Raw genomic sequence first — 56,885 nt, 5'->3', positions numbered from 1 at the left:
TGCGGTGTTCGAAGACGAGGAGCAACCGGACAGCGAAACGCACGACGACACCGACGTCAGCAGGAAAAAGACGTTCGCCGAATGGCTGGAAAACCTGTGGATCCTCAACGTTTTGGTGTTCGTCGCCGGGATCGCGTACTTCGTGCTCAGTGGTTTCGCCCTGAACATCTCGTCGATGATCATGTTGTTCACCATCACGAGCGCGTTGTTGCACCGCACCCCGATCCGGTTCATCCGGGCGTTCACCGGCGCGGCGAAGGTGTCCGGGCCACTGCTGCTGCAGTATCCGCTGTACGGCGGACTGGTCGGCTTGTTGGGCTATCAGGCAATCGAGGACACCAAACCGCTGCAGACCCTGCTGGCCGAGGCGGTGGTCAACGGGGCGACGCAGTACACCCTGCCGTTCCTGACGTTCATCGGCTCGTTGATCATCAGCCTCTTCGTGCCGTCCGGCGGCGGGCACTGGGCCGTGCAGGGCCCGATCGCCGTGGACTCGGCGTTGGCGGTCGGGCAGCAATCCCCGGCCTACCTCGGGTTGATGTCGATGTCCGTCGCCGTCGGTGAAGGGGTGGCGAACATGATCCAGCCGTTCTGGCTGCTGCCGCTGTTGGCCATCGCGAAACTCAATGTGCGCCAGGTGATGGGCTTTACGGTCGTGGCCTTCCTGATCGGGTTGGTGGTCCTGGGTGCGACGATGTTGATCGCACCGTTGGTGATCTGAGGCGTCGGAGGGAGCACACGTGGGCCCGTGGTGGGCGGCGAACTGGACCGAGGTGCTCGGGTTCGGGACGGGCCTGTTGTGCGTGTGGTTGGCCGGCCGGCGCAACGTGTACAACTTCCCGGTCGGCATCGCGAACAACCTGGTCTTCCTGTGGCTGTTCACCACCACCGCGCTGTACGGGAACGCCGCGCTGCAGGTGGTCTACCTCGGTCTCGGGGTGATGGGCTGGTACGGCTGGGTGCGGGCGAAGGGCGCCGTCGACATCGGATTCGTCCGCGCCGCCACTGCCCGCGGGCTCGCGGTCGCGGTGTTCGCCGGTGGGCTCGGCACCGTGGTCGTGGCGCTGCTGCTCGGCCAGACCGACTCCACCACCGAGGTGGCCGACGCCGCCGTCACCTCCTTCAGCCTGGTCGCCCAGGTGCTGCTGAACCGGCGATGCTGGCAGACCTGGTGCGTCTGGATCGCGGTGGACATCGCCATGGTGGGGCTGGCGGCAAGCAAGGGCCTGTGGATCACCGGCGCCCTCTACCTGATCTTCATCGGACTGTGCGTCAACGGCCTGCGCATGTGGCGGCGTGACCTCGCCGCGGTGCCGGGCAGCGAACCGGTCGGACAACATGCCTGAGTTCGCCCACGGCCTGGTGCTGGGCAAGTTTTATCCCTTCCACGCCGGCCACGCGCTGCTGATCAGGACCGCGTTGTCCCGCTGCGATGCGGTCACCGTCGAGGTGCTCGGGTCCAGCGCAGAATCCATCTCGATGGACCGTCGGGTGGGCTGGATACGCGCCGAATTCCCTGGCGCACATGTGGTGTGCGGCCTCGACGACGCCCCGGTCGACTTCGATTCCGCACCGGCCTGGGACGCCCACATGACGGTGATCGAGGCTCTGTTGGATGCCGCCGTGGACGCCGTGTTCACCTCCGACGTCTACGGCGGCGAGCTGGCCCGACGCCTGAATGCCACCTGGCTGCAGGTCAACCCGGACCGTGCGCAGCTGCCGATCTCGGCATCCGCCATCCGCGCGGACCCGGATGCGCACTGGTCGGCGCTGCCGCCGCTGGTGCGCACCGACCTGATCCGGCGGGTGGTGGTGCTCGGCGCCGAGTCGACCGGGTCCACGACCCTGGCCGCCGATCTCGCCGCCGCGCTGGGCACCGACTGGGTGCCCGAGTATGGCCGCGAGTACACCGAGACCCGCGACGGCGGCCCGCACTCTCCTTGGCGCACACACGAATTCGATCTCATCACCGACCGGCAGATCGCGATGGAGCGCGCCGCGGCGACCACCGCGCCACGTTCGGTGCTCGTCTGCGACACCGACGCCCTGGCCACCACCCTGTGGCATGAGCGATACGTGGGGCATCGGGCGCAGCGGCTGGAACTCCGGGCCGCCGCACACCCGCCGTTGCTGTACCTGCTCACCGGCGACGAGATCCCGTTCGTGCAGGACGGCTGGCGCGACGGTGAACACCTGCGGCACGCCATGCAGGACCGGTTCCGCGAAACCCTTGCCGCCCAGCCCGTGCCCTGGATCGAAGTGCGGGGCACGCCGGCGCAGCGCACCGCCACCGCCCTCGACGCCGTCGGGCGGGAATTGGCCGCGACACCGCTGTGCAGCGCCCCCCTGCCGCAGCGCGGAACCGGCATCATCATCAGATGAGCGATCGCTGGCAGCACATCCCCGAGGCACCTACCCGCCCCGAGCCCGGCGACCGCATCGGTGACCTCACGGTCGATGACCTCTTCGCACCGCCGCCGCAGGCCCCGGTGAGCCTCGACGAAAAGGTGCGACAGGCCTACTTCTGGCTCGTCAACTCCGCAGTGGTGCTGCCCTATCACGACATCGAGTTCTCCACGGCCGACCCGGTCACCTTCTCGGTCGGTGATGCCGGTGCCGTCCTCACGCTGCCCACCGATCAGTCCTACGCCTCGGGTGTGCTCGTGCCGCTGCTGGCGTTCGCCGTCGGCGGTCGGTGCCTGCTGGTAGGTGGGCCGGGACGCGGCAAGACCACGGTGGCCACCGTGCTGGCGGTGATGGCCGGGTCGACGCCGGCGCAGGTGCGTCGCGACATCCAACAGGGGCAACCGCAGCTGAGCATCTCCGACCTGGTCGGCATGCCGCTGCCGAAGGATCTGCTCGGCGCCGAGCGGCTCGCCGACGTGCGGATCGCCTGGCGCGAGTGGTTGACCGCGCCGGTGAAGATCGTCGACGAGGTGAACCGCATCCCCACCAAGACCCAGTCGGCTCTGCTGACCATGGTCGCCGACGGCTATGTGGAGTCACACGACCAACTGCTCGCCACCGCACCGGCCGACGGCGTGGAGTCGTGGTTCTTCACTGCCAACGACGATGCGGGCGGGGGCACGTTCGCGCTCATCCAGGCGCTGCGAGATCGGATGGACGTCACCGTCACCGCGATGGGCTACAACCCGCGGTTCCTCGACGAGTTGATCGCCCGGGTGGAACGCGGCGAGCGGCCCGAGGAACACGTACCACCCGAGCTGGTCTTCGGCACCGCCGAGCGGGCCGCCGTCGCCGCCGGAATCCGGGCGGTGCCGGTTCCGCCGGAGGTGGTATCCGAATTATCGGCATTTGCAAGCCATTTCGAGTTCGCCCAGCACGGCGGGCGCACCTTCGAACACCGCACCAAGGACGTGATCACCACCGGCGGCGGCCGCGTGGGCGAGGTGATCGACCTGAACACCGGCGCCGACGTGCAGGCCGATCTGGGCGCCGAGACCGCGTCGGCGCCGTCACCCCGTGCGCTGCAGGCCCTCATCCTGTACGCCAAGGCGATGGCCTGGTTCCGCGGACGCCCGGCCGTCAGCTCCGACGACGTAGCTGCCGTGCTCCCATTTGCGTTGCGGGGCAAGGTGTCTCCGAATCTGCACCATCCAGCCTTCGACGGCGCCGACGGGGCCGAACTGCGCACCGACACCGGAGCCTGGCTTTCCACGCTGTGGGACCGGGCCCGCCGGGACCGGTTGGCCCGCGACGAGGACCCGGTTGGTGAGCTGCTGGCTCAACTACGGGCCGGGCTGACCGGGGTGAGCCGCGCCGAGGTGTCCGCACGGCTGACCGCGGTGGAGTCACGCATCGCCCAGATCGCCGGCACCGGAAAGCTTTACGGCTCCACCTACACCGACCTGCTGACGCTCAAGCATGTGCACCAGCGCTACCGCAACTACCTCACCTGGCTGGATGCCACCGGCGGTGGGCGGTGATCCCGCCCGGACCGCAGGGGCGTCTGGTCAACCTCGACCTGCCACCGCTGCCGTCATCTCCGCCCGCACAGCCGGCGCAGGTCGAGGCGAACGTCGCCGGTTGGGGCGGCTCGGTGCCACTGCTGCGCCGGTTCGCCCAACATGTCCCCGCGGCCCCGCCAGAGTGGCAATCGGTGCTGACCGCGCTCGCGGCCTGGCGGGCCGGCGTGGTCCGGCTGCGGGTGAGCGCGCTGGCCGGGGCTCGGGACCTGCTCGCGGCCCGGCCCGATGCCACCGGCCACGTCGGCGCCGTCCTCGCCGTGGCGCCCGAGTCCGTCGGCCCCACGCTGGCCGGATTGACCACCGATCCGTTCTGGTGGCCCGGCGCCGCCGGCCACGACGGGCACCCGCGCGGCCATCCGCAGCCGCGGATCGATGCCGTCGGCGGCTTCGTCGGTTTGGGTGGGCCGTTTTTGGTGCCGCCGGAGCACGTTGTGGGCACCGAGCGGCCCGACCGGTTCGTTGTGCGAGCGGGCCGCCGGCAGTGGCTGCTGTTGCTGGACGTGTGCGGCGCGGTGTTCGTGCCATCCCAATCGGGATGGGCCGTCGAACGCGAGCAGGGTGTGGTCCGCGCCGACGGCTCCTACCTGTTGGGCGTCGATGTCCCCGGCCTACGGATCTGGCCGTGACCGACGAACCGCTACCCGGATGGTCACAGGCCTGGGCCGACGCCCAGGAGCTGTGGGGCGTGCGGATGCATCCGCCGCATCCGCATGAGCTGGAAGGCACGTTCGCGGCGTTCACCTTCCCGTCGCAAGTGCTCATCGATGTCGCCGACCTGCGTCGTCAGGGACTGACCGGGCACCTCGTCAGCGTGTTCGCCCACGAGCTCGGCCACCACGTACTCGCCCCCGCGACCCGCGTGGAGGGGGCGCGGATCCAACTGCAGATGGCGAACGCGGTGTCGGTCGCCGCGCCCGACGGTGTCCCGATCGATCGGGTGGCCCGGGTCGGGGCGATGCTGGCGAATCTGTGGGAGGACATGCTCATCAACGTGCGGGTGGAACGAGCCCAGCGCCGCGCCGGGCTGACCCCGACGATCGCCGACACCTGGCGTGTGCTGCGCACCGACACGCCCGACCCCGTGATGGCGCGGGTCTTGCGGGCCTACGAGATGCTGTGGCTGTTGCCGGCCGGCACGCTCGCCGGCGGACCGGTGACGCCCGAACCGGTCGAGACCGACGCCGTCGTACTCGCGGACCTGGTGCGCACCTACGGGACCGACCCGCTCGGCGGGGCACTGCGGGCCGGGCTGGTGCTCGGAGGCGCGTTCACCAAAGACGTTTTTGGGACCGGGTGCGCGGGAGAGGTCGGAGGGACGCCGCTGACCGAGGTCGAGATGACCCGGGTGCTCGCCGATCCCCGATTGCAGGAACCGATCGGCGAGGCGATTCCGTTGTCCCGCGGCCACGGTGGGCAGGCGCATGACATCGCTGTCACCGAGGCCGTGCTCGGCGCCGGGGACCCGGCGGCCGTGCTGCGGGCCTGGTACACCAGCCGGGCCGCACCCTGGTGGCGCCCGCTACGGGTGCGCACCGACGAGGTTCTGCCCGAGCCCGATCTTCCTGGCCCGCTTGAAGTTTGGGAGGCCGGTGATGAGCTCGCCGACCTGGATCTGCCCGCGTCGCTGGCGGCCGGTCCGGTGTTGATTCCCGGCGTCACCACCCGCCGGCGCGCAATGCTGCCCGACGGCGCCGTCCGCGCCGAATCCGAAATCGACCTGGACCTGTATGTGGACTCCTCGGGGTCCATGCCGGCGCCGCAACTCGGGTCACCGGCGCTGTTGGCCGGGGTGATCCTGGTGGGGTCGGCGCTCGCCGGCGGCGGCCGCGTCCGGGTCACGTCCTTCGCTTCGGCCGGGCAGGTAGCCGGCTGCGACTGGACGCGGGACCGTCGCGTCGCGATCGATGCGGTGCTGCACTATTTCGGCGGTGGCACCACGTTTCCCCTCGATCTGTTGCAGCGCCGCTATACCCGGCCGCAGCGGCGCGGCATCCATCTGGTGGTGCTCTCCGACGACGGCATGACGAGCCTGTTCGGCGCCGGCCAGCCGGACTATGCCCATGTGGCCGCGGATGTGCGCCCGGCGCTGGACTCGGCCACTCTGGTTCTTCTCGGGGTCGGCCGCGGTGCCGCCGAGGCTGCCGCCGCGGGCTACGAGATTCGGCTCGTGCCGGACCTGGCCGCCGCGCCGGCGGCGTGCGGCGCTCTGGCGGCCGATCTTCTGGAGGGGGCGCGGGCATGAACCACGAGCAGATCCGGGACGAGGCGCTGAACCGGTGGATCCGCTCCGGGGGTGACGAACAGTCGCTCTGGGCCGACCCGCAGTTGCGACAGGGCCCGGCCCTGGCCGAGATCACCGCGCGAATCTCGGCGACGCCGGCGGAATTCCTCGACCCGGCCGTCGACATCCGGGCGTTGTTGGACCAGCTGGTCTGCCACCCGGGTGGCGGACCGCTGGTGCCGGGCCGCAACCGACCCACCGATGCGCCACGCCTGGACGACCTCGGCGACGACGTGCGTGCCGGTGCCGCCATCGCCGCGTGGCTGCTGGGCAGCCAGCTCACCCTGGGTCGCTACAGCGTGGATATCGGTGTGGCACACCGCTTCCTGTTGGTTTCAGACCTGGCGGCCGAGATGTTGGGGCTACGGGTGGCACCGGTCGCCCCGCCGCGCACCTGGTTCACCGACGACGAACGCCGCGAGGAGGCCGCGCGCTGGTTCCTGCTGCGCTTCGGGTTCGTGCCCGCCGGAGAGGACCGCGACGCTGCCCGCGCCGCCCTTGACATGCGCGACAGCCTGCGCCGAGACCGGGCCTTCGCCGCGGCCCGGGAAGCTTACGAGCACCGGGCCGCCGTCGTCTCGGCCATGCGCGCCAAGGCCGCCCGCGAAGCCGCCCAACGGTACGGGCACGAATGAGCACCCCGCAGGAACACCTCGAGATCGGCGAGTACCGCCCCGGCGCGGCCGCCGTCCTGTCCGACGCGCAGCGTTGGCCCACGCTGGATGCCGCCGGCGCGGCCCGGTTACGGGCGCTGCGCGAACATCCGGACGCACCGGTGTGGACGCACGCGACCGGGGACCGGCTCGATGCCGACGCGATCACCCGGGTGCTCGAACCACTACCCCACACCGGTTGGCTCGCCGGACATCTGCAGACCGCGCGCGGATTGCTCGCCTACCGAGGGCTCGGTCGGTTGGAGCGCCTCGAGGACTTCCCCACCACCAGCCGCGAGGACCTGATTCGCGACATCGGTGCCTACGTACCACTCGGCGCGGACCTGAGTCGGCTCGTGCACGGCACCAGCTCCGGCTCGACCGGCCACGCCCTGCTGATCCCCGACGATCTGGAGGACACGGCCCGCACCTTCCATCTGTTCCGCTCGCTGGCGGTATCCGACGGCGTCGTCTGGGATCCCGACCCGCGGCGGCTGGCCCTGGTGAATGTGGTGCATCAACAACAGGCGTTCAGCTATGCCGGCTCGATCAGCTCCTTCGGCCACGCCGGCATGGCCCGGCTGAACCTGCACCCGTCGGCGTGGGCGCGCGGCGAGGGGCAGCGGAATTCCTTTCTGCGAGCGCAGGATCCGCAGGTGATCACCGGTGATCCGAGTTCGTTGACCTCACTGCTGGGAATCGGCGGGCTGCATCCGCTGGCGCTGTTCTCCTCGGCCATGGGCTTGACGCCGGGAGCGCGGGCAGCGCTCGAGGCCGAGTTCAGGGTGCCGGTGTACGACGTCTACGGGCTGCACGAGACGCGCCCGATCGCCGTGCGCTGCGACGATGGCCCGCACCGCATCCTGGACCGGCGGGTGCATGTGGAGATCCTCGACGCGGCCGGCGTTCCCGTGCCTTCTGGGGCGCGCGGCGAGATCGTGGTGACTGCCGGCGAGAACCCTTTATTGCCGTTGGTGCGTTACCGCACCGGCGATTTCGGCCGGCTCGTGACCCTGCCCGACGGCGGCCTGGCGATCGCCGACCTCGAGGGCCGAGAAGAGGTCGTCTTCGCGACGGTCACCGGCGACCGGCTGCCCGCCGTCGACGTAACCCAACAGCTGCAGCGGCACGGCGCCATCGGCTGGACCGTGCACCAGGGCGCCGACGGCACGGTGACCGCCGCGGTGGTCGGCGGGGACAGCACGGCGATCGAGGCTGCCCTGGCGTCACTGTTCGGCGCTGCGGTGTCGATCCGTCGCGTCGCGTCGTTGGCCGATCTCGGTGAGGGTAAGCCGCGGCGTTATCGCCGTGATGTCAGCTGACCCGAGACGGTTTTTGCCACGGCTGCCATCCAGAAAGCGGGAGATGTTGACGGCATCCCAAGCTCGTATAACTCCGGCGACCTAACCTTGTCAGACCTTCTGGGCACCATGAATTCACGGCTTACTATATATAACATAGGAGTTATTCTCATGGCGTGGCGGGTTCTCTTCCTCGCTGGGCGGGCCCACTGTCGACAAGGTAGGTGGTTCGAAGTTTCACAATCCGAAGGAATTGCGACCGGCCGCGACGAGCATTCGCATCTTGTTCGTGTTCGACCCCAGCCGGCAGGCCATCCTGCTACTTGGCGGCGACAAAGCGGGCAATTGGAAAGTTTGGTACGACAAGAACATTCCTATCGCCGAACAACGGTATGAGAAATGGGTGGCAGGAGGTGAGTGACATGGCACGGAACTGGCGCGACGTTCGCGCCGACGCCATCGTTCGAGGTCACTTCGACCCCGAACATGCGAATGCAGCGCGTCGGAAGATGCTCGCGACCGTTCAGGCGCAGCGACTGGCCGACATCCGCAAGGAGCACGGACATGCCCGGCAAGCTGACGTCGCCGAGCTCATGGGCGTATCGCAGGCGCGGGTCTCAAAGCTTGAGAGTGGAGATCTGTCACGTACCGAGCTGGGGACTCTGCAGTCCTATGTTGCCGCACTCGGCGGACAATTGAGGGTGGTAGCCGATTTCGGTGAAAGCAGTGTCGAACTCACCGCGTGACTAATCCGCATACCCATTCTCGGTTCGGCCAGCTGCTCAACTCGCTAGGGTCGAGAAATGAGTGAATCAATGATGATTCGGCGTCTCGCATGGGCGGCAGTCGCCTTCTCGATGATCGGCGTTGGCGCGGCGTGCAACTCGGACAGTTCGGACAGCTCCACGACCTCGCAGCCGTCTGTCACGACGAGCTCCACCACGAATGCCACCGCACCGTTGACGGGTTTCCTCGAAACCCAAGATGGCGCAAAGGGATCCGTCACGTACAAGGCGGAGCTTCCGCAGCTGAAAGGCGGCGACGCCGTGGTGCGTGACGCGTTCAACGGCGCGATGCGTACCGCCCTCGACGACTATCTGAAACCCAACGAGGACAACCTGTCCGTCACCGTCGCGCCCGGCGTGCTGAACGAGGATGATCGCAGCGAGGTCGCCCACATCGGCACCGGAGCCGTGGCCGGCGTGTTGCTGCTCAACATCTTCGTCGACCATGCAGCGCATCCGTTCAACGTAGTGGCGACCACGGTGATCGACGCCCACACCGCCAAACCGATCATGATCACCGACCTGTTCACCGACCCGACCGCCGGGCTGACCGCCCTGGTCGACGGCATCAAGTCCGAGATCGCCGATGACGAGAAGCTGGCCGGCCAACCCGCACCCGAGCCGGTCGCCGATCAGCTCGCCAGCTGGGTGCCCGATGACGACGGCCTGGTCGTGTACCTGCCGGTCGCCCACGTGCTCGGCGACTACTACCCCGTCACCGTCGACTGGGACGCGTTGTCCGGGGTGCTGGCGCCGGGCATGCGGGAACGGTTGACGAAGTAGGCGACACCTGTTGGCCTACGCGACACAACGTTCGTCACAGGGCTTCTGGCACAAACCGTAAAGCCATCCAAAATCACCGTTGGCGCCTTTGCTCGATACGAATCTGAGCCAGTCTGTTGCCGCGCTGAGAACGTTGTTCTCAAACTTATTCCCCGAATTCAGCGCCCACGTCGGGCAAGATACCGCCGCAGATACCGCGCTCGCGCGCCGCAGTGTGCGAGTGCTTTGTTCCCATTCCAAAAATGCACGGGCCAACAGTTCCACTTCTGCCCAAAAGCCGTTGTTAGTCGGGGCGCCGATGGCGACCACCGCCGGTCGAGGACATGCCGCTGGACGTTCGCCCAAACTGATTTGTTGCACTTCGCGCGACACCCACGACGTACCTGACGACTCGAAGAATCAGCTCTGCCACACGTGCCTCGTCAGCAACATTAGCAACGCTTGCATCATCGTCCATTAACATCGTTGCCGACCGTTGCCAGATTGACGGTCCGACGTTATATTCCCTCTTTGAAGGGGATAGTCATGAAGCTGAAACTAGCTGCTAGCGTTGCAATGGCCATCGTTGTAGGGACCGTCTGCACTCCTCTAGCAAACGCCGACGTACAACCCGGCTGCCAAAATGATCGTTGGGGATTTCTCGGCACTCAAACGCGCAGCATCTGCGATGGGCCGAAGCAGCCAGACGGAAGCTGGGTGCGATTCCGCATGGTCTGGATACCTGCGCACCAGGTGCCTATCAGTACAAGCTGCGGCACGTACAGTTGCTCCACCAGCGGTGGCTACTGGCAGGACGAGCAGGTGTTCGAGAAGGTTAAATACCCGGTTACGCCGGACACGGTAGTGCCGGGCGAACCCCAATGGCTGCCGCCCACCTACACCGACGCGGGTGGGTTTACCCCAGTGAACTTCAATTAGCCGCCGTATCCCCTGTTGAATTTTGCAATGCTATCCGCTCGCCACATTCGATTTGAGCAGCGGTTGACAGCGGCGGCGGTCAGCTGACACTTACCGCACGCAGGACTTCGGCTCGCTACCCGGATAGCGCCAGATCGACGTTCATCGACGCGAAGTATTGGATACGAAACCGGCTGCAGCGTAGCATTTTTCGGAACCTTCACGCGGCGCATCCGTTCAACACTGTCTCGCCACGGTGACCGACGCCCACACCGCGGCGCCGATCATGATCACCGACCAGATCGCCGGTCTGGTGTTCTACCTCCCGATCACCCACATGCTCGGCGACTACTACCCCGTCGCCGTGGACCGGGACGCCTTTCCCCTCGGCGGTGACCCGCTCACCGCACTGTCGGTGCCACTCATCGGGCAGTTCGGGCTGCCGGTTTTCACCTCCTCAGCGCTGCGGGTGATCTTCATCGCGTGGAGTACTGGCCGCAAGGACAGGAGAATTCGTTTGAGGTTAGCGTGGCGTGCTCGGCGACTGGACACCTGTGTCGATCAATTTGCGTGATTGCTTCACGCGGGCCGGTCGCCGATCTCCAGGCCGGCCAGCGGCGAAGTCCCGTCGAAGATGGTCTTGCCCCACTCACGCACAGTGCAGCGCAGCGTTCCGGCCAGGAACTCGTAGTCGCTGTCGATGTTGCGGCGTTCGGCGGGAAGCGGCACGGGCAACACGTGTGGGGACCCACCGTTGCCTTGGCCGTCGAGCTCGACCACGAATTGTGGTGTGCGGGCGGTGATCTGCCAATGCCAGCTGTCCCGGTCGAATTGGTAGTTCACCAGCGCGGGAGGGGTGAGGCGCAGCACGCGTGAGCCGAGCCGAACCACCACGCCGGTGGCCTCCTGCCCCACCGGACCCATTTCGAGTAAGCCGCCCGAAAAGGCCACGCAGACATCGTCGGTGCCGAAGTCGTGAGCTTCACCCCACCACCAGCGCTGCGGGAAGCCGGCTCCCCAATTGCGTTCGCAGTACAGTCGCGCGTCGTCGAACTGCCAGTCGATACCTGCGCCTTTCACCGTCCCGGAGGCGCGCCCGCCCAGGCAATACGGCTGCCAGTACTGGTTGAGGAACGGAACCGAGGAGAACAGGCCACCTCCGCCAAAGACCTTCGGCCATGGCTGGGTGTTGTCCACGGCGAGGTCGACAGTCATGTCGTCGATGGTCAACCGCAACCCCGACCGGTTGGCGTCCAGAACGTTGCCGCCGCTCTCGGCGCGGACCACGAAATCGCGCCGATCGGCTTCGACCCCGTCGATCGCGGCAGCACGAACCATTCCGCCCGGCTCCAGAGCGATCGCCGACGTCGACCAGTCCCCGTCGGGATGCTGGTTGCTACTACACAAGGCCACCACCACCCGGCCCGAGGCCGCATCGGTCAGTCGCCAGAACCAGCCCTCCATCTCGGTGCCATGGGACGGCAACGGATCCCCCAGCGGCACGTCAGCGCCCGTCCGGCGATACAGCGCCACGAGTTCCCGGGCCGGCCAGGTGAGGACATCAACAGCATCCATGCTGCCCTGGTACCCAGATTCGGCAGCAGATGCACGTCGAAAATGGTTGGTTTCGATCGCGTCCGGCACGGGGTACAGGGCAGGCAGCGCGGCACCACGGCGGGCCGCAGAGCGAGAAAGGACGGCCCGGTGATTCCGTTTATCTGCCCGAGTTGCGGTGAGTTCGACATCGAGTCCCCCGAGTGCACGTCATGCGCACACAGTGAGCCCGAGGTGCAGGACGCCGCCGCCTGAGCGGCGGCATTCCAGATGTCCGAAGCCCAATAGAGAATGGCCCCCGGAGATTCCTCCGAGGGCCATTCTCGCTGGTAGCGGGGACAGGATTCGAACCTGCGACCTCTGGGTTATGAGCCCAGCGAGCTACCGAGCTGCTCCACCCCGCGTTGCGAATACAAGGTTACCGGGGTCTTACGCAGAGCTCCAAATCGTCTGCTCAGCGCCGGTTTTTGGTCGAATCCGGCCCGAGAACCACCGCAGAATCAGTCCGCATAACGCACGACTTGACCGCAGCGGAACACCCCGGCCGGGTCATGCCGCTGCGCCAGCGCCGCTAGCCAGTGCCGGGTCTCCTCGTCGTAGACCCGCCCGGCCCGTCCGGCGTCCTCCGACGGCGCGAAATTGGCAAGCTGGCCGCCACTGGACCAGCGGGACAGCGCCACCATGAGCGCACCGGCCTGCGGCACCACCACATCGGCCACCGGTGGCACCAGCGCCCCGATCGTGGTCACGGCGAAGGCGGCGTCGCGATGGCAGAACGCGCTGCGATGACGACCCTCGCGCGCCAGGGCGCCGCCCAACATGCGTAGTTCGACGATCGTCTGCACCGAGCCGGAGTCGGGTCCGGCTGCGCTCAACAGCACCTCGACGGTTTCCGCGGTCAATTCCCGTAGCAGCGTGTGGTGTTCGTAGACGGGCATCGGGTCGACGGGGTCGGCATGCACGGCTCCGATTGCGGCATAAGGCAATACCGTGACGGTGTCGAGTGCCGGAGTGGCCACACCGCGCATCGGCGCCAATAGCCGCTCGGCCTCCGCGAAGTCACCGAGCGCGGCATAACGCACCGCGACCGTGAACCGGCCGGCCAACGGTTCGGGAACACCCGGCATTGCTGGGAGTTGTTGCAGCGCGATCGAGGTCGAGACGGACTCGGGCAGATCCGCACACCAGTGCGCCCATTCCCGCAGGACCACTGCCGCGTCGACACCGTCGAAAATCACCGTGCCACCGTAGAACTCAGGAATCGGCAACAGCTCGATCTCGACAACGGTGACGATGCCCAACGTCGACTTGCCGCCGCGCAGACCCCAAAAGAGCTCGGCGTTCTCCTCCGGGCTGGCGCGCAGCAGCTCCCCGGTGCCGGTGACCAACTCGAACGACCGCACATAGTCCGCGGACAGGCCCACCGAGCGCACCAGCGGTCCGATCCCGCCGCCGGTGAGATACCCGACCACGCCGACCCCTGGCGCCGAGCCACCCAGCCCAGCCAGACCGTGCGGCGCGGCGGCGTCGAGGACGTGCTGCCAGGTGGCCCCGGCGGCCACCCGCGCAGTCCGGGCCACCGGATCGACGGTGACAGTGTTCATCTCGGCCGTCACCACCAGGATGGTGTCGGGTTCGACGGCCAGGGCACCGTGTCCGGTCGCCTGCACAGCCACCCGAAGCCCGCGAGCCGCGGCGAACCGCACGGTGTTGGCGATGTCATAGGCCGTCGCCGCCAACACCACCGCCGCGGGCTCCACCCTGGCCGCCACATTCCACGGGGTGGCTCGCTCATAGCCGGCTTCCCCCGGTAATGCGACGGGGGCGGCGACGTGGGCGCGTAGGCCCTCCAGTGCGTCGTCGAGCCCGCCGTGCGGAAGATCGGTCAGGGTCATCGAGGTCCTCTCAAAAATGCTGCTGCGCAGCCGATGCAATGTCGGCGCACAGCATGCCCGGGACCTCTTGGCGTTGACTTGGTGTCCAGGTCAACTCACGGCGAGCAGACGCAGATGTACCCGACACGCCGGGCGGTGCGGGACATCTGCGTCTGCTCGCGGGAAGACGTTACTTCGCGGAGTCGTACTTGTTCATCGCATCGTTGAGCTTCTCCAACGCATCACCGTACTTGCCGAAGTCACCGCTGCGCTGAGCATCGCGCGCCGCCGACATCGCCGACTCGATCTCCTTGAGCGCGGCGGACTTGGCCGGCGACAACTGCACCGGCTCGCCCGGTGGCACCGCCGCCGGCGGGGCAACCACCTGCGGCGCCTGTCCGTCGGCATTGGCCGGCGGCGGGGCGGCCGCGGGCGCTTCCGGTGTACCGGCCGCTGCCTGCGGCTTGTTGTCGGTGGGCGCCACATTGGTTGCGGTGGCACCGGCACCCGGGCCGAAGATCTCCGTCAGCGCGTCACTGACGGTCGGGGCGTAACCGACCTTGTCGCCGTAGAGCATCGCCACCCGAATCAGGCGGGGATAGGACGACGCGGCGTCGCTGCTGCCCGGTGAGGCGTAAACCGGTGCCACATAGAGCAATCCACCGTCGGCCACCGGCAGGGTCAACAGGTTGCCCCAGCGGATGCGGTTCTGGTTGTCGCGTCCGATCACACCGAGATCCTGGGAGACCGCGGTGTCGGTACTGATCGCGTTGAACGCCAACTTGGGACCGTTGACCTGGCCTGGGATGGTCAACACGGTGATCTTGCCGTAGTTGTCCGGATCGGAGCTGGCACTGATGTAGGCCGCCAGGAAGTCACGTCGGATCCAGTTCATCGCACTGGTCAACTGGAACGACGACGAGCCGTTGTTGTGGGCGATGTCGCGCGCCACGATGTAGTACGGCGGTTGGAAACTGCTCGCCGTCGGGTTGGGATCCAGTGGTACATCCCAGAAGTCGGCGTTGGTGAAGAACTTCACCGGGTCGTCCACGTGGTACTTGGCCAAAAGCGCGCGCTGCACCTTGAACAGGTCCTCCGGGTAGCGCAGGTGGTTCTGCAGCTCCGGGGAGATGTCCGACTTCGGTTTGACCGTGCCCGGGAAGACGTTCATCCAGGCCTTGAGCACCGGGTCCTGCTCGTCCTGCGCGTACAGCGTGACGGTGCCGTCGTAGGCGTCGACGGTGGCCTTCACCGAGTTACGGATGTAGGACACCTGCTTGTCGGGCGCCAGGCGGTTGAGCGCCACCTCGTTGGAGTCGGCGGTCGCACTCGACAGCGTCGTCAACTCCGAGTACGGGTAGTTGTCCAGCGTGGTGTAGCCGTCGACGATCCAGACCATGCGCTTGTTGACGATGGCCGGGTAGACGCTGGTGTCCGTGGTCAGCCACGGTGCCACGGCCTCGACGCGCTGCGCCGGGTCACGGTTGAACAGGATCTTGCTGTTTTCACCGATCACATTGGACAGCAAGAAGTTCCGCTCGGCGTACTTGGCCGCGAACACCGACCGGGTCAGCCAGTTGCCGATCGGGACGCCGCCGGCACCGGTGTAGGTGTAGTTCTTGGTCTCGGTGTTGTTCTCGTAGTCGTACTCGCGGTCGACGTCACCGTTCTTGCCGACGATGGCGTAGTCGGCGGACGTATCGGCGATCACCGGACCGAAGTACACCCGCGGCTGATCCAGCGGCGCCGGTCCGGGCGAGATGATGCTGCCGTTGGCCCCGACCACACTGGCCAGGAACTCCGGGTAACCGCCGTTCTGGTTGGGATCGTTGGCGATTCCGCGCACGGTGTTGGCCGGCGAGGCGATGAAGCCGTTACCGTGGGTGTAGACGGTGTGCCGGTTGATCCAGTCCCGCTGGTTGTCGATCAAGCGGTCCGGGTTCAGCTCGCGCGCGGCCACCACGTAATCGCGCAGGTTGCCGTCCGGGCCGATGTAGCGGTCCATCGACAACTGATCCGGGAAGTAGTAGAAGTTCTTGCCCTGCTGGAACTGGGTGAAGGCCGGGCTGACGATCGTCGGGTCCAGCAACCGGATGTTCGACGTGGTCGCCCGGTCGGCCGCGACCTGTGCGGCGGTGGTCTGCGCGTTGCTCTCGTAATTGCGATAGGTAACCGTGTCATCGGTGAGGCCGTACGCCTGCCGGGTGGCGGCGATGCTGCGGCTGATGTACTCGGCTTCTTTCTGCGCCGCGTTGGGCTTGACGCTGAACTGCTCGACGATCAGCGGCCACCCCGCGCCCACCACCAGCGAGCTCAGCAGCAACAGCACCACGCCGATGGCCGGTATCCGCAAGTCCCGCAACACGATCGCCGAGAACACCGCCACCGCACAGATCACCGCGATGGCCAACAGGATCAGCTTCGCCGGCAGCACGGCATTGATGTCGGTGTAGCCCGCGCCGGTGAACGGTTTGGCCGCCCGGGTATTGCTCAGCAGTTCGTAGCGGTCCAGCCAGTAGGCCAACGCCTTGAGCAGGATCAGGATGCCGACCAGGCTGATCAGCTGGATGCGCGCGGCACGGCTCAGCGCACCGCTGCGCCCGGTCAGCCGGATTCCGCCGAACACGTAGTGCCCCAGCAGGTTCGCGACAAACGCCAGGAACGTCGCAACGAACAGGTAGGTCAGCACCAGCCGGTAGAACGGCAGATCGAACGCGTAGAAGCCCAGGTCGCGGCCGAACTGCGGATCGGTGATCCCGAAGTCTCCGCCGTGCAGGAACAACTGCACCCGCACCCAGTAACTCTGCGCGATGACGCCGGCCAACAGACCGATGAACACCGGCACGCCGATACCGAACAGCCGCAGCCGGGCCAACACCGTGGTGCGGTAGCGCGCCACCGGGTCGTTGGGCCCGGCGGCCGGGACGAACACCGGACGGCTGCGGTACGCCAGCGCCAACGCCGCGAACACCACGGCCCCGATGAGCAGCCCCACCACCAGGAACACGATCACGCGGGTGGCCAGCACGGTGGTGAACACCGAGCGATACCCGAGCTCGCCGAACCACAACCAGTCGACATAGCCGTCGACGACGCGTGGCCCGATCAGCAATGCCAGCACCACCACCAGTGCCAGTGCGATCAGCACCCGGCTACGTCGCGTCAGCTTCGGCATCCTCGCCGCGGGCCGCATCCCCACTCGTGAACTCCTGTTTCAGCCTCGGTCGACTCGTGACATGCCCGGTGGGGCCGCCCGATTTCCTACAACTCTAGCCATTCACAGGTTGGGCACGGTTCAGCAGCGAGGCGGTTCGCCACCGGCAGAAATCGTGTGCAACGCGTCGACCGCCTGGCTCAGCGTTTCCACCCTGACCAACTCCATGTCCTCCTGCGGCGCCGAGCGCGCCTCGGTGCAGTTGTCGGCGGGCACCAGGAACACCGTGGCGCCGGCCTCCTTGGCGGCCAGCATCTTGTGGGTGATGCCGCCGATGGACCCGACCTTGCCCTCGCCGGTGATGGTTCCGGTGCCGGCGACGAACTTGCCGTCGTTGAGATCACCGGTGGTGAGCTTGTCGACGACGGCCAGGCTGAACATCAGGCCCGCCGACGGCCCGCCGATGTTGGCCAGGTGGAAGTTGATGTCGAACGGCGCCCACGGCGCGTCGAGCACGCCGACACCCAGGAAGCCGTAGTCCCGGTCGGGGTTGTCGCCCATGGTGATGGTGGCGACGCCCGGTGGCGCGTTCTTGCGACGGAAGTCGATCACCAGCTGATCGCCCGGCTTGGTCTTCTTCAGAACGGCCTGGAACTCGTCGAGGTTGGCCACCGGGGTGCCGTTCACACCGTCGATCGCGTCACCTTCGCGCAGCTTGCCCGCTGACGGGCCGGGATCGGTGACGCTCTGCACGGTCACCGCCATCGGGTATTTCAAGAATGACAGCGCGGCGTACTCGGCACTGTCCTCGGACTTCTTGAAATCCGAGTTGTTGGCCTTGTCGATCTCGTCGCGGGACTTGTCCGGCGGGTAAACCAGATCGCGCGGGACCATCTGCTCACGGCCCGACATCCACAACGCCAGCGCCTGCCCCAGGGTCAAGCCGTCCCGCTGGGAGACGGTGGTCATGTTGAGATGCCCGGAGGTGGGATGCACGTGCGCGTCGGGTCCGTTGATGTCGACGACCTCCTTGCCCTCGACCTCGCCGAGGGTGTTGAACGTCGGACCGGGCCCCAACGAGACGAAGGGCACCGTCACCACCGAGAGCACCACCCCGAACGCCAGGATCGGCACCAGGGCGACGAGCAGCGTCAAAATCCGCCTGTTCACGCCGCCCACAGTAAAGCCTGCGTCGTGGTGTTCACCCACAGCGTGACCCGCAGCCACACCCGGGCACTGTGTCATGAGTACCGTTATGGGTATGGCTGACCTGCCCTTCGGCTTCTCCGCCGGGGACGACCCCGACCGAGACAAGCAAAAGAAGGACCCCGATTCGGGGTCCGGTTCCGGCAATCCCGGGCCAGGTCCCGGTGCAGATCCGTTCGGCTTCGGCATGGGCGGTGGCAACTTCAACATGGGTGACCTCGGCCAGATCTTCACCAAGCTCGGTGAGATGTTCAGCGGCGCCGGTGGGGCGATGGCCGGCGGCAAACAATCCGGTCCGGTGAACTACGACCTGGCCCGGCAGTTGGCGTCGAACTCGATCGGGTTCGTCGCACCGGTGCCGGAAAAGACGACCGGCGCCGTCGCCGATGCCGTCCGGTTGGCCGAGACGTGGCTGGACGGGGTGACTCCCCTGCCCGCCGGCACCACCAAATCGGTGGCCTGGACGCCCAGCGACTGGCTGGACCACACCCTGGACACCTGGAAGCGGCTGTGCGATCCGGTGGCCGAGCAGATCTCGTCGGTGTGGGCCTCGGCGCTGCCCGAGGAGGCCAGGAGCATGGCCGGGCCGCTGCTGGCGATGATGTCGCAGATGGGCGGCATGGCCTTCGGGTCTCAGCTCGGTCAGGCCCTGGGCAAGCTGTCCCGCGAGGTGTTGACCTCCACCGATATCGGCTTGCCGTTGGGGCCCAAGGGAGTCGCGGCGCTGATGCCCGACGCGATCGAGTCACTCACCGAGGGGCTGGAACGTCCCCGCAGTGAGATCCTGACGTTCCTGGCCGCCCGTGAGGCCGCCCATCACCGGTTGTTCAGCCACGTGCCATGGTTGCCGAGCCAGCTGCTCGGCGCGGTCGAGGCCTTCGCCAAGGGCATGAAGGTCGACATGTCGGGCATCGAGGACTTCGCCCGCGGGTTCAACCCCGCCTCCCTCGGCGATCCGTCGGAGATGGAGCAGTTGCTCAACCAGGGCATCTTCGAGCCGAAGGCCACCCCCGAGCAGGAAGCCGCCCTCGAGCGGCTGGAAACCCTGCTGGCGCTCATCGAGGGCTGGGTGCAGACCGTCGTCACCGCGGCCCTGGGCGATCGCATCCCCGGCACCTCGGCGCTGGCCGAAACGCTGCGGCGCCGTCGCGCCACCGGCGGACCGGCCGAACAGACCTTCGCCACGCTCGTCGGCCTCGAACTGCGCCCACGCAAGATGCGCGAAGCCGCCCTGCTGTGGGAGCGGCTGACCGACGCAGTGGGCATCGACACCCGTGACAGCGTGTGGCAGCACCCCGACCTTCTGCCCAGCGCCGCCGATCTCGACGAGCCGGCCGCCTTCATCGACCGCATGATCGGCGGCGACACCGGCGACCTCGACAGTGCCTTCGAGCAGGCTTTCGCCGACCTGGAGAAAGAGCAGCGCGAGGGCCACGACAAAGGGGACGACAAAGGCGACGACAAAGGCGACGCCGAAGGCGACGACAACGGGGACCAGCCCGACCACCCCTGACGCCTCGGTGCCTGTGGATAACTGAAACGCCCGGTGCCGCGGCCGTGGCAGAGTCATCGCATGACGCGCTATGTACTCGCTGCCGGCAGGCCGATCCTGCTGCGCCCCGACGACGCGGTTCAACTCGGCTGGGATCCGCGGCGCGCGGTCTTGGTTCGTCCCCCGGCCGGCATCACCCAGGCCCAACTGGCGCACCTGCTGCGCACCCTGCAAACCGGGGCCACCCGCGATGAACTGCTCATGGCCGATGAATCATTCGTCGGTGCCGACGCCGTCGATGAACTGATCGATGCACTGACCACGGCGGGTGTCCTGACCGCCGCACCGGACGGTCCCGCCCGATCGGCATCCGTCCGCGTTCACGGCCGCGGACCGCTGTCGGAACTGTTGGCCAGCGGCCTGCGCTGTTCGGGCGCACGGGTCCGGCGCAGTACCCACCCGCACGCCCGGGGCGTGGCGGCCGCCACCGACCTGGTGGTGTTGGCCGATTACCAGGTCACCGACCCGAGACTTCGGCAGGAGCTGCATCACGGCGGCATCGCCCACCTACCCGTCCGGGTGCGTGACGGTGCCGGGCTGGTCGGACCATTGGTGATCCCGGGGGTGACCAGTTGTCTGCAGTGTGCGGATCTGCACCGTGCCGACCGCGATGCGGCGTGGCCGGCCGTGGCCACCCAGCTCCGGGGTGCGGTCGGCACCGCCAGTCGGGCGACCATCCTGGCCACCGCGGCGCTGGCCATGCGGCAGGTCGAGTTGGTGATCCGGGCGGTCGGACACACCGCCGACCGGCAGCCGGTCCCGCAGGCGCCGCCGACGCTGAACACCACGCTGGAACTCGATGCCGACGGGTACTCGATCGTGGCAAGACGCTGGTCCCGCCACCCGGACTGCCCATGTTGAAAACGAATGTTGCCAGTTGGTTGTGGGCCGTTCAGCCAAGTCGTGGATGATGGTCTGGTGTCTGACATCAAACGGGGCAGCGTCGCACGGAATGCGAAGCTCGCCGGCTTGGCCGGCGGCATGGCGGGCCGGGCCGCATTGGGGTTTGGGAAGCGCCTGACCGGCAAGTCCAAGGACGAAGTCACCGCCGAATTGATGGATAAAGCCGCCCAACAGCTGTTCACCGTATTGGGTGAGCTCAAGGGCGGGGCGATGAAGGTCGGCCAGGCGCTTTCGGTGGTCGAGGCCGTCATCCCCGAGCAGTACGGCAAGCCGTACCGCGAGGCGCTGACCAAGCTGCAGCGTGAGGCGCCGCCTCTGCCCGCGGCCAAGGTGCACCGGGTGCTCGACGGGCAACTCGGCACGAAGTGGCGCGATCGGTTCACGTCGTTCGACGACACCCCGGTGGCGTCGGCCAGCATCGGCCAGGTGCACAAGGCGGTCTGGTCCGACGGCCGTGAGGTGGCCGTCAAGATCCAGTACCCGGGTGCCGACGAAGCGCTGCGCGCCGACCTCAAGACGATCCAACGTCTGGTCGGCGTGTTCAAGCAGCTGGCCCCCGGTGCCGACATCCAGGGCATCGTCGACGAGCTGATCGAACGCACCGAGATGGAACTGGACTACCGGCTGGAGGCCGACAACCAGCGGGCGTTCGCCAAGGCCTACCACAACGATCCGCACTTCGCGGTCCCTGCCATCATCGCCAGTGCACCGAAGGTCGTCATCGCCGAATGGATGGACGGCGTCCCGATGTCGGTGATCATCCGGGAGGGCACCCCCGAGCAGCGCGACCTCATGGGCACCCGTCTTACGGAACTGACGTTCGACGCCCCGGCGCGCATGGAGATGATGCACGGCGACACCCACCCCGGGAACTTCATGTTGCTGCCCGATGGCCGGATGGGCGTCATCGACTTCGGCGCCGTCGCCCCGATGCCCGGTGGTTTCCCGACCGCGCTGGGCGAGACGATCCGGCTGGCCCGCGACAAGAACTACGACGAACTACTGCCCACCATGGAGGCAGCCGGTTTCATCCAGAAGGGCGAACAGGTCTCGACCGAGGAGATCGACGACATGTTGCGCCAGTACGTCGAACCGATCGAGGTCGACGTCTTCCACTACACGCGCCGCTGGATTCAGCGCATGGCAGCCGGGCAGATGGACAACTCGGTGGCCCAGATCAAGACCGCCCGCCAACTCGACCTGCCGCCGAATCTCGCCATCCCGCTGCGGGTGATCGCCTCGACCATCGCGATCTGCTGCCAACTCGACGCGCATGTTCCCGTGAAAGCGATTGCCACACAACTGGTCCCGGGCTTCTCCGAAGAAGCTGCCTAGCTGCCGGCACGCCGACTCTGCGGCCAGGGCGCAAATGCTCGCTTGAGAGCAATGCGCCCTGAGCGCAGAGTCAACGTGTTGGCACACCTCAGGCCGCAGCCGGATTGCCCGCGGCATTCTTACGCGGACGCCCCCGAGGCCGCTTGCGGGCCACGATGGTGCCGCGGTCGAGGATCTCCCCGCCCCACACACCCCACGGCTCCTGCCGTTCCAGCGCGGCGGCCAGGCACTCGCGACGGATCGGGCAATCCGCGCACAGTGCCTTGGCCTGCTCCAGATCGACGGGGCTCTCGGCGAACCACAGATCGGGATTCCCGATGTGGCACGGCACCGCCGGCAGCCGCTGCTCGCATGTCACCGGCGCGACGCTCACCTCCGGAGCGGTCATCGCAATGGACATGTGTTGTGTCCCCCTGATTCCTGGTCGTAGTTGTCGGCGATCTGTCTCTTCGAGGGATCTGCGACCAGGTTTTCCGGGGTGTGCGAACAACTCCCAAAAAATTTGGCCACGGATCCGGTTGACTGCGGGTCCGTGGCCTAGTGGCTGGTGATGGGAGCTCTACCTAGAGGGGGCTCCGATCCACGGACGCGCCAGTCGCGGCGGCGGGGCGGCGCTTACGCTGCGGTGCAATAGCAGCGGCCGGCCACGCGGCGGCAGCGGCGGCGGCATGCCGATGCGCCGCCGGGAAAGCGGCGGCGGGGACGGCGAGCACGGACGAGGGCATGCCTACTGCCGCTACACCGCTGATACCGATGTTGTTATCCATTGCGGGCACCCTCCTTCCGTCTCGTCACCAGAGCTGTGTTACGAGGCTAAAGCTTAACAGCAGAACTGCACAACTAATTTTCTACCTGCGGTTTTGGCGCGATCTTTACGAATCTTGGCGGCCCTTGGCCCGTGCGGCGACCAGCTCGAGAACATCCGGGCCGTACTGCTCGAGCTTGCGCGCACCGATACCGGGAAGCGCCACCAACGCGGCCTCGTCGGTGGGCATCGACTCGGCGATGGCGATCAGGGTGTTGTCGGTGAACACCACAAACGCCGGCACCTTCATCTCCTTGGAGACCTGCAGTCGCCATTCCTTGAGCTCGGCGAGCAACCCCTCATCCAGATCGGAGGGGCAGGTTTCGCAGCGGCGCAACATGATTGCCGGCGGCGTCGACAGCGCGGCGTTGCACACCCGGCACCGCGGCGCCGGACCCCGTTGCCGGCGCGACCGTTCCGGCCCCGGGCCCGCCGTCTTCTGCAGTTGCGGGGCGATGCCGTTGAGGAACCGCGATGGCCGCCGGCCCTGACGTCCACCCGGGGTACGCGCCAACGCCCAACTGAGCCCGAGATGGACGCGGGCCCGGGTGACCCCGACGTAGAGCAGCCGGCGCTCCTCCTCCACCGGCTCACTGTCGGGGCCGTGCGCAAGCGCATGCGAGATCGGCAGCGTTCCATCGGCCAGGCCGACAAGGAACACCGCGTCCCATTCCAGGCCCTTGGCCGCGTGCAGCGAGGCCAGCGTCACCCCCTGCACCACCGGGGGATGCCGCGCGTCGGCACGCTGGCGCAGCTCGGCGACCAGCGCTCGCAGATCCAGTTCGGGGCGCACCGCGACTTCCTCGTCGACCAGCTCGGCCAACGCCGTCAACGCTTCCCAGCGTTCGCGCGCCTTGGTGCCGGCCGGGGGTTCGACACTGAGGCCGAGAGGTTCGAGGAGCTCACGCACCAAGGCGGGCAGGTTGTCCTCGGGAATGTCGCGTTCGGCGAACCGGTGCAACGCCACCAGGGCCTGACGGATCTCCTGGCGACTGAAGAAGCCTTCACCGCCACGCACCTGAAAGGCGACGCCGGCTTCGGTGAGCGCCTCCTCATACACCTCGGATTGGGCGTTGATTCGGTACAGCACCGCGATTTCGGCCGGCTCCGTACCGTTTTCGATCAGCTTCTTGATCGCGCGGGCGACGGCATTGGCCTCGGCCACCTCGTCGGGGTACTCCGAGAACGTCGGCTCGGGACCGGCGTCGCGCTGGCCCACCAGATGCAACTTGCTGCCCGCCATCCGGCCCCGCGCCGCTGCGATGACCCGGTTGGCCAACGACACCACCTGCGGCGTGGAGCGGTAGTCCCGTTCGAGCCGGACCACGGCAGCGTCGGGGAAGCGGCGGGAGAAATCCAGCAGGAACCGCGGAGTGGCCCCGGTGAACGAGTAGATGGTCTGGTTGGCGTCACCGACCACGGTGAGATCGTCGCGCTCCCCCAGCCAGGCATCGAGCACCCGCTGCTGCAGGGGCGTGACGTCCTGGTACTCGTCGACGACGAAGCAGCGGTACCGATCGCGGAACTCCTGGGCGACCGCGGCGTCGTTCTCGATGGCCGCGGCGGTATGCAGCAGCAGGTCGTCAAAATCCAGCAGCGTCGAGCCGTCACGGCGGGCTTTGAGCGCCTCGTACCCGGCGTAGACCGCCGCAACCTTGGCCGCGTCGAACGGGATGTCCCGACCGGCTTTCGCCACGGCCGCGCCGTAAGCCTCCGGCGTGATCAAAGATGACTTGGCCCATTCGATTTCACCGGCGAGATCACGCACGTCGTCGGTGCTGGTCTGCATCCCGGCCCGGTTGGCGGCCTGCGCGACGACGGCGAACTTGCTGTCGAGCAGCTCCCACCCGGTGTCCCCGACCAGGCGAGGCCAGAAATACTGCAGCTGTCGGCGCGCCGCGGCGTGAAACGTCACCGCTTGCACCGCAGCGGTGTTCACTCCGGCTTCCTGGCCCAGGGCCCGCAACCGGCCGCGCATCTCGCCGGCGGCCCGCGCGGTGAACGTCACCGCGAGCACCTGACTGGGCGCGACGTGGCCACCGGCCACCAGGTGTGCGATCCGGCGGGTGATGGTCCGGGTCTTGCCGGTGCCTGCGCCGGCGAGCACGCACACCGGGCCGCGGGCGGCCAGCACTGCCTCCCGCTGCTCATCGTCCAGATCGCCCAGGGCGGTCGAGGGAGCCTCCAACGGCATGCGGTCCATGATGTCAGGGACCGGTGACAGACCCGGGCGCGCGGTCTATCGCTGCCGGCTCAACCACTGGTCGAACGTGGTGGGCGCGATGCGGGCGCCGTGGCCGGGCAGCAGCGCGTTGCCGGACATCGACAGACCGAAGATCGACGACCACGTCGGCACCAACGTCACCTCACGGCCGCGCGCGGCCAGGGTGCGCCGGGCCATGTCGACCAGATCCTGGGTCTGCGGGCCGGCCACGTCGACGTAGCGGCCTTGCGGGTCACCCACGACGATCTCGGCGAGCACGCCGGCCACGTCATCGGGATCGATGGGCTGCACCAGCAGCGGTGCGATTTCGGCACGCCCGTTCTGCTCGGTCCAACTCACCACCATCTCGGCGAAATCGTGGAACTGCGTCGCAGGCACGATCGTCCATGGCACAGACCCGGCTTGCACCAGCCGCTCCTGCTCGCGCTTCCCGGCGTAGTGCGGATTGCCCTCGATGTCGTGGATTCCCACGATCGAGAGCAGGACGTGGTGCTTAACCCCGGCCCGGGCCTCGGCAGCGAGCAGATTGCGGGTGGCGGTGCCCAGGTAGTCCACGGTGCTGTCCCGGTCCGCGGGCGGGGCACTGATCGCGTCGACGACAGCCTGCACCCGGGCCAGCGCCGCGTCGAGCCCGTCACCGCTCGACAGGTCGACACCGTTCGAGCGGCTGATCGCCACCACGTCGTGTCCAGCACCCTGCAGCGCCGCAACCACGCGCGCCCCGATGTTTCCCGTAGCCCCGGCAACTGCGATCCGCATGACGACTCCTGTCCTGACCGATAGATATCTCGGACTATATAGGTCCTTAATATCTGTAATAAACTACGGCCCGTGAAACTTCCCGTGGCCACCGAGTGGGCGCTGCACTGCGCGACGTCGCTGGCGCAGCTCGAGGCCGGGACCACCGCATCGGCCGCCGATCTCGCGGAGTACTTCGACCTGCCCGCGGCCTACCTCGCCAAGCAGCTGCAGGCACTCACCCGTGCGGGCGTGTTGACCGCGACGACCGGCCCGCGCGGTGGGTTTCGGCTCGGGCGGGCAGCAGCCGACATCACGCTGCTGCAGATCGTCGAAGCCGTCGACGGCGCAGCCGCTCCCTATGAATGCCGCGAGATCCGACAGCAGGGCCGCGGCGCCCTACCTGCCGCCTGGTGCCGCCACGAGTGCATCCTGGCCGTGAAAATGGCTGAGGCGCACCAGGCCTGGCGGGCCAGCCTCGACGACGTCACACTTGCCGACATCCTCGCCGGCATCCCGGCTGCAGCGCCGGCCCGCACCCGAAAGTTGCTGGGCAGGTGAGCCTCACGACACCGAGAGGAGCCGGCTCAGTTCCTCGCGCCCCTCGCCGTCGAGCGGGAGCAACGGCAACCGCGGCACGCCGACGCCCTGTCCCACCAGTTCCAGACCGCCCTTGATCGTCGTGGGCAGACCACCGGCGACGATGAACTCCAGGAAGGGCTTGAGTTCGGCGTAGATGGCCTCGGCCTTCGTCCAGTCTCCGGCCTGTGCCGCTGCGTAGAGATCCAGGCACGGCTGCGGCAGCAGGTTCGGCGCCGCTGTACACCAGCCCCTGGCTCCCGCCTTGAATGCCTTGAGAATCATGGGATTACTGCCGTTGTAGAACGGCAGCCGGCCGTCGGTGAGCTCGGACAGTCGCTCCATACGGGTGATGTCACCGGTGGATTCCTTGACCATGGTGACGTTGTCGATGTCGTTGAACATCTGCACCAGCAGCTCCGGTCGCATGTCGATGCCACTGGTCGCCGGGTTGTTGTAGACCATGATCGGAATCCCGATCGCGGCGCCGATGGACGCATAGTGCTGGGCGATCTCCCGCTCGGACAGCTTCCAATACGAGATCGGCAGCACCATGACCGCGTCGGCACCGGCCCGCTCGGCGTACTGCGCCCGGCGAATGGTGTTGGCCGTGGTCAGATCTGAGGCGCCGATGATGACGGGCACCCGACGGTTGACCACGCCGATCGTGGTGTCGATGACGGCATCGAACTCGGCTTCGGTGAGGTACGCCGACTCACCGGTGCTGCCGAGCGGGACGATACCGTGCGCTCCGCCGGCCACCAGGCGTTCGACCAGGGCAGCCAGCTTGCCCGTGTCGATCTGGTGGTCGTCGGTGAACGGGGTCACCGGATAGGCGAGAATTCCGTGGATCTCAGTGTTGGCGGTCATTCTGGTTGTTCCTTTGCGGTTCGAATCCGGATCGGGGCTGAGGCGTGCGGGGATGCTCAGCTGGTGAGCGCGTCGGGGTGATTGCGCAGCGCGCGCCGGGCGTAGTAGGCGAAGTTGGCCTGGCTGCGTTTGGGCCGCAGCGTCCAGTCGTGGGCCTCGCGCGCCAGTCGCGGCGGCAACTCGGCGATCGTGCCCGCCGCCATGGCAGCCAGTTGCAGTTTGGCGCCGCGCTCGATCAGCATCGCCAGCGAGCATGATTCCTCGATGCTCGCTCCGGCGATCACATGGCCATGGTGGGCCAGCAGGATCGCCTTCTTGTCCCCCAATGCGGCGCTGATGATCTCACCCTCTTCGTTGCCGACCGGAACGCCGGGCCAGTCGGCCAGGAAGGCGCAATCGTCGTACAGTGGCGCGATATCCATCTGCGATACCTGCAGCGGGACTTCCAGCATCGACAGCGCCGCGACGTGGAACGGGTGGGTGTGCACGATGCACTGAACGTCGGGCCGGGCGCGGTAGATCCAGGTGTGGAATCGGTTGGCGGGGTTGGCCATTCCCTCACCCTCGAGGACGTTGAGATCTTCGTCGACCAGCAGCAGATTGTCTTCGGAGATCTCGTCGAAGCCCAACCCCAGTCGTTGGGTGTAGTAGGTACCGGGCTTGCCGGCCCGAGCGGTGATCTGACCGGCCAGGCCGGAGTCGTGGCCCGCGTCGAAAAGCGCTCGACACGTCAACGCCAGTTTCTGCCGCGTAGTCAGGGTGGACTCCTCGATATGGGTCGACAATCCATCGAGCGCCCGCTGCATCAGAACCTGTTTCGAATCACCAAGCGTAGTCGTCATCTCGGCCTGCCTTTCTCTGTGGAGGGACCAGCGACACAAAAATGACCGTAGGACACTTTGTGTCCTCATGTCAACGGTGCTTGGCGCCAGCTACGCTTGCCAGCAGGTGACACCATGTGTCCACTGCGCATTCACAACCCGAGGAGTGTTCGATCATGGTTCTGGCAGCGGCAGTCCAACTCGATGCGGCACTCGCCGATGTTCCGGCGAACCTGGCCGCCTGCGAGCGACTCGGCGATGAGGCCGGGCATGCGGGGGCACGCATCATCGCGTTACCGGAGTTCTTCTCCACGGGGATCGGCTTCGCAGCCTCGCTGGCCGACGCGGCGTTACCGCCCGACGGCCCCGCGACACAGCTTCTCACCACGCTCGCGCGACGGCACTCAGCCCTGGTCGGCGGCTCTTTCCTGTGCCGTGACCCCGACGGACACGTCCGCAACGCGTATTTTCTCGCCGATCCGACCGGCGCAATCGGGCGACACGACAAGGATCTCCCCACGATGTGGGAGAACGCGTTCTACGTGGGCGGCAATGACGACGGCGTCATCGACACCGGCGAGTATCAGGTAGGCGCCGCGGTGTGCTGGGAGCTGATGCGCACAGACACAGTCCGGCGCCTGCGGGGTCGCGTGAACCTGCTCATGACCGGCTCTGGCTGGTGGTCGATCCCGCGGTGGCAACCACATGCCGTGTTCGACCGGCTGGAGCGCAACAACCGACTCACCGCCCGCACAGCGGCGGCCTCGTTCTCCCGCTACGTTGGCGCACCCTGTGTGCACGCGGCCCACGCAGGCCACCTCGAATGCTCAATGCCCTGGCTACCGGCGACATACCGCGGCCACTTCGAGGGCTCGACCATGATCACCACAGCATCAGGTCAGATCGTCGCCGAACGACGGGCCGAGGAAGGCGAGGGCGTGGTTCTCGGCGAGGTCACAGTCGGCCGCCAAGATCCCAGTCTGTCCACGCCCAACAGCTATTGGCTACACAAGCGTGGTCTCCTACCGAGCACAGTCTGGCACTACCAGCGCTGGCACGGCCGCCCCTGGTACCGACGCAACGTGGCAGGCATTAAATCGGGAGCACCGGCCTAGGCACGACTCCGCCGGTGAAAACCCGGTCGAACGCGCGGTTTTCACCCCTACAGCCGCGGGTCCGGCAATAAGTTTCCTTCATGACACATTGCGTCCTATGATTGGAGGCGTACTGCTCATCCCCACCGTGCACGTGAATCTCAAGTGCTCACGCGAGTCCTGAACGTAAGTCAGCGATTACGGCTGTACTCGGTGTGGGTGATCACCAGAACCTCGCTGGGTGCGCTGCCTCGCTGTCGGAGTTGGTGCGGCAGGGAGGCATCGAAATACGCGCAGTCACCGGACTCCAGAACCACCAACTCGTCCTGGTACCGCAACTCCACGGTGCCGGCGTGAACGAACACCAACTCCTGCCCGGCGTGTTCGGGATGAAGGTGGTCGGCGAACTTGAGCGTCGGCCGCACGATGAACGGCGACATCGACTTTCCGAGCATCCCCGCGGCGACCGCTTGATACCGGTTGGCCCCTCGCTCGCCCGCACGGTCGACGGCCAACGTCGTGACCGCCGGGTCCTCGGAGAACAGTTGTGCGACATCGACCTCGAGCGCGCGGGCCAGCTTCATCGCGACCGCGATCGACGGGGTGGAACGCTGCCGTTCGACCTTGGACAGATAGCTCTTGGTCAGCCCGGTCGCTTCGGCGAGCTCCTCAAGGGTCATGCCTCGCTGTTGACGCACAGCACGCACCAGAGCGCTCACAACACCTCCTGCCCGTAACCGCCGAAGCACACTTCGGTACATCGTCCCATAGGACAGCGGGTGTCATATCGTCGACATTCCGAATTGCCGGATCAGTCGCCCGCGCCGGCGACCAACGCCCACAATCCGTTCGCGCTCGCTCCGGTGGCGTACTCGGTGAGGACCTCGTCCCAGTGCGCCACCGAACCGTACTCCGAACGCCACGCCAGGGCAGGCATGGTGAACTCGTGCAGCCGGTGCTCGCGCGTCGTACCGATCGCGCCGTGCACCTGATGAGCGTTGCGCACCACCACCGAGGCGGCGTGACCGACACACGAACGGGCAACCGCGACAAGGAAATCCAATTCGGCTGCGGACCAATCGGATCGAATCGCCGCATCCAGGGCACCATCGGTGGCGGCCCGGGCCAATGCCGACTCGGCGGCGATGTCGGCCACCAGGTGCTGTACGGCCTGGAACTTCGCCAACGGCCGGCCGAACTGCAGACGCTCACCGGCGTGAGACACCGACAATTCCAGAATCCGGTCCAACGCGGCGCATACCTGAACCGCCCGTACCAGTGCGGCGCGCCGGCTGAACTCCTCGAACGTCTTGTCTGGCACCGCAGTTCCGGTCAAACTCGCGATATCCGCGGTGATCGCGTCACGGGGCTCCCCCGCACTATTGCGCCCTCGACTGACCGACAGCGACGAGGTGTCCACATCGGCCACCCGCCAGCCGCTGGCGTCACGCCAGAACAGCACCACCCGATCGGCGTCCGCCGCCCACGGCACGCCACGAGCGGCACCGTCGTCATCGAGCACACACGCGGTACGCCGGGAATCGTCGATCGCCAATCCGGCCGTCTCCAGCAGCCAGCACGCCAACAGATCATGTTCGGCCAGCGGCACTTTCACGCCGTGGAAGGCCGCTGCCCGCAGCAGCTCGACGGCCTCGGCCCAGCCGGCGCCACTGCCACCGGAGTCCTCGGACCCGGTCAGCCGAACCAGTCCCAGTTCACGCAGGCGCGCCCACAACTCGTCGACGGCCTCGCCAGGCTGATGTTGCTCCCGGTGCGCAGCGAAGACGGCCGACATCATCTCGACCAGATCAGCGTCGACACTCATCTCAACCCCAGTCCCCGCGCAATCACCCCACGCAACACCTCATTGGTGCCGCCACGCAGGGTGAACCCCGGACGCTGGGCGACGGCGTCGGCCAACATCGCCCGGTAGGCGTCGTCATCGGTCTCACCGAGCACGTCGGCGAAATCAGCGATGTCGCCTTCGGTGGCCGTGCCGAGCACCTTGACCACTGCGGCCGCGGTGTCAGCCGGCTCGTGTCGCTCCAGCGCCCCGGCGACCGCCATGGACATCTGGCGCAAACCGCTGATCCGGCCCAGATAGCGGCCCAGATCGGTGTGACGAGGCAGGGTTCCGTCCCGCATGAGCGAGGCCATGTCGGCCAGCAGCGGGAAGGTCGACAGGAAACGCTCGGGCCCGCTGCGCTCGAAGCTGAGTTCCGAGGTGACCTGCTCCCAACCGTTGCCAATCGTGCCGAAGACCATGGCCTCGGGCACGAACACCTCGTCGAGGATCACCTCGTTGAAGTGGTGCTTGCCGTTCATCGAGATGATGGGCCGGATATCGACGCCCGGTGCCGACAGGTCGACGATGAACTGGCTCAGACCGTCGTGACGGTTCGCCGGATCCACCGGCGCGGTGCGGGCCAGGCAGATGAAGGCGTGGGCCAGGTGCGCCCCCGACGTCCACACCTTGGTGCCCGTGATCCGCCAGCCACCCTCAGCCGGTGTGGCCTTGGTGCGCACACTGGCCAGATCCGATCCGGAATCGGGCTCGCTCATCCCGATGCCGAAGTAGCACTCGCCTTTTGCGATGGCGGGCAGGAACTTTCGTCGCTGCTCCTCGGCCCCGTACTTGAGCAACGAAGGCACGATCTGGCGGTCGGCGATCCAATGCGCTCCGACCGGGGCCCCGGCCGCCAGCAATTCCTCGGTGATCACGAAGCGCTCCTGATGACTGCGCCCGTGCCCGCCGTACTCCACCGGCACCGTCATCCCCAGCCAACCGCGGGCAGCCAGGGCCCGACTGAAATCCTCGTCCCACCCGGTCAACCAGCTGTCGGCATACCGGCCGATCCTGCCGGCCTGCTGCTGTTCGGCGACGAACCGGCGAACCTGCAACCTGAGTTCGTCGAAGGCGTGCGGATCACCCGATACCGGCGGCACAAGCCGAGCCATGCACGCTCCATCCCATCGACATCTGTGAAGCACTCAGGTAGATGCAGACTATCGGGCATGCCGGAGTGATCGGTTACGTTGTCCTGACTATGACTGCTACACCGTCTGCACTGACCATGTACACCACCACCTGGTGCGGCTACTGCTCCCGGCTCAAGACCGCGCTGAAGGCCGAGGGCATCGCGTGGACCGAGGTGGACATTGAGCAGGATCCGGCCGCGGCCGAGTTCGTCGGATCGGTCAACGGGGGCAACCACGTGGTGCCCACCGTGAAGTTCCCCGACGGCTCGACGCTGACCAACCCGACCATCAAGCAGGTCAAAGCCAAACTCGGCTGAGTCCGGCTGGGCTGATGCCCCGCGAGCTACAACGCAGCCCAGGATTCGATGATCTCGCGGGCGATCGAGATCGACCCGGGCAGCAGCAGCCGCGACGGCGTACCTCCGGCCGAGTTCCAGTCACCCTGATCCAGGGCCTCCCGGATCTCGGCCCGAGTGAACCACTGCGCCTCGGCGATCTCACCGTCGTTGAACGAGAACGGCTGCTCCGGATCTCCGATGGCGTGGAACCCGACCATCAATGACCGCGGAAACGGCCAGGGCTGGCTACCGAGGTACTGCACATCGGTGACCGCCAGGCCGATCTCTTCGGCGATCTCGCGCACCACACACGCCTCGAACGATTCCCCGGCTTCGACGAAGCCGGCCAGAATCGAAAACAACCGCTCGGGCCAGACGGTCTGGCGCGCCAGCACCGCACGGTCGTGACCGTCGTGGACCAGGCAGATCACCGCCGGATCGATACGCGGGAACTCCTCGTGACCGCTGACCGGATCAACCCGTGACCAACCGCCCTTCGCCGACCTGGTCGCTGCTCCGTCCACCGCGCTGAACCGGGCACGGTCATGCCAGTTCAGCAACGCGGTGGCGGTGGCCACCAGCTGGGCGCTGAGATCGTCGAAGACCTCCCCGGCGCGCCGCAGGTCGAGCACCTCCGCAGGCGCCTCCGGATCTTCGGGCGCCTCCAGTGCAGCGCGCACTCCCCACACATGTCGGCCGTCACCCATCCGCCCCAGAAACACCGCATGCTCCGGCGGCTTGTCGGTACCCAGGCTCGACGCCTTGCCGAGCACCACCTGACCACCGGAGATCAGCACCTGGTTACGTCGATCGACCCGCAGCAGCAACGCGTCCGGCCAACCCGCGGTCGCGGCCTCGATATCGGTACGCAAGGCGTCGGCACGGTCGGCACCGACCCGGGACAACAACGGGATATTGCGGAGGCCGAAACTCCTGGCGCTCATCGCTCGGCGTCCGCGCTGCGGATGTAGAGCAGCCGGTCGCCCGCTTCCAGTGCATCGACTTCCGGCGCGTCCACCCGCAACAAACGGCCCTCGCGCACCACGCCGAGCACGATGTCATGCAGATGCCGCGGCGAGCCGCCCTCCTCCTTGGGACTGACCTCTCGCTCAGCGATGGCGAAGCCGGCATCGGGTGTCAGTAGGTCTTCCATCATCTCCACCACGCTGGGCGTCTGCGTGGCGATACCGAGCAGCCGGCCCGCGGTCTCCGATGACACCACGGTGGAATCCGCTCCGGACTGCTTGAGCAGATGCAAATTGTCCGACTCCCGCACCGCCGCGATGATCTTGGCCTTGGGTGCCAATTCGCGCGCGGTCAGCGTGACGAGCACCGCGCTGGCGTCATTGTCGGCCGCGACGATGATCGACTTGGCGTGCTGGGCGCCGGCCAGTCGCAGTACCGAGGAGTTGGTGGCATCGCCGTGCACGGTCACCAACCCCGCGCCCTTGGCGCGTTCCAGCGCGCCCGCGTTCTCGTCGACGACGACGATGTCGGCCGGCGAGACCTCATCGCCGACCATCGCGGCGACCGCGGTGCGGCCCTTGGTGCCGTATCCGACGACGACGGTGTGGTTACGCACTTTGTTCCTCCATCGCTGAATCTTCAGCGCCTGCCGCGACTGGGTGGTCAACGTTTCCACGGTGGTACCGATCAGCACGATCAGGAATGCCACCCGCAGCGGCGTGATGATGATGACGTTGACCAGACGCGCCGAGTCCGAATACGGCGTGATGTCGCCGTAGCCGGTTGTGGACAGCGACACCGTGGCGTAGTACAGGCAATCCAGGAATGACAGTGGATTGTTGGCGTCCGGTGCGCTGTCGTTGTCCCGATAGCCGTAGCGGTCCATGTAGACGATGAGCACCGCGGCGAACAGCGCCCCCAACGCGTACAGCACGCGCATGAAGATCCTGCGGGCCGGGCTGACGAACGGCTCGGGAATCCGCAAGACATCGACGAGCGCTGCATCCGGGCGCGAGGTGAGGTTCGAGTCGATCGCGGCGAGGCGACGCCGCAGCCTGCCTTTACCCACGCGACCCCATCATCGAGCAAAGTGCCCCGGGACGCGCCGGGACCCATCTGATCAGACGCACGTCACAATGTAACCATGACCGCATCCCCGTCTCAGCGGATCTCCTCCGCACCTGCCCGACGCATGGCCGCCCTGCTCCTCGGCATGGGCACGCTGCATTTCGTCGCACCCAAACCGTTCGACTCGATCATCCCGGCCGAACTGCCCGGCACCCCGCGCTTTTACACCTACGCCTCCGGCGTGGGTGAGCTGGCCACCGGCGTGCTGCTGGCCGCGCCGCGTACCCGGCGACTGGGCGCGCTGGCCGCCGTCGCGTTGTTCGTCGCCGTGTTCCCGGGCAACGTGAACATGGTCCGGCTGTGGTGGGACAAGCCGTGGCCCATGCGGATCGTCGCGATCGCCCGGCTGCCCTTGCAGATCCCGATGATCACTGGGGCGCTGCGGGTTTACCGCAACTCGTCGCCGAGCGCCTGACCCGGCTCTGCCGGCCGCTCGTCGACCGGGGCGGTCAGCAGCGCGACCAGTTCGTCCTCCCCCGGTAGCGATTCCGGGCTGACCGTCTGCCCGGAACGCACGTAATGGAACGCCGCGCGTACCGATTCGGGTGGGCATCCCCGTAACGCTGCCCAGGCCAGGCGGTACACCGCGAGCTGGACCGAAGCCTGCGCCAAGGCCTCCGGGGTGGCCGGCGGTTCACCGGTTTTCCAGTCCACGACCGTGGTGGTTCCGTCGTCGTCGGCGAACACGGCATCGATGCGGCCGCGGACGACGGTGGTTCGTGTCGTGCCGATCGCCATGTCGAACGGCACCTCCACCTCGATCGGGGTGCGGGCCGCCCACGGCGACATGACGAATGCGTCCTGCAGCTCCGACAGTTCGGCGGCGCCGGCACGTCCGCTGTCGCTGTCCACCGCGCCGGGCAGATCGTCGAGGTCGAACAACCGCTCGGAATGGAAGAACCGCTGCACCCACTCGTGAAACGCGGTGCCCAACAATGCGTGCGGATCCGGGCGCTGCGGCAGCCGTCGATGCAGACGCTGCAGCGCGGCCTGCCGGTCACGGCTCAGCTCCACCAAGGTGCTGACCGACAGCTGCCCGGGCAGCTCGACCGGAACCACCTGCCGACCACGTTCACGCTCGGCCAGAAGCGCGTCGACGTCGGCGGCCCAGCCTTCGTGGTCGATGCCGTCCCCCTCACCCGCACCGGCCTGGTCTGCGCCGGCCAGAGCCTGTGACACCAGCGCCGCTCCCCGCTCGGCATCGGTGGCGCGGGCCGGAGCTGCCGGCCAGAGCGCTTCGACGGTCTTGTCGCGCAACGGGTTTACCGCACCAGCCGCCGGTTCCGCTGCCCATTGCTCGATCTCGCCGCACGGCTGACCCGCCGCGGCAGCGTCCTCCACGATGGCCTTGATCTCACACAGGAACTCTGACGGGCCGCGCGGCTTGCCTTCGGTGGCGCCCCAGTGGTGCCCGGAGATGAGCAGGGTGTCCTCCGATCGGGTGATCGCGACGTAGAGCAACCGGCGTTCCTCGTCGATGCGCCGCTGCTCGAGGGTGCGTTTGTGCTCGTTGATCTTGTCCGACAGGATCTTTCGATCGTTGACGTCGGAGACGTCCAGCACCGGTACGCCCAGTTCCGATTTGACCGCGCGGTCACCGCGCAACAGCGGAGGCAGATCCGAGGAGTCGGTGAGCCAGGTGCGCGCTGACGCGGTCGACGGAAACACCCGCCCGCTCAGGTGCGGGACGGCGACCACCTGCCATTCCAGTCCCTTGGCGGCGTGCACGGTGAGGATCTGCACCCGGTCGTGTGAGACCGTCAATTCGGCGGGGGCCAGGCCGTTTTCCACGTCGGCGGCCACGTCGAGGTAGGCCAGCAGCGCGAGCACGGACCCGCCTGGACGGCCGGCGAAATCGGCCACCAGATCACAGAACGTGTCCAGGTTCTCGGTGCCGGTCCAGCCCGCGGTCACCGGGCGGGCCGCCCGTGCCTCCGCGTCGAGACCGGCGACCCGTCGCACCTCGGCCACCAGCTCGGGCAGCGGATGGCTCAGGTGGGCCCGCAGCATGGTCAGCTCCCGGCCGAGCGCCTCGATCCGCTGGTGGCCGGCCGGCGAATAGTGTTCGGCCGCACCGGGATCGCAGATCGCATCGGCCAGACAGGCCGCGTCGGCATCCGGAGCCGCCTGCGCCACGATCTCGGCGGCGCTGGGCTCCCCCACCGGCCGGTCGTCGAGTTCCCTCGCCCGGCGCCACAGCGCGGCGATGTCCCGGGCACCCAACCGCCACCGCGGTCCGGTCAGCACCCGCATCACCGCCGAGCCCGCAGCCGGATCGGCCACCAGCCGCAGCATCGCCACCAGATCGGCCACTTCGGGCACCGCCAGCAGCCCGGCCACCCCCACCACCTCGACCGGCACCCCACGGGCACTCAGTGCCTCAGCCATCGGCGCGGCGTCGGCGTTGCGGCGCACCAGCACCGCAGCGGTCGGCGTGGCCACGCCCTGGGCGGCCGCGCCGTGATAGAGCGTCGCCAGATGGTCTGCCACCCAGCCTCGTTCAGCCTCGACGTCGTCCAGCAGCGCACACCGGATGGTGCCCGGTTCGGCGTCGGGCCGGGGGCGCAGCTCGTGCACCGTGACCGAACGCCGCCGCGCCTCGGCCGACACCGCGTTGGCCAGATGCAGCGCACTGGGCGGGTTGCGCCAGCTGGTCCGCAATTCCAGGGTCGGGGCCGGCGTACCGTCGGCCAACGGAAAATCCGTGGTGAACCGGGGCAGGTTGGTCGCCGATGCGCCGCGCCAGCCGTAGATCGACTGGATCGGATCCCCCACCGCGGTCAACGCCAGGCCGTCGTCGACACCACCGCCGAACAGCGAGGACAACGCCACCCGCTGAGCGTGTCCGGTGTCCTGGTACTCGTCGAGCAACACCACGCGGAACCGCTCCCGCAGCTGCGCACCGACCTGGGGGAAGCCCGCCGCCAGCCGTGCCGCCGCCGACATCTGCATGCCGAAATCCATTACCTTGTCGGCCCGCATCCGCCGATGAAGCGCATCGATCAGCGGCACCAACTCGGTGCGTTCGGTCTGGGTGGCCAACATCTTCAGCAGCCACTGACTGGGCCCACGGTCACGCTGATATGGTCCCGCCGGCAAGGTGTGCACGAGCCGCTCGAGCTCCACATGGGTATCGCGCAGCTGGTCGGTGTCCACCAGGTGCTCGGCCAGCGCGCCCGCGAGCCGCAACACCATGTCGGTGACGGCGGCCGGGGTCTTTTCGATGGCGAGCTCACCGGGATGTGCACATACCACCTCGAATGCCAGTTGCCACAGCTCCGTCTGGCTGAGCAGCCGGGTGTCCGGTTCCACCGGCAGCAGTAGACCGTGCTCACGCAGCAGGGTCCCGGCGAACGCGTGATAGGTGCTGACCGTGGCGATTTCGTCGGCACCACCGGTGCCCAGGCCGACACCGGCGAGCCGGGCCAGCCGCGTACGCACCCGACGCAACAGCTGGCCGGCAGCCTTGCGGGTGAATGTCAGGCCCAGTACCTGCGAGGGCGAGGCGAAACCGTTGGCCACCAACCAGACCACCCGGGCCGCCATGGTCTCGGTCTTGCCGGCGCCTGCCCCGGCGATCACCACCAGCGGTCCCGGCGGGGCGGCGATGACCGCGGCCTGCTCGTCCGTCGGTGGGAACAGCCCCAGAGCAGCGGACAACTCCGTCGGGCTGTAACGGACGCTGGTCTGCGGGAATCCGGTCATGACCGTTCTCCGGCGGCCTGGGCCGGGCACGACGAGCGCACCGGACAGTTCGCGCAGCCGTCGTTGACGCGGGCCACGAACTGCGGCCCGGCCGTGGCCGCTGCAGCATCGCGCACGGTGTCGAGCCATTCCGCACGGGTCTCGGGTGTCATCGGGTCCTGTTCGCGTTCGATGGCACCGGCCGCCCCCGCCTTGCCCAGGTATACCAAGCGGCCGCCGCCGGGTTGATCCCCGTGCGGCACCAGGCCGGCGGCCACGGCGAGTTGGTACGTGGCCAACTGGGCGTGCTTTTGCGCATCGTCCTTGGTGACCGGACTCTTGCCGGTCTTCAGGTCCACCACCACCAGCCGATCGGCCCGGTCACGTTCGAGGCGGTCCAACCGTCCCCGGATCCGGACCTCGGGGCCGTCCTCACCCGACTCGACGAGCACGCCGTCCACGTCGATCTCGGTGGCCACCTCGGTCAACTGAGCCCGGGAGTCTGCGCGCCACCGGGTGAACGTCTCCAACATCGCCCGGTGGCGCGACAACTCGTTGTCCGAATACCACTTCGCGTCGAAAGGCAGATCCTCCCAGACTTTTTCCAGATCGTTGACCAGCTGAGCCTCTGTCTTCCCCGGGTCCGCAACGAGGGCATGCAGCAACGACCCGACGGTGGATCGCACATCGCGTCCGTCATTGCCGCCGTGCCGCTCCAACAGCCAGCGCAGCGGACAGTCGCTGAGCATCTGCAGCGTCGACGGCGACAGGACCACCTCGGGAGCCACCCCGTCCACCGCCGACCACAGCGGTTCCTCGGTGGACAGCGCGGTCATGGTGTGCCACTGGGACGGGTGAGCCCCGGGCACCCCGGCCGCGGCCAGCCGCGCCAATTGCGTTGCCGCACAGGCACGTGACTCATCATCGACGGCACCTTCGGGGGCGCAGACCACGGCCCGCAACCGACCCACGACCGCAGAGGGCACCAGCACCCGCGGAGCCGCCAACGGCGGCAGCGGTACAGAATCTGCCGCCACCTCGGCCAATTCGGCACAGAACGCCGACGGCAGCAGCGATTCGTCACCGCCGTCGCTGTCCACCGCAGTCACCAACAGCCGCCTGCGGGCCCGGCCCATCGCAGCCATCAACAAGCGGCGCTCCTCGGCCAGCAGCGGTGCCCGGGTCGACACGGCACGGTCGGCCGGAGCGGCCACCCCGTCGAGCACATCCACCAGATTCTGCGTACCCAGCACCCCGCCGCGTGGAACTGTGTTGGGCCACAGGCCTTCTTGAACGCCGGCGATCACGACGAAATCCCATTCCCGCCCGAGCGCGGCATGTGCGCTGAGCACCGACACCGCATCAGACCCGGTGCCCGAGTCCGGTGCCGAGAGCGAGGTTCCCAGGGTGGCGACGTGATCGACCAGGCCGCGCAGGGACGCGCCGGCGGTGCGGCTGACGTACTGGTCGGCCACGTCGAACAGCGCGGTCACCGCATCCAGGTCACGATCGGCCTGTGCTCCGATGGTGCCGCCACGCTCGCTGGCCGCCAACCACCGCGATTGCAGGCGGCAGGCATTCCATGCTTGCCACAGGGTATGGCGCGGATCGGCCCCGTCACGCTGGCTCCGACGCGCCGCGGACAGCACCGATCGCAGCCGGCGTAGGGGCTTGAGGTGTTCGACCGACAGACCGGCGGGCTCGGTGTGGATCGCGGCGACCAGCAGGTCGGTGAAATCGCGGGGCGGAGAAGAGCCGTCGGCGCGGCGCAGGGCGCGGCGCAGTTGCCGCAGGGTCACCGGGTCGACACGGCCGATCGGGCCGGTCAGCAGGCGCACGGCGCTGTCACCGTCGAGTGTTCCTGCGGCGGTGACGTCCAGAACCGTCAACAGCGCTGCGACGGCGGGCTGCTGCGCCAGTCCGAGGTCGGCGCCCGTCGCCTCCACCGGCACCCCGGCCGCGGTCAGCGCGCGCGCCAGCGCGGCACCCACCCGCGGGATCGAGCGCACCACCACCGCCATCTCCGACCATGGCACCCCGTCCACCAGATGCGCTCGACGCAACGCGTCTGCGATGTAGGTGTTCTCCGCGTGGGCAGTGGCGGCCAACCGCATGGTGACCTCGCCCGGTCCGTGCTCGGCGTTGCCTTCCAGCACTCGGGTGGCCGCGACACCGGGCAGCCGACGCCCGATATTCGAGATCGCGGTGGCGACCGCGGGAGCACACCGACGGGAGCGGGTGAGGGTGATCGCGGGTGCATCGTCATCGCGCAGCAACACCGGATCGGCACCGCGGTAACCGAACACCACTTGGTCGGGGTCCCCGGCAACAACGGTCAGTCCGGCCCGGGCGGCCAGCACCCGGACCAGCAGGGCGGCCTGCGGATCGAGATGCTGGGCATCGTCGACCAGGAGCAGGCTGATCCGGGCCCGTTCGGCAGCCAGCAGGTCGGCGTCGGTGCCGAGCGCCTCCAACGCCGCGCCGACCAGTTCGGCCGCTCCCAGCGCCGGGACGGTGGCCTGCGGGGCAGCCATACCGACCGCCGCCCGCAACAACATGATCTGCTCATACGCCTGGGCAAACCGGCCGGCCGCCAACCACTCCGGGCGCCCGGCCGAACGTCCCAACCGTTGCAGCGCACGCGGATCCACGCCGCGCTCGGTGCACCGGGCCATCAGATCACGCAACTCGGTGGCAAAACCGGCGGTGCTCAGTGCGGGCCACAGTTGTTCGGGCCAGCCCACCGGCGAGTTCGCGCCGTCCTCCAGGTCACCGGCGAGCAGTTCGCGGATGATCCCGTCCTGCTCGGCGGTGGTGATCAGCCGCGGTGGCGGATCCCCGTTGCGCTGAGCGGCCAGTCGCAGCAACGCAAACGCGTAGGAGTGCACGGTGCGCACCAGGGGCTCCCGCACCACACCGTGGGTGCCCGCCCCGAGCAGCCGCGCGGTGATGGCGGCCCTGGCCTCACTGCGCAACCGCGCCGAACCGGTCAGCAACAGCACCGACTCGGGATCGGTTCCCGCTGCGATGTGTTCGACCGCGGTGCTGATCAACAGCGAGCTCTTCCCCGTGCCGGGCCCACCCAGCACTCGGACCACACCGTTGCAGCCCGGTGCCAGCAGCTCGGTGTCGACCGGTGCCGATGCGAGGTGGTGTGTGGTCATGGGAGGAATGACACCAGAAGGGACCGACAAGTAGCGGAGCGGATTGGAGCGAATGGCCCGACAAGTAGCGGAGCGGATTGGAGCGACAAGCCCGACAAGTAGCGGAGCGGATTGGAGCGACAAGCCCGACAAGTAGCGGCGTCCGACCTCCTGGCAGCATCAACGACATGTCTGCCGAGAAGTTGCATGTCTACCGCTACGGCCCCGCCGAGACGCCCCAGGTACTGCTGATCCACGGGTTGACCGGACATGGGCAGCGCTGGAAGACGCTGGCCGAGCAGCACCTGTCCGACGTGGCGGTGCTGGCCCCCGATCTGCTGGGGCATGGCCGCTCGTCATGGGCGGCGCCATGGACCCTGGATGCCAATGTCGAGGCCCTGGCGTCGCTCCTGGACCGTCCGACGTTGGTGGTCGGGCACTCGTTCGGTGGGGCGCTGGCACTGAATCTGGCTGCGGCACACCCGGATCTGGTCAGCGGACTGGTGTTGCTGGATCCGGCCGTCCACCTCGACGGTGAGTGGATGCGCGAGATCGCCGAGGCCATGATGGCCTCGCCGGATTATCCCGACCGCGCCGAAGCGCGAGCCGAGAAAGCCAACGGGTCGTGGGGTGATGTGGCGCCGGCAGAGCTGGACCGCGATCTGGATGAGCACCTCGTCGAGTTGCCGGGCGGACGCTATGGGTGGCGCATCAGCATCCCGGCGATGGTGTCATATTGGAGCGAGCTGGCTCGTCCGGTCGCCCTGCCGCGCCAAGGCACTCCGACAGTGCTGGTTCGTGCCACCCGCACCAGTCCCCCCTATGCGCGTGATGAGCTCATCGGTGAGCTGAGTACGCACCTCGGCGCGGATTTCAGCCTGCTGGACTGGGATTGCGATCACATGGTGGCCCACGCCATGCCGGTCGAGACGGCGAAGTTGATCCGCGAGCGGCTGGGCTGACGATGCCGGCCGTCACCGAGGAACAGGTGGAAGCCGTGCGCGCGTTGGTGGCGGCGATCCCGCCGGGGCGGGTGTGCACCTATGGTGACATCGCCGATGCGGCAGCGCTTTCCAGTCCGCGGATCGTCGGCTGGATCATGCGGACCGACTCCTCGGACCTGCCTTGGCACCGGGTGATCCTGGCTTCGGGCCGGCCCGCTCCGCATCTGGCCACCCGGCAACTGGAACGGCTGCGCGCCGAGGGGGTGTTGGCGGCCGACGGACGGGTACGCCTGGCCGAGTACCGCCACCTGTTCTGACCGCGAGCAGACAGAAACCCGTACCTTTCTGCGCGGAAATGTACCGGTTTGCGTCTGCTCGCGGGAGAACAGTGAGCTACAGGATCAACCGGACCAACGAGGCCGTGCGCGCCAGGCCCGGAAACGCCGCCGCGGTAGAGCGTGGGTGCAGGGCATGCACGGCAAGCCGGAACATCAAGGCGCGCAACAACATCTGTGGCCACTCCGGTAGCGATTGCCACCGTTCGATCAAGCCGTCGTCGGCGTCACCCCACGACAGCGCGTCGACCACCACCACGCCGGCGGCCCAGGAGGCCGGGCGCCAGTACGGGGTGATGTCGGTGATCCCCGGGGCGGCGGTGCCCGCGAAAAGCACGGTGCCGTAGAGATCGCCGTGCACGAGCTGGCTGGCGCTCTTGGTCGGCCTGCGCAGGCCGGCCAGTTGATTGATCAGCTCCACGGAGCGTTGCCCATCGGACGATCCGGGCGAGACCCTGGCTCCTGGCGGCAACGAATGCAGCGGCCGGTCCTCCCAGGCCGCGCGGTCGGCGGCGATGAACACGTCGACATCGGCCCACGGCGCCACCGGCGGTTGGGTCAGGAAGCGGGGCCGCTCCAACTTCGTGGTGGCCTCGTGCAATCGCACTGCGGCCGACACCACTTCGTCATGACGCGGTTCGGGCGTGCCTGCCACGAAGGTGTCGGCCCGCCAGCCGGCAACCACGTAACGGCCGTCGGTCGATCGGACCGGGCGGGCCAACCGCACCCCGTCGACGAACAACGTTTCGCGAACCTTGGCCGACCACGCCGCACGGGCGTGCTCGGGCACCATCGACATCACCATTTCGCCGCAGCGCCAGCCACCCTCCCAGCTCGAGCCGAGCGGTACCGGGCGCACCCCGGACAGGCCGAACGCCGCCAGCACATGTTCCGGCGGCCGTTCCACACTCACAACCTCAGCCTAAGGTGTAGATCGGCAAACCAGCCGTCAGTACATCACCATGTCGGGCTCGAGTTGTTTGGCCCAGGCCACGATTCCACCCTGGAGATGCACCGCGTCGGAAAAACCGGCCTGCTTGACGATGGCGAGCACCTCGGCTGACCGTATCCCGGTCTTGCAGTACAGCACTGGAGTCCGATCTACCGGCAGCTTGGCCAACGCGTCACCCGATTCGAACGTCGGCTTCGGGATCAACTCGGCGCCCGCGATGTGATTGATGTCCCACTCCACCGGTTCGCGGACGTCGATCAGCGCCAGCGGCTTTCCGGAGTCGATAAGCTCCTTGAGCTCCAACGGAGTGATCGTCGACCCGGCGGCAGCCTCGGCAGCCGCATCGGAGACGACGCCACAGAACGCCTCGTAGTCGATCAACTCGGTGATCTTCGGTGTGGCCGGATCCTTGCGGATGCGGATCGTGCGGTACGTCATGTCCAACGCGTCGTACACCATCAACCGGCCGAGCAGCGGCTCTCCGATACCGGTGATCAGCTTGATCGCCTCGGTACCCATCACCGAGGCGATCGAGGCGCACAGGATGCCCAGCACGCCGCCTTCGGCGCACGAGGGCACCATGCCCGGTGGGGGCGGCTCGGGGTACAGATCGCGGTAGTTGAGGCCCTGCTTGTTTCCCTCGGGCCCGTCCGGCGCGTCCTCCCAGAACACCGACACCTGGCCTTCGAACCGGTAGATCGAACCCCACACATAGGGCTTGCCGGCCAGCACGGCCGCGTCGTTCACCAGGTAACGCGTGGCGAAGTTGTCGGTGCCGTCGAGGATCAGGTCGTACTGGCTGAACAGTTCCACCGCGTTGTCCGGTTCCAGCCGGAACTCGTGCAGGTTCACCGTCACCAGAGGGTTGATCTCCAGGATCGAATCCCGGGCGCTCTGGGCCTTGGACCGGCCGATGTCGGACTGGCCGTGGATGATCTGCCGCTGCAGGTTGGACTCGTCTACCACGTCGAACTCGACGATGCCGAGCGTGCCCACCCCGGCGGCGGCCAGGTACAACAGGGTCGGCGAGCCGAGCCCACCGGCACCGATCACCAACACCTTCGCGTTCTTCAGCCGCTTCTGCCCGATCACGCCGACGTCCGGGATGATGAGGTGGCGGCTGTAGCGCGTCACCTCTTCACGGGTCAGCTCGGCGGCCGGCTCGACCAACGGCGGTAACGACACGTCCAAATTCGCGGACACCGCATGTCTCCTCAGTTTTTCTGGTCACTTCATCGTCCCAGCTGCTCGTACCACAACGGTAATCCGGTGTGGATGCTTCCCGCCGCCGGGCCCACCGCGATCGCGCGCGAGCTCTCGGGTATGGACCGGGGCCGAGCCGGTCGCCGCTGTCGGTGCGGCGACTCAGGCGATCGGATACGGCCAGGGATTGAACCGGCAGGTCAGACCATCGGCCTTGACGGTTTCCGGATCGAACTTCGCGGCATCGTCATTCGACGTGGAGAACGTCTGCTGCATCATGATCGGCGCCAGCTGGCCGTCGCGCTCGCACGCCTCGTGGCGTTGATAACCGATGGCGTGACCAACCTCATGGTTGATCAGGTACTGCCGGTAGGACCCGATGTCCCCCTGGAACGGCACCGCGCCGCGGACCCAGCGGGCCTCGTTGACGAAGACGCGGGGTTGGTGACCGTCGTACGACGGGTTGTAGCAGGACGCCTCCAGTTGGATGTCGTAGCCGCAGCCCTCGCGCACGGTCATCGGGGAGGTCAGCGACACCCGGAAGTCCGGTTCGACGCCACTGCTCGCGTCCACCCGGGTGAAGGCGAACAGCCCGTTGTGGGTCCAACTCTTGGGATTGGCCAGGGTCTCGCTGACCATCCGGGCGAATCCTTCGTCGCCGCCGAACGACGTGGTGTCCACCCCGTCCTCGACCTCGACGGTGTAGGTGAACGATTTCGTGGTGCCCGCGCCGACCTTGGGCGTGGTGCCCGGCACGATCCGCCAGGTCCGGTTGCCCGCCTCGGTGAAGGGACCGCCCGCAGGCAGGATGCCGGTGGGCAGATTGGCATCGAACTGCGTCAGGCCCTTGGGCGGCGCGCCGATGATGGCGGTGCTGGCCACATCGATGGGGGTAGGCAGACCCTGCGCGGGGCCGTCCTCCTCCTGGGCGGTCGGCGTCGCGCTGGTACCGGTGATCGTCTGGTAGATGACCACCACGGTCAGCACGATCAGCACCGGCAAGGCATACGCGCGCCACCCGTAGGTGGACACGAAGCGGCCGATCCATGTTTGTTTGCGCCACTGCTGGTGGTCGTCCCTGTTGGATCTGGCGCGTCCTGAGTCCGCAGCAATCGGATCTCGCTGTGCGCGCAGCGGCTCTCGCCACTCGTTGCGCAGCGCCGGGACACGGCCACCCCCGCGACGTCCCGGGTCGTAGGTCACCGGACCAGAATGGCACAGACTCCTGTGGAGCGGCCCGGGGCGCAGTAATGCCGTGACCACGCTGGTGTCATTTCGAAACCCGCGCACGTTTCGCGGACGCCCGCACGACGGAAGTGGGGCCCAACGGTAGTAGTGTCGGTTCGATCAGCGGCTCGGATGAACATGTTCAAGTGCGCCAGAGCAATACAGATTGAGGACCTGATGAGCGATCTCGCCAACACCGCCGAGAGGAGAGGTGACAAGCCCGCGAACGGCGGTGGTCGTCGCGGCAACCGCCTGCCTCGCGACGAGCGGCGCGGGCAGCTGTTGGCCTCGGCGAGCGAGGTGTTCGTCGAACGCGGCTATCACGCTGCGGGTATGGACGAGATCGCCGAACGCGCAGGCGTGAGCAAACCGGTGCTATATCAACACTTTTCGTCGAAACTCGAGCTGTATCTGGCAGTCCTGCAGCGCCACGTCGACAATCTGGTGTCCGGCGTGCGCCAGGCCCTGCGCACCACGACCGACAACCGTCAGCGGTTGCGTGCGGCAGTGGAGGCGTTCTTCGATTTCATCGAACATGACAGCCAGGGCTACCGGCTCATCTTCGAGAACGACTATGTCAGCGAGCCGCAGGTGGCCGCGCAGGTGAAGGTCGCCACCGAGGCATGCACCGATGCCGTCTTCGACCTGATCAGCCGCGATTCGGGGCTGGAGGCGCATCGCGCGAGGATGATCGCTGTCGGGCTGGTGGCCATCAGCGTCGATTCAGCCCGCTACTGGCTGACGAACGACCGGCCGATCGACCGGAATACCGCGGTGGACGGCACGGTGCAGTTCGCCTGGGGCGGACTGTCACACGTGCCTCTCACCCGCTCGTAGAACTCAGGCGGATTCCATCCCCACACCGAATCCGACCCGACGCACGTCGGCGGCGCCGATCTCGACATAGGCGATCCGGCTGTTCTGCACCAGGAAGCGCCGACCCTTCTCATCGGTCAACGCCAGCACACCCGAATCCTTGGCGAGCGCCTCGGTGACCTGCTGCTCCACCTCGCTGGGTGTCTGCGCGCTGTTGAAGGTCAGCTCGCGCGGGCTGTCCGTGACACCGATCTTGACCTCCACGCTGGGCCCTTCTTTCTTTCTCACGTCGTTGTCGACTTCCCTGAGCAGGCTAGTGGACGGCGGCACAGGGGTGCGGTGAGCCGGGCTACGCCATGCGCGAAACGCAGATACCGAACCGAGTCCGGACCGTGACCGACACACCCGATACTCCGCCTCATCTGTCACTTCTGCCTCGATAGCATCAGGACCGACATTGGACGAGACGACTGGGACAGCCTCATGACCAGGCATTATTCGCCGTATGACACCGCACCGACCGAGCGCTTCGGGGACCGCCCGTATGAGCCGAGCGGGTACGCCGGCTACCGGCCGGACTACCAGAGCGACGACCCGAGCAACTACGCCGCGGGCCGGGGCACGGATTACGGCACCGACTACTCCACCGCCGACTATGACGCGGACTATGACGCCGAGTACGACGACGAAGTTCGGTTCTACGAGGAACCGCTCGACCGGCGCTGGATCTGGGTGGCCGCGGTGGCCGGGGTCGTGCTCGTGGTGGCGGTGGTCTGCACCTCGGTGATCCTGGGTGGCGGCGACAGCGGTTCCGTCTCGGCGAGCCTGACCCCGTCGGCAGCTCCCACGCAGACCACCGCACCGGCGCAGGACGCCACGTCCACCCCGGTCCCGCCGCGCGCGGCGCCCACCGCACCGCTGTCGCCGGAGACCGTGACCACGGTGACCCCGACGCCCAGTGCGACCGTGGCGCCCGACCCGGTGGCTCCACCGGTCGAGGCCGCGCCGCCCGCGGCCGCCGTGAACCCGAACACCATCACCTATCGCGTGACCGGCAACCGGCAGCTCATCGACCTCGTGACCATCGTCTACACCGATGCGCAGGGCGCACTGCAGACCGACATCAACGTCGCGCTGCCCTGGACCAAGACCGTGGTGCTCAACCCTGGAGTCCAGCTCAAGTCCGTGACCGCGACCAGCGTGGCGGGCCAGCTCAACTGCTCGATCACCGACGCATCGGGTGCCGTTCTGATCCAGCAGGCCAACAACACGATGATCACCACCTGCACGCAGTAAGAAGCACGCAGGTACGACTGGGCTTGGCGGGTATTACGCCAGGCCCAGTTCCTGCATTCGGGACTGGTGGGTGTTCTGCAGCCGGCCGAAGAACTCCGCCAACTGGGTCAGACCTTCACCGCTCGACATCACCAAGTCGACGAGTTCGTCGTGATCGGCCAGCACGTACTGCGCCTGCGTGACCGCCTCGCCGAGCAGCCGCCGTGCCCACAGCGCCAACCGGTGGCGCTGCCGATCGCTGGCGGTCACGGCCGCGCGCACCTCGGCCACGACGAACTGGGAATGCCCCGTCTCGGCCAGCACCGCGCGCACCACCGCGGACACCTCTTCGGGCAGTGCGTCGGCGATCTCCAGATAGAAATCCGCCGCCAGCGCGTCACCGATGTAGGTCTTGACCAATGCCTCCAGCCAGTTGCTCGGAGTGGTCATCCGGTGGTAGTTCTCCAACACCGAGGCGTACTTCGTCATCGCGGGGACGACGTCAACTCCCCTGCGCTCCAAGGCATCCCGCAACAATTCATAGTGACCTATCTCCGCGGCGGCCATGCTCGCCATGTTGATCCGGCCGCGCAGATTGGGAGCCATCCGCGCCTCGTCGGTGAGCCGGTAGAACGCGGCGACCTCGCCGTAGGCCAGCACCGCGAACAACTCGTTGACGCCAGGATGATCCGCCGTCACGCCCGAATCGACCGATTCGACGATCTTTTGCGCGGCAGGCTGAGGCGAATTCATGACGCCAACTCTAGACGTCACCGGGACCCCACGAGCAGCTGGCAAATGGGCTCAGCTCACGCGACCAGCTACAATGGGAGACGGTAACGGCTTCGAGCCGACTCTTTCAGCGCCTGAGCCGCTACCAGGAAATGTGCGTGCACGCAGTTGGCCCGCCCTGTGGAGCTGGGCCCAGCGGATCGGCAGCGCCGACGGATGCAGACGTCATCCCGGGCGAACCCGACCGTTTCACCGTCAAACTCCGTGTGCGCTGGATGCCCATGAGGTTTGACAGTGAAAGGCCACCTCTACTCACCATGACGCATGTAAACAAGACATTTGCCGAACTCGGCGTCCGCGACGAAATCGTCCGCGCACTCAGCGAGAACGGCATTCAGCACCCCTTTGCCATCCAAGAACTGACCCTGCCCCTGGCACTGGCGGGCGACGACCTGATCGGTCAGGCCCGCACCGGCATGGGCAAGACCTACGCGTTCGGCGTCCCGCTGCTGCATCGGGTCTCCAGCGACGAGTCCCGCCCGCTCAACGGCACACCGCGGGCCCTGATCGTGGTTCCCACCCGCGAGCTGTGCCTGCAGGTCTATGACGATCTGGCCGGCGCCTCGAAATACCTCACCGCCGGTGACCGCAAGTTCTCCGTCACCTCTATCTACGGCGGCCGCCCCTACGAACCTCAGATCGAGGCGCTGCGCAAGGGCGTCGACGTCGTCGTCGGCACCCCGGGCCGGCTGCTCGACCTGGCCCAGCAGGGCCACCTGCAATTGGGCGGGCTGTCGGTGCTGGTGCTCGACGAGGCCGACGAGATGCTGGACCTCGGCTTCCTGCCGGACATCGAGCGCATCCTGCGGCTGACTCCCGACGACCGGCAGTCGATGCTGTTCTCGGCCACCATGCCCGACCCGATCATCACGCTGGCCCGCACGTTCATGAACCAGCCCACCCACATTCGGGCCGAGGCCCCGCACTCGGCAGCCACCCACGACACCACCGAGCAGTTCGTCTACCGGGCTCACGCCTTGGACAAGTCGGAGTTGGTCAGCCGGATCCTGCAGGCCGAGGGCCGCGGCGCCACCATGATCTTCACCCGGACCAAGCGCACTGCGCAGAAGGTGTCCGACGAACTCGCCGAGCGCGGGTTCAAGGTCGGCGCGGTGCACGGCGACCTGGGACAGGGCGCGCGAGAGAAGGCGCTGAAGTCGTTCCGCACCGGGGCCGTCGACGTGTTGGTCGCCACCGACGTGGCCGCGCGCGGCATTGATATCGACGACGTCACGCACGTCATCAACTACCAGTGCCCCGAAGACGAGCAGGCCTACGTGCACCGCATCGGGCGCACGGGCCGCGCCGGCAAGACCGGCGTCGCCATCACCCTGGTCGACTGGGACGAGCTGACCCGCTGGGAAACGATCGACAAGGCGCTGGAGCTCGGTTGCCCCGATCCGGCCGAAACCTATTCCAGCTCACCGCACATCTACGAAGAGCTGAACATCCCGGCCGACGCGACCGGCACCATCGGGTCCCCGCGGAAGTCCGCCGCCAAACGCAGCAGCGACGAGAAGCGCATTTCTTCGGCCGATTCGGCAGACCGGCCGGCCAAGACCAGGACGCGTACCCGCCGGCGTACCCGCGGTGGCCAGTCGGTCAGCGGGCATCCCGAAGGCGCCCCGGCACCGGCCGATTCCCCCGAGGCCGCGCCGGTGACCGAATCGGACGACACCGCAGGCGAGGCATCGCACACCGGGCGTCGCCGCCGTCGGCGCCGTCCCCGCAAGACCGAGACGGCAACGGCCGGCTGACCGCCAGACAAGACCGGTCAGTGGTCAAACCCGAACGCCGCACCCGCGGCGACATCGCCGCCGCGCTGGCCATCGTCGCGATCGTCACGGTGGTGGCGGGCCTGATCTGGTGGACCAGTGATGCCCGCGCCACCGTCAGCCGGCCCGCGGCAGAACCCGTGCCGTATCTGACGCCGGCCCGCGAGGTGCCCGCCGGGCTGCAACAGCTGTGGGTCGCCGACAGTCCGAAGACCACCCAGCCCGTGCTCGCCGGTGGATCGGTGGTGACCGGTGAGGGTTCCACCGTCGCGGGCCGCGACCCGGTCAGCGGCGCAGTGCTGTGGAGCTATGCCCGCGATCTGGAACTCTGCGGGGTCACCTCGGTGTACCAGTACGCGGTCGCGGTGTACCCCGATGTCCGCGGTTGCGGGCAGGCCAGCACGATCGATGGCAAGACGGGGCGACGCGGGCCCGCACGCACGGCCTACGCCGATCCCGAGGTGAAGCTGTCCACGGACGGAACGACCGTGCTCGCGGCCGGGGACAGCCGTCTGGAGCTGTGGCGGTCGGACATGGTGCGGATGCTCTCGTACGGCGCCCTGGACGCGCGCATCAAGCCCGACGTCCCGGCCTCACCGGTGTGCCGGCAGTTGTCGGCGGCGGCGAGTTCATCGGCGGTGTCGGTGCTGGAATCCTGCCCGAAGAGCAAGTTCATCCGGCTCACCCTGCTGCGGCCGGCCGACGAAGAGGACACCCCCGAGGTGCGCTACGTCGATCTGCAGGACATCACCGATGAGTCGGGAGCCCAGGTGATCGCGGTGTCGGGCACCACGACGGCGGTGTATCTGCCGGTGCCCCGGCCGATGGTCAATGTCATCGACGAAACCGGAAAGACGTTGGCCAGCCTGCCGCTGGCCAAACCGGCCGCACCACAGTCGGCCGCCACTCGTGCCGGCGACCTGATCACCTGGTGGACCGGTGATTCGGTAATGGTGTTCAGCACCACCGGAGGAAGCGGCCTGCAGTACAAGTTCACTGTGACGCCCACCCAGGACGAGTCGGGCCACCATCTGCCCGTCGGCCCCGCCACGGTGATGGCCGGGCAACTACTGGTGCCGGTCAACGATGGCTACGACGTCTTCGATCAGCAGAACGGGGCGGGGATACGTCACATCGCGCTGCCGCGCACGCCCAGCGTCTCGCCGGTAATTCCGGCGGTGGCCGGAGACACGGTGCTGGAGCAACGCGGGACGCAACTGGTGGCGCTGGGCGCCGGATAGGCCTGCGCGTGAAGGTTCTTGCCTGAAATCAGCCGATGTCGATGACGATCACGGTGGTGTTGTCGCTGCCCCCGGCATCGTTGGCGACCTGAACGAGCCGCCACGCCGCATCCTCGGGTTCGACGTCGGTGCCGGCCGCGGCGACCACGTCCGCGTCCTCTGCACCGGCGAACAGGCCGTCGCTGCTGATCAGCAGCCGGTCGCCGGCACGACAGTCGAGATCGAACAGATCGGGCCGAATGACCGGGCCGATCCCCAGCGCCCGGGTCAGCAGATGCCGGTGCGGGTGAAACCGTGCCTCCTCGCGGGTGATCTCGCCGGACCGCACCAACTCCCCCGCCACACTGTGATCGTCGTTGAGCTGGCGCATCACCCCGTCACGAATGCGGTTCAGCGGTGAGTCTCCGATGTTGATGGCCAGCGGTCCCCCTTGCTCGTCGCCGAAGATCGCGACCAACGTCAACGTGGCACCCGAACTCGTCCCCGACGCGCTGACATGGGCGAACACCTGATCGTTGGCCTGCTGCACGGCGCCGATCAACCCGTCGCGGTCCGGGGCCGCAGCGAATGCGGCGGCCAGCGTGTCGACGGCAATCCGGCTGGCGTGCTCACCTTCGGGTCCGAAGCCGTCGGCAACCGCGTACAGAATGCCGTCGGCCAGGGCCGCGTCCTGGTTGCTCTCACGCACGGGGCCCTGGTCGGTGGCCGTGGCCGCCCGCAACACCGAAACCATGACCGGCTCTACCCCACCTCGGGGGTGAAGGTGGGCAGCTTCTTGCCGGACTTCCAGTGCTTGAGCAGCGCCTGGGCCAACTCGCGGTACGCCAGTCCACCCTTGCTCTTACGGCCGGCCAGCACCGAGCACCCTGACGCGCTCGCCTCGGCGAACCGGACCGTCCGCGGGATCGGCGGGGCCAGCACCGGCAGCTCGTACCGGTCGGCGACATCGAGCAGCACGTCCCGGCTGTGTGTGGTGCGTGAATCGTAGAGCGTCGGCAACGCCCCCAGCAGGGTCAGCTCGGGATTGGTGATCTGCTGCACGTCAGCGATCGTGCGCAGGAACTGCCCGACGCCGCGGTGGGCCAAGGTTTCGCACTGCAACGGCACGATCACCTCATGGGCGGCCGTGAGGCCGTTGAGCGTCAGCACACCCAGTGACGGCGGGCAGTCGATGATCACCACGTCGAAGTCGGATTCCACCTTGGCCAGGGCGCGTTTGAGCGCATACTCCCGGCCGGCCCGCATCAACAGCATGGCCTCGGACCCGGCCAGGTCGATGTTGGCCGGCAGCAGCGTCATCCCCTCGGCCGTCTCGACCAGAGCCGCCCCCGGTTCGACGTCGCCGAGCAACACCTCGTGAACGGACACCGGCAATTTGTCGGGGTCGTGACCCAACGAAAACGTCAGACAGCCTTGCGGATCCAGATCGACGAGCAGCACCCGTCGCCCCTGCTCGGCCATCGCCGCGCCCAGCGATGCCACCGTCGTCGTCTTGGCTACCCCACCCTTTTGATTGGCGACCGCTAATACTCGAGTCACACCTTCATCCAAGCACGCTCTCGACGCCATTGCCGTGACGTGCGGCAGAATCGCCGGTGTGAGCGACCGCCTGCACCGCCTGATCCTGCTTCGCCACGGCGAAACCGAATGGTCGGCGACCGGTAGGCACACCGGCCGCACGGAGTTGGAACTCACCGAAACCGGACGCGAACAAGCCGCCCTCGTCCGCCCGGCGCTCGCCGAACTGCAGTTTAGCGATCCGCTGGTGGTCAGCAGCCCGCGCACACGTGCACTCGTCACCGCCGAACTGGCCGGCTTGCACGTCGACGAGGTCAACCCCGTGCTGTCGGAGTGGGATTACGGCGACTACGAGGGTCTGACGACTGCACAGATCCGTCAGACCGTGCCGGACTGGCTGGTCTGGACCCATGGTTGCCCCGGCGGAGAGAGCCTGACGCAAGTCAGCGCCCGTGCCGACCGGGCGGTGGCGCTGGCCTTGGAGCACCTGCCCGGCCGAGATGTGGTGTTCGTCGGGCACGGGCATTTCTCCCGCGCGATGTTGACCCGGTGGACCGAACTTCCGGTTGCCGAAGGCATCCGGGTGTCGATGGTGCCGGCTTCCCTTGCGGTCTGCGGTTTCGAGCATGGCGTACGTCAGATCACCGCGCTCGGCCTGACCGGTCATCCCAACCCGTGTCTGTCGCAGTGAACCCGTCGTTCGTGATGGCCGGGCCGGCCGGTGCCGTACTGGCCGAAGGAATCCGAACCGGATTCGCCGACATCGCCGAAGCCCAGGCCGCACTGCGTTCGGGAACGCCAATTGTGCTGGGCGCCTTGCCGTTTGACCTGACATCACCGGTCGCACTGCACGAACCCGAAACGGTCCGATTCACCGATTCCCTGCCGAGCCGGCCGACCGGACCACCGCCGACGGTGCGCGACCGCGAAACCCTGCCGCCGGGGCCGGTGCACCGCGAGCGCGTGGCCGAGGCGATCCGTCGACTGCGCGATCCGCAGAACCCGATCGACAAGGTGGTGCTGGCCCGTGCGCTGCGGTTGACCGCCGAGTCCCCGTGGGACGTTCACAGCGTGTTGCGCAGGCTGGCCGCCGCGGACCCGGCGGCCACGGCCTACCTGGCCGACCTGTCCCCGGCCGGGGCCACGCACGCCGGCACCGTCCTGGTCGGCGCCAGTCCCGAGTTGCTGGTCGCCCGCGAGGGAGAGATGGTGATCTGTCAGCCGTTCGCCGGGTCAGCGCCGCGGTCGCCCGATCCGGAGATCGACAAGGCAAACGCTGCGGCGCTGGCCGCCTCGGCGAAGAACCGCCACGAGCATCAACTGGTGGTCGACATGATGCGTCAGGCGCTGAGTCCGCTGTGTGTGGACCTGCAGATCGCGCACGAGCCAGAACTGCACGGCACCGACGCGTTGTGGCACCTGAGCACGCCGGTTGTTGGCCGCCTTCGCGAAAAGCACACTACGGCAATCGATCTGGCGTTGGCGCTGCATCCGACCCCGGCGGTCGGCGGAGTACCCACCGACGCCGCAACGGCGCTGATCGGTGAACTGGAGGGTGACCGCGGCTTCTATGCGGGCGCCGTCGGCTGGTGCGACAGCAGCGGTGACGGACGCTGGGTGGTGTCGATCCGCTGCGCGGTGTTGTCCGCGGACCGGTGCACGGCATTGGCGAGCGCCGGCGGCGGTATCGTCGCCGAATCCGATCCAGACGACGAAGTCGACGAGACCACCACCAAATTCAAGACAATCCTGACCGGACTGGGGGCGACATGAGCGAGCTGATCCGCCGGGCACGCCCGGGTGATGAGGTCGAGATCACCGCGATGATCCGCGAACTGGCCGAGTTCGAGCAAGCCTCCGATGAGTGCACTGTGACCGTGAAGCAAATGCACACAGCCCTTTTCGGAGACCGGCCGGTGGCGTACGCGCACCTGGTGGAAGTTGACGGCCAGGTCGCCGCGACTGCGGTGTGGTTCCTGAACTTCTCCACGTGGGACGGGGTCGCCGGGGTGTACCTGGAGGATCTTTATGTGCGCCCGGCCTTTCGGCGGCGTGGACTGGCCCGCAAGTTGTTGTCCACGTTGGCCGCCGAGTGCGTGCAGCAGGGTTACAGCCGGCTCAGTTGGGCAGTGTTGAACTGGAACGTCAACGCGATCGCGCTGTACGACGCCGTCGGAGGCACACCGCAGACCGAGTGGACCACCTATCGGGTTTCGGGCGCTGAGCTGACGGCGCTGGCCGACGAGACCGCGGCGTCTAACTCCGCCGGGTGATCCAGTCCACCGAGGACGGGCTGAACAGCAGCCCCAGGGTCACCAGGGCGAGCAGTCCGACCAGGATGCCGTAGACGACGTGGTGTGAGGTGATCACGTACCAGGCCACCGGCAGCAGCAGCAGATTGGTCAGCACGGCGATGCCCCGGCCCCAGCGTCGCGCCGTGATCAGCGCCCAGCCACCGGCCAGGACACCTCCACCGATGAGCAGGAACCAGATCGCGGTGCCGTATCCGGAGACGATGTGCTGGTCGGCACCAGCCACCGCTCGCACCAGCAAGACGACCGCCATGATCAGCGCGGCCACCCCTTCGGCGGCGGTCAGGAAACCCGCGTAACGGATCGAAGGCGGCTGGATCACGACAGCCGCTCCGCCAGGTAGCGCACCGCGTACTCATAGCCGGCCGGGCCGGCACCGGCGATCACCACCTGCGCGACGGCCGACACGTAGGAGTGATGCCGGAACGGTTCACGGGTGTGGATGTTGCTCAGATGCACCTCGACCACAGGCAACTCGACGGCGCTGAGTGCGTCGCGGATCGCCACCGAGGTGTGGCTGTACGCCGCGGGGTTGATGATGATGCCGACGCAGTCCTCGCGGGCCGCCTGGATGGCATCGACCAGCGCACCCTCGTGGTTGCTCTGCACCGCCCGGATCTCAAATCCGAACCCGGCAGCGGTCTCGGCCACCTGCTGCTCGATCTGAGCCAGCGTGGTCGAGCCGTAGATCTCGGGCTGGCGGGTGCCGAGCAGGTTGAGGTTCGGCCCGTTGACGAGCAGTAAACAGGGCTTGTCCGAGCGTGCAGTCACGTCTGTACGGTACCGGGCCCTCGCGCCGTCGAGATCGACGTGAGGGTTGCGATTCGGCGAGATTCACAACCCTCACGTCGATCTCGGC

53 protein-coding genes, 1 tRNA gene and 1 pseudogene (1 of these 55 running past the window's edge) are annotated in these 56,885 nt (G+C 67.5%); 29 read left to right on the top strand and 26 right to left on the bottom strand.

Annotated features, from left to right (window positions below; translation table 11 throughout):
• The 13 genes and pseudogenes from A5733_RS00685 to A5733_RS00625 all read left to right on the top strand — a co-directional run.
• Positions 1 to 721, top strand: partial view of a TIGR00366 family protein gene (locus A5733_RS00685; protein WP_142253736.1) — the 3' portion only. It extends 665 nt beyond the left edge of the window; 721 of the gene's 1,386 nt are visible here — the last part of the coding sequence; its start codon lies off the left edge, out of view; its stop codon occupies positions 719 to 721.
• Between the two features lie 19 nt (positions 722 to 740).
• Positions 741 to 1,346 carry a nicotinamide riboside transporter PnuC gene (gene pnuC / locus A5733_RS00680; RefSeq protein WP_076238682.1) on the top strand — a complete coding sequence of 202 codons (606 nt, stop codon included), beginning with the start codon at positions 741 to 743 and terminating at the stop codon, positions 1,344 to 1,346.
• On the top strand, positions 1,339 to 2,382 hold the full coding sequence (locus A5733_RS00675) for an AAA family ATPase (RefSeq protein ID WP_076238710.1): 1,044 nt from the start codon (positions 1,339 to 1,341) through the stop codon (positions 2,380 to 2,382). The genes pnuC and A5733_RS00675 overlap by 8 nt, the downstream gene beginning before the upstream one ends.
• Positions 2,379 to 3,947 (top strand): MoxR family ATPase, encoded by a 1,569-nt coding sequence (locus A5733_RS00670; protein WP_076238681.1) that lies wholly within the window; start codon positions 2,379 to 2,381, stop codon positions 3,945 to 3,947. The genes A5733_RS00675 and A5733_RS00670 overlap by 4 nt, the downstream gene beginning before the upstream one ends.
• Positions 3,944 to 4,615, top strand: coding sequence for a hypothetical protein (locus tag A5733_RS00665; RefSeq protein ID WP_076238680.1), 672 nt, complete (start codon positions 3,944 to 3,946; stop codon positions 4,613 to 4,615). The genes A5733_RS00670 and A5733_RS00665 overlap by 4 nt, the downstream gene beginning before the upstream one ends.
• Positions 4,612 to 6,231 carry a hypothetical protein gene (locus A5733_RS00660; RefSeq protein ID WP_076238679.1) on the top strand — a complete coding sequence of 540 codons (1,620 nt, stop codon included), beginning with the start codon at positions 4,612 to 4,614 and terminating at the stop codon, positions 6,229 to 6,231. The genes A5733_RS00665 and A5733_RS00660 overlap by 4 nt, the downstream gene beginning before the upstream one ends.
• Positions 6,228 to 6,905: a hypothetical protein gene (locus tag A5733_RS00655; RefSeq protein WP_076238678.1), complete on the top strand. Its 678-nt coding sequence runs from the start codon at positions 6,228 to 6,230 to the stop codon at positions 6,903 to 6,905. The genes A5733_RS00660 and A5733_RS00655 overlap by 4 nt, the downstream gene beginning before the upstream one ends.
• Positions 6,902 to 8,245, top strand: coding sequence for an AMP-binding protein (locus A5733_RS00650; protein WP_076238677.1), 1,344 nt, complete (start codon positions 6,902 to 6,904; stop codon positions 8,243 to 8,245). The genes A5733_RS00655 and A5733_RS00650 overlap by 4 nt, the downstream gene beginning before the upstream one ends.
• A 172-nt stretch (positions 8,246 to 8,417) precedes the next feature.
• Positions 8,418 to 8,645 (top strand): annotated as a pseudogene (locus A5733_RS00645) (type II toxin-antitoxin system RelE/ParE family toxin); the annotation flags it as partial.
• A 1-nt stretch (position 8,646) separates the two neighbouring features.
• The gene (locus tag A5733_RS00640; protein ID WP_076238675.1) at positions 8,647 to 8,970 is read left to right on the top strand and encodes an XRE family transcriptional regulator; all 324 of its coding nucleotides are present in this window, start codon (positions 8,647 to 8,649) and stop codon (positions 8,968 to 8,970) included.
• 57 nt (positions 8,971 to 9,027) lie between these two features.
• Complete coding sequence (locus A5733_RS00635) at positions 9,028 to 9,792, top strand: DUF3298 domain-containing protein (protein WP_076238674.1); 765 nt, start codon at positions 9,028 to 9,030, stop codon at positions 9,790 to 9,792.
• A gap of 525 nt (positions 9,793 to 10,317) precedes the next feature.
• Positions 10,318 to 10,710, top strand: a complete 393-nt coding sequence (locus A5733_RS00630; protein ID WP_076238709.1) for a hypothetical protein — start codon at positions 10,318 to 10,320, stop codon at positions 10,708 to 10,710.
• A gap of 235 nt (positions 10,711 to 10,945) precedes the next feature.
• Positions 10,946 to 11,263, top strand: a complete 318-nt coding sequence (locus A5733_RS00625) for a hypothetical protein (protein WP_076238673.1) — start codon at positions 10,946 to 10,948, stop codon at positions 11,261 to 11,263.
• Between the two features lie 5 nt (positions 11,264 to 11,268).
• Here the strand turns inward: A5733_RS00625 and A5733_RS00620 are convergent, their stop codons facing one another.
• The 5 genes from A5733_RS00620 to A5733_RS00595 form a co-directional block, all read right to left on the bottom strand.
• Positions 11,269 to 12,264, bottom strand: coding sequence for a tocopherol cyclase family protein (locus A5733_RS00620; RefSeq protein WP_076238672.1), 996 nt, complete (start codon positions 12,262 to 12,264; stop codon positions 11,269 to 11,271).
• Between the two features lie 306 nt (positions 12,265 to 12,570).
• Positions 12,571 to 12,647, bottom strand: a tRNA-Met gene (locus A5733_RS00610).
• 96 nt (positions 12,648 to 12,743) lie between these two features.
• Positions 12,744 to 14,138: an FAD-binding oxidoreductase gene (locus tag A5733_RS00605; RefSeq protein ID WP_076238670.1), complete on the bottom strand. Its 1,395-nt coding sequence runs from the start codon at positions 14,136 to 14,138 to the stop codon at positions 12,744 to 12,746.
• A gap of 169 nt (positions 14,139 to 14,307) precedes the next feature.
• On the bottom strand, positions 14,308 to 17,316 hold the full coding sequence (locus A5733_RS00600; RefSeq protein WP_076238669.1) for a UPF0182 family protein: 3,009 nt from the start codon (positions 17,314 to 17,316) through the stop codon (positions 14,308 to 14,310).
• Positions 17,317 to 17,412: 96 nt separating this feature from the next.
• On the bottom strand, positions 17,413 to 18,441 hold the full coding sequence (locus A5733_RS00595) for a PDZ domain-containing protein (RefSeq protein ID WP_076238708.1): 1,029 nt from the start codon (positions 18,439 to 18,441) through the stop codon (positions 17,413 to 17,415).
• Between the two features lie 91 nt (positions 18,442 to 18,532).
• On the opposite strand from A5733_RS00595, the gene A5733_RS00590 reads away from it, so the two are divergent.
• From A5733_RS00590 to A5733_RS00580, 3 genes are read left to right on the top strand one after another with little or no spacing between them, the layout of a single operon-like run.
• Positions 18,533 to 19,990: a zinc-dependent metalloprotease gene (locus tag A5733_RS00590; protein ID WP_076238707.1), complete on the top strand. Its 1,458-nt coding sequence runs from the start codon at positions 18,533 to 18,535 to the stop codon at positions 19,988 to 19,990.
• A gap of 60 nt (positions 19,991 to 20,050) precedes the next feature.
• Entirely contained in the window at positions 20,051 to 20,890 is an 840-nt protein-coding gene (locus A5733_RS00585; RefSeq protein ID WP_076238668.1) for a cyclodehydratase, read from the top strand.
• A gap of 42 nt (positions 20,891 to 20,932) precedes the next feature.
• On the top strand, positions 20,933 to 22,267 hold the full coding sequence (locus A5733_RS00580; RefSeq protein WP_067776913.1) for an AarF/ABC1/UbiB kinase family protein: 1,335 nt from the start codon (positions 20,933 to 20,935) through the stop codon (positions 22,265 to 22,267).
• An 88-nt stretch (positions 22,268 to 22,355) separates the two neighbouring features.
• Here A5733_RS00580 and A5733_RS00575 read toward each other — a convergent pair whose 3' ends face one another.
• From A5733_RS00575 to A5733_RS00560, 3 genes are all read right to left on the bottom strand, one after another.
• Complete coding sequence (locus tag A5733_RS00575) at positions 22,356 to 22,667, bottom strand: WhiB family transcriptional regulator (RefSeq protein WP_067776917.1); 312 nt, start codon at positions 22,665 to 22,667, stop codon at positions 22,356 to 22,358.
• Between the two features lie 472 nt (positions 22,668 to 23,139).
• Positions 23,140 to 25,266: an ATP-dependent DNA helicase UvrD2 gene (locus A5733_RS00565; RefSeq protein ID WP_198938705.1), complete on the bottom strand. Its 2,127-nt coding sequence runs from the start codon at positions 25,264 to 25,266 to the stop codon at positions 23,140 to 23,142.
• 45 nt (positions 25,267 to 25,311) lie between these two features.
• Positions 25,312 to 26,055 (bottom strand): SDR family oxidoreductase, encoded by a 744-nt coding sequence (locus tag A5733_RS00560; protein WP_076238665.1) that lies wholly within the window; start codon positions 26,053 to 26,055, stop codon positions 25,312 to 25,314.
• A 72-nt stretch (positions 26,056 to 26,127) separates the two neighbouring features.
• Between A5733_RS00560 and A5733_RS00555 the strand changes: the two genes are divergently transcribed.
• Positions 26,128 to 26,595 carry an Rrf2 family transcriptional regulator gene (locus A5733_RS00555; protein WP_076238664.1) on the top strand — a complete coding sequence of 156 codons (468 nt, stop codon included), beginning with the start codon at positions 26,128 to 26,130 and terminating at the stop codon, positions 26,593 to 26,595.
• Positions 26,596 to 26,598: 3 nt separating this feature from the next.
• Here A5733_RS00555 and A5733_RS00550 read toward each other — a convergent pair whose 3' ends face one another.
• The gene (locus A5733_RS00550; RefSeq protein WP_076238663.1) at positions 26,599 to 27,483 is read right to left on the bottom strand and encodes a dihydrodipicolinate synthase family protein; all 885 of its coding nucleotides are present in this window, start codon (positions 27,481 to 27,483) and stop codon (positions 26,599 to 26,601) included.
• 56 nt (positions 27,484 to 27,539) lie between these two features.
• Complete coding sequence (locus A5733_RS00545) at positions 27,540 to 28,325, bottom strand: aldolase (RefSeq protein WP_076238662.1); 786 nt, start codon at positions 28,323 to 28,325, stop codon at positions 27,540 to 27,542.
• A 155-nt stretch (positions 28,326 to 28,480) separates the two neighbouring features.
• On the opposite strand from A5733_RS00545, the gene A5733_RS00540 reads away from it, so the two are divergent.
• Positions 28,481 to 29,419, top strand: a complete 939-nt coding sequence (locus A5733_RS00540; RefSeq protein ID WP_076238661.1) for a carbon-nitrogen hydrolase family protein — start codon at positions 28,481 to 28,483, stop codon at positions 29,417 to 29,419.
• A 170-nt stretch (positions 29,420 to 29,589) separates the two neighbouring features.
• On the opposite strand, the gene A5733_RS00535 is transcribed toward A5733_RS00540, so the two are convergent.
• The 3 genes from A5733_RS00535 to A5733_RS00525 all read right to left on the bottom strand — a co-directional run bounded on the left by A5733_RS00535 (position 29,590) and on the right by A5733_RS00525 (position 32,356).
• Positions 29,590 to 30,117, bottom strand: a complete 528-nt coding sequence (locus A5733_RS00535; RefSeq protein ID WP_076238660.1) for a helix-turn-helix domain-containing protein — start codon at positions 30,115 to 30,117, stop codon at positions 29,590 to 29,592.
• A 92-nt stretch (positions 30,118 to 30,209) separates the two neighbouring features.
• Positions 30,210 to 31,223, bottom strand: a complete 1,014-nt coding sequence (locus A5733_RS00530; protein ID WP_076238659.1) for an acyl-CoA dehydrogenase family protein — start codon at positions 31,221 to 31,223, stop codon at positions 30,210 to 30,212.
• A complete protein-coding gene (locus A5733_RS00525; protein WP_076238658.1) occupies positions 31,220 to 32,356 on the bottom strand; it encodes an acyl-CoA dehydrogenase family protein in 1,137 nt (378 codons plus the stop codon). The genes A5733_RS00530 and A5733_RS00525 overlap by 4 nt, the downstream gene beginning before the upstream one ends.
• Before the next feature lie 89 nt (positions 32,357 to 32,445).
• On the opposite strand from A5733_RS00525, the gene mrx1 reads away from it, so the two are divergent.
• Positions 32,446 to 32,694, top strand: coding sequence for a mycoredoxin Mrx1 (gene mrx1, locus A5733_RS00520; RefSeq protein WP_067777000.1), 249 nt, complete (start codon positions 32,446 to 32,448; stop codon positions 32,692 to 32,694).
• Between the two features lie 26 nt (positions 32,695 to 32,720).
• Here the strand turns inward: mrx1 and nudC are convergent, their stop codons facing one another.
• Positions 32,721 to 33,659 (bottom strand): NAD(+) diphosphatase, encoded by a 939-nt coding sequence (gene nudC / locus A5733_RS00515; RefSeq protein WP_067776946.1) that lies wholly within the window; start codon positions 33,657 to 33,659, stop codon positions 32,721 to 32,723.
• Positions 33,656 to 34,750 (bottom strand): TrkA family potassium uptake protein, encoded by a 1,095-nt coding sequence (locus A5733_RS00510; RefSeq protein ID WP_067776949.1) that lies wholly within the window; start codon positions 34,748 to 34,750, stop codon positions 33,656 to 33,658. Before A5733_RS00510 ends, nudC begins: the two co-directional genes overlap by 4 nt.
• Before the next feature lie 75 nt (positions 34,751 to 34,825).
• Between A5733_RS00510 and A5733_RS00505 the strand changes: the two genes are divergently transcribed.
• Complete coding sequence (locus tag A5733_RS00505; RefSeq protein WP_076238657.1) at positions 34,826 to 35,224, top strand: hypothetical protein; 399 nt, start codon at positions 34,826 to 34,828, stop codon at positions 35,222 to 35,224.
• Here the strand turns inward: A5733_RS00505 and A5733_RS00500 are convergent.
• Positions 35,197 to 38,514 carry an ATP-dependent DNA helicase gene (locus A5733_RS00500; protein ID WP_076238656.1) on the bottom strand — a complete coding sequence of 1,106 codons (3,318 nt, stop codon included), beginning with the start codon at positions 38,512 to 38,514 and terminating at the stop codon, positions 35,197 to 35,199. The genes A5733_RS00505 and A5733_RS00500 overlap by 28 nt on opposite strands.
• Positions 38,511 to 41,657: an ATP-dependent DNA helicase gene (locus A5733_RS00495; protein WP_076238655.1), complete on the bottom strand. Its 3,147-nt coding sequence runs from the start codon at positions 41,655 to 41,657 to the stop codon at positions 38,511 to 38,513. Before A5733_RS00495 ends, A5733_RS00500 begins: the two co-directional genes overlap by 4 nt.
• 167 nt (positions 41,658 to 41,824) lie before the next feature.
• Here A5733_RS00495 and A5733_RS00490 point away from each other — a divergent pair, with 167 nt between their 5' ends.
• Both A5733_RS00490 and A5733_RS00485 read left to right on the top strand, forming a co-directional pair.
• Positions 41,825 to 42,598: an alpha/beta fold hydrolase gene (locus tag A5733_RS00490; protein ID WP_076238654.1), complete on the top strand. Its 774-nt coding sequence runs from the start codon at positions 41,825 to 41,827 to the stop codon at positions 42,596 to 42,598.
• A gap of 2 nt (positions 42,599 to 42,600) precedes the next feature.
• Positions 42,601 to 42,897 (top strand): MGMT family protein, encoded by a 297-nt coding sequence (locus A5733_RS00485; RefSeq protein WP_067776963.1) that lies wholly within the window; start codon positions 42,601 to 42,603, stop codon positions 42,895 to 42,897.
• A gap of 76 nt (positions 42,898 to 42,973) precedes the next feature.
• Here A5733_RS00485 and A5733_RS00480 read toward each other — a convergent pair whose 3' ends face one another.
• From A5733_RS00480 to A5733_RS00470, 3 genes are all read right to left on the bottom strand, one after another.
• Positions 42,974 to 43,828 (bottom strand): TIGR02569 family protein, encoded by an 855-nt coding sequence (locus tag A5733_RS00480; RefSeq protein ID WP_076238653.1) that lies wholly within the window; start codon positions 43,826 to 43,828, stop codon positions 42,974 to 42,976.
• Positions 43,829 to 43,864: 36 nt separating this feature from the next.
• Positions 43,865 to 45,058, bottom strand: coding sequence for an adenylyltransferase/sulfurtransferase MoeZ (gene moeZ / locus A5733_RS00475; RefSeq protein WP_142253733.1), 1,194 nt, complete (start codon positions 45,056 to 45,058; stop codon positions 43,865 to 43,867).
• Positions 45,059 to 45,232: 174 nt separating this feature from the next.
• The gene (locus A5733_RS00470; protein ID WP_067776969.1) at positions 45,233 to 46,273 is read right to left on the bottom strand and encodes a DUF3152 domain-containing protein; all 1,041 of its coding nucleotides are present in this window, start codon (positions 46,271 to 46,273) and stop codon (positions 45,233 to 45,235) included.
• A gap of 201 nt (positions 46,274 to 46,474) precedes the next feature.
• Here A5733_RS00470 and A5733_RS00465 point away from each other — a divergent pair, with 201 nt between their 5' ends.
• Complete coding sequence (locus A5733_RS00465; protein ID WP_067777006.1) at positions 46,475 to 47,134, top strand: TetR/AcrR family transcriptional regulator; 660 nt, start codon at positions 46,475 to 46,477, stop codon at positions 47,132 to 47,134.
• A gap of 3 nt (positions 47,135 to 47,137) precedes the next feature.
• Here the strand turns inward: A5733_RS00465 and A5733_RS00460 are convergent, their stop codons facing one another.
• A complete protein-coding gene (locus tag A5733_RS00460; RefSeq protein ID WP_067776972.1) occupies positions 47,138 to 47,377 on the bottom strand; it encodes a DUF3107 domain-containing protein in 240 nt (79 codons plus the stop codon).
• Between the two features lie 219 nt (positions 47,378 to 47,596).
• On the opposite strand from A5733_RS00460, the gene A5733_RS00455 reads away from it, so the two are divergent.
• A complete protein-coding gene (locus tag A5733_RS00455) occupies positions 47,597 to 48,409 on the top strand; it encodes an MmpS family transport accessory protein (RefSeq protein WP_076238652.1) in 813 nt (270 codons plus the stop codon).
• A 33-nt stretch (positions 48,410 to 48,442) separates the two neighbouring features.
• Here A5733_RS00455 and A5733_RS00450 read toward each other — a convergent pair whose 3' ends face one another.
• On the bottom strand, positions 48,443 to 49,141 hold the full coding sequence (locus tag A5733_RS00450) for a ferritin-like fold-containing protein (RefSeq protein ID WP_067770879.1): 699 nt from the start codon (positions 49,139 to 49,141) through the stop codon (positions 48,443 to 48,445).
• A gap of 296 nt (positions 49,142 to 49,437) precedes the next feature.
• Between A5733_RS00450 and A5733_RS00445 the strand changes: the two genes are divergently transcribed.
• Both A5733_RS00445 and A5733_RS00440 read left to right on the top strand, forming a co-directional pair.
• On the top strand, positions 49,438 to 50,937 hold the full coding sequence (locus tag A5733_RS00445) for a DEAD/DEAH box helicase (RefSeq protein ID WP_067770880.1): 1,500 nt from the start codon (positions 49,438 to 49,440) through the stop codon (positions 50,935 to 50,937).
• A 20-nt stretch (positions 50,938 to 50,957) separates the two neighbouring features.
• Positions 50,958 to 52,196 (top strand): hypothetical protein, encoded by a 1,239-nt coding sequence (locus tag A5733_RS00440; protein WP_067770882.1) that lies wholly within the window; start codon positions 50,958 to 50,960, stop codon positions 52,194 to 52,196.
• A gap of 28 nt (positions 52,197 to 52,224) precedes the next feature.
• Here the strand turns inward: A5733_RS00440 and A5733_RS00435 are convergent, their stop codons facing one another.
• Both A5733_RS00435 and A5733_RS00430 read right to left on the bottom strand, forming a co-directional pair.
• Positions 52,225 to 52,929, bottom strand: coding sequence for a PP2C family serine/threonine-protein phosphatase (locus A5733_RS00435; RefSeq protein ID WP_076238651.1), 705 nt, complete (start codon positions 52,927 to 52,929; stop codon positions 52,225 to 52,227).
• A gap of 8 nt (positions 52,930 to 52,937) precedes the next feature.
• On the bottom strand, positions 52,938 to 53,765 hold the full coding sequence (locus tag A5733_RS00430; protein ID WP_076238650.1) for a ParA family protein: 828 nt from the start codon (positions 53,763 to 53,765) through the stop codon (positions 52,938 to 52,940).
• Positions 53,766 to 53,793: 28 nt separating this feature from the next.
• Between A5733_RS00430 and A5733_RS00425 the strand changes: the two genes are divergently transcribed.
• From A5733_RS00425 to A5733_RS00415, 3 genes are read left to right on the top strand one after another with little or no spacing between them, the layout of a single operon-like run.
• Positions 53,794 to 54,405: an acid phosphatase gene (locus tag A5733_RS00425; protein ID WP_076238649.1), complete on the top strand. Its 612-nt coding sequence runs from the start codon at positions 53,794 to 53,796 to the stop codon at positions 54,403 to 54,405.
• A gap of 14 nt (positions 54,406 to 54,419) precedes the next feature.
• Positions 54,420 to 55,487 carry an isochorismate synthase MenF gene (locus tag A5733_RS00420; RefSeq protein WP_076238706.1) on the top strand — a complete coding sequence of 356 codons (1,068 nt, stop codon included), beginning with the start codon at positions 54,420 to 54,422 and terminating at the stop codon, positions 55,485 to 55,487.
• A complete protein-coding gene (locus A5733_RS00415; protein WP_067770889.1) occupies positions 55,484 to 55,987 on the top strand; it encodes a GNAT family N-acetyltransferase in 504 nt (167 codons plus the stop codon). The genes A5733_RS00420 and A5733_RS00415 overlap by 4 nt, the downstream gene beginning before the upstream one ends.
• Here the strand turns inward: A5733_RS00415 and A5733_RS00410 are convergent.
• Both A5733_RS00410 and aroQ read right to left on the bottom strand, forming a co-directional pair.
• Positions 55,971 to 56,348 (bottom strand): hypothetical protein, encoded by a 378-nt coding sequence (locus tag A5733_RS00410; RefSeq protein ID WP_142253727.1) that lies wholly within the window; start codon positions 56,346 to 56,348, stop codon positions 55,971 to 55,973. The genes A5733_RS00415 and A5733_RS00410 overlap by 17 nt on opposite strands.
• Complete coding sequence (gene aroQ / locus A5733_RS00405) at positions 56,345 to 56,797, bottom strand: type II 3-dehydroquinate dehydratase (protein WP_067770891.1); 453 nt, start codon at positions 56,795 to 56,797, stop codon at positions 56,345 to 56,347. The genes A5733_RS00410 and aroQ overlap by 4 nt, the downstream gene beginning before the upstream one ends.
• Positions 56,798 to 56,885: the final 88 nt, after the last annotated feature.

The organism is Mycobacterium sp. NS-7484, assembly GCF_001953975.1.
In the GTDB taxonomy this organism is placed as follows: Bacteria; Actinomycetota; Actinomycetes; order Mycobacteriales; family Mycobacteriaceae; genus Mycobacterium.
This window is presented reverse-complemented; position numbering and strand designations above follow the sequence as displayed.

Bases quoted from the DNA above. Each gene is read 5' to 3' on its own strand.
- A5733_RS00560 (WP_076238665.1), bottom strand. From the start codon at position 26,055: ATGCGGATCGCAGTTGCCGGGGCTACGGGAAACATCGGGGCGCGCGTG.
- A5733_RS00670 (WP_076238681.1), top strand. From the start codon at position 2,379: ATGAGCGATCGCTGGCAGCACATCCCCGAGGCACCTACCCGCCCCGAG.
- A5733_RS00620 (WP_076238672.1), bottom strand. From the start codon at position 12,264: ATGGATGCTGTTGATGTCCTCACCTGGCCGGCCCGGGAACTCGTGGCG.
- A5733_RS00545 (WP_076238662.1), bottom strand. From the start codon at position 28,325: ATGACGACTACGCTTGGTGATTCGAAACAGGTTCTGATGCAGCGGGCG.
- A5733_RS00505 (WP_076238657.1), top strand. From the start codon at position 34,826: ATGACCGCATCCCCGTCTCAGCGGATCTCCTCCGCACCTGCCCGACGC.
- A5733_RS00500 (WP_076238656.1), bottom strand. From the start codon at position 38,514: ATGACCGGATTCCCGCAGACCAGCGTCCGTTACAGCCCGACGGAGTTG.
- A5733_RS00530 (WP_076238659.1), bottom strand. From the start codon at position 31,223: ATGAGTGTCGACGCTGATCTGGTCGAGATGATGTCGGCCGTCTTCGCT.
- A5733_RS00565 (WP_198938705.1), bottom strand. From the start codon at position 25,266: ATGCCGTTGGAGGCTCCCTCGACCGCCCTGGGCGATCTGGACGATGAG.
- A5733_RS00490 (WP_076238654.1), top strand. From the start codon at position 41,825: ATGTCTGCCGAGAAGTTGCATGTCTACCGCTACGGCCCCGCCGAGACG.
- A5733_RS00650 (WP_076238677.1), top strand. From the start codon at position 6,902: ATGAGCACCCCGCAGGAACACCTCGAGATCGGCGAGTACCGCCCCGGC.
- A5733_RS00675 (WP_076238710.1), top strand. From the start codon at position 1,339: ATGCCTGAGTTCGCCCACGGCCTGGTGCTGGGCAAGTTTTATCCCTTC.
- A5733_RS00485 (WP_067776963.1), top strand. From the start codon at position 42,601: ATGCCGGCCGTCACCGAGGAACAGGTGGAAGCCGTGCGCGCGTTGGTG.
- A5733_RS00585 (WP_076238668.1), top strand. From the start codon at position 20,051: ATGACGCGCTATGTACTCGCTGCCGGCAGGCCGATCCTGCTGCGCCCC.
- A5733_RS00540 (WP_076238661.1), top strand. From the start codon at position 28,481: ATGGTTCTGGCAGCGGCAGTCCAACTCGATGCGGCACTCGCCGATGTT.
- A5733_RS00415 (WP_067770889.1), top strand. From the start codon at position 55,484: ATGAGCGAGCTGATCCGCCGGGCACGCCCGGGTGATGAGGTCGAGATC.
- mrx1 (WP_067777000.1), top strand. From the start codon at position 32,446: ATGACTGCTACACCGTCTGCACTGACCATGTACACCACCACCTGGTGC.
- A5733_RS00420 (WP_076238706.1), top strand. From the start codon at position 54,420: ATGGCCGGGCCGGCCGGTGCCGTACTGGCCGAAGGAATCCGAACCGGA.
- A5733_RS00455 (WP_076238652.1), top strand. From the start codon at position 47,597: ATGACCAGGCATTATTCGCCGTATGACACCGCACCGACCGAGCGCTTC.
- A5733_RS00435 (WP_076238651.1), bottom strand. From the start codon at position 52,929: ATGGTTTCGGTGTTGCGGGCGGCCACGGCCACCGACCAGGGCCCCGTG.
- A5733_RS00635 (WP_076238674.1), top strand. From the start codon at position 9,028: ATGAGTGAATCAATGATGATTCGGCGTCTCGCATGGGCGGCAGTCGCC.
- A5733_RS00450 (WP_067770879.1), bottom strand. From the start codon at position 49,141: ATGAATTCGCCTCAGCCTGCCGCGCAAAAGATCGTCGAATCGGTCGAT.
- A5733_RS00430 (WP_076238650.1), bottom strand. From the start codon at position 53,765: ATGGCGTCGAGAGCGTGCTTGGATGAAGGTGTGACTCGAGTATTAGCG.
- A5733_RS00525 (WP_076238658.1), bottom strand. From the start codon at position 32,356: ATGGCTCGGCTTGTGCCGCCGGTATCGGGTGATCCGCACGCCTTCGAC.
- A5733_RS00590 (WP_076238707.1), top strand. From the start codon at position 18,533: ATGGCTGACCTGCCCTTCGGCTTCTCCGCCGGGGACGACCCCGACCGA.
- nudC (WP_067776946.1), bottom strand. From the start codon at position 33,659: ATGAGCGCCAGGAGTTTCGGCCTCCGCAATATCCCGTTGTTGTCCCGG.
- A5733_RS00655 (WP_076238678.1), top strand. From the start codon at position 6,228: ATGAACCACGAGCAGATCCGGGACGAGGCGCTGAACCGGTGGATCCGC.
- A5733_RS00575 (WP_067776917.1), bottom strand. From the start codon at position 22,667: ATGTCCATTGCGATGACCGCTCCGGAGGTGAGCGTCGCGCCGGTGACA.
- A5733_RS00630 (WP_076238709.1), top strand. From the start codon at position 10,318: ATGAAGCTGAAACTAGCTGCTAGCGTTGCAATGGCCATCGTTGTAGGG.
- A5733_RS00445 (WP_067770880.1), top strand. From the start codon at position 49,438: ATGACGCATGTAAACAAGACATTTGCCGAACTCGGCGTCCGCGACGAA.
- A5733_RS00495 (WP_076238655.1), bottom strand. From the start codon at position 41,657: ATGACCACACACCACCTCGCATCGGCACCGGTCGACACCGAGCTGCTG.
- A5733_RS00605 (WP_076238670.1), bottom strand. From the start codon at position 14,138: ATGACCCTGACCGATCTTCCGCACGGCGGGCTCGACGACGCACTGGAG.
- A5733_RS00640 (WP_076238675.1), top strand. From the start codon at position 8,647: ATGGCACGGAACTGGCGCGACGTTCGCGCCGACGCCATCGTTCGAGGT.
- A5733_RS00550 (WP_076238663.1), bottom strand. From the start codon at position 27,483: ATGACCGCCAACACTGAGATCCACGGAATTCTCGCCTATCCGGTGACC.
- A5733_RS00465 (WP_067777006.1), top strand. From the start codon at position 46,475: ATGAGCGATCTCGCCAACACCGCCGAGAGGAGAGGTGACAAGCCCGCG.